The following is a 55611-nucleotide window of genomic DNA, read 5'->3' as shown; positions in this document are numbered from 1 at the left end:
CAACTGGATCACGCGCGCTCCAACACTGGAGCGTAAGGCGATCCTATTGGCCAAGGTGCAGGATGAGGCCGGGCATGGGTTGTATCTCTATTGTGCGGCCGAAACGCTGGGCGTCAGCCGGGACGAGATCACCGAGATGCTGTTGGATGGCCGCATGAAGTATTCGTCGATTTTCAACTACCCGACATTGAACTGGGCCGATATCGGCGCGGTCGGATGGCTGGTCGATGGTGCCGCGATCATGAACCAGGTTCCGCTGCAGCGGACGTCCTTTGGCCCCTATTCGCGCGCTATGATCCGCATCTGCAAGGAAGAGAGTTTTCACCAGCGTCAGGGCTATGATGCGATCCGCAAGATGGCAGAAGGCACGCCAGAACAGCGCAAGATGGCGCAGGATGCATTGAACCGGCTCTGGTATCCGTCGCTGATGATGTTCGGGCCATCTGACAAGGAAAGCGTGCATTCGGCGCAATCCATGGCATGGAAGATCAAGATAAACACCAATGACGAGCTGCGCCAGAAATTCGTGGATCAGACCGTGCCGCAGGCCGAGTATCTCGGCCTGAGCATTCCTGACCCCGACCTGAAGTGGAACGAAGAGCGGGGCCACTACGACTACACCGACCCGGACTGGTCCGAATTCTTCGATGTGATCAAAGGCAACGGCCCCTGCAATGTCGATCGTTTGGCCGCGCGTAACAAGGCGTGGGACGATGGAAAATGGGTGCGCGACGGGTTGTTGGCCCATGCCCGCAAGAAACGAACACGAAATCTGGCCGCAGAGTAAACCCAAGGAGGATACCAAATGAACAATGAATGGCCCCTGTGGGAAATCTTCATCCGTGGTCAGCATGGGATGAGCCACCGTCACGTCGGCTCGCTGCATGCGCCTGACGCGGAGATGGCAATCAAGAATGCGCGTGACGTCTATACCCGCCGCAACGAAGGCGTGTCGATCTGGGTGGTCGAGGCCAACAACATTTCGGCCTCTTCGCCTAGCGACAAAGGCCCGCTTTACGAGCCCAGTGAGAGCAAAGTGTACCGTCACCCGACCTTTTTCGACATTCCCGATGAAGTGGGGGCAATGTGATGACCCGGGACGAAGCATTCCTGCAGTTTCTGCTGCGGATGGGGGATAATACCCTGATCCTCGGCCATCGCGTTAGCGAATGGTGCGGCCACGCGCCGGTGCTGGAGGAGGATATCGCTCTGGCCAACACTGCGTTGGACCTGATCGGTCAGACCCAGATGTGGTTGGGCCTCGCCGGTGAGATCGACGGCGGCAAAAGCGCCGATAACCTGGCCTTTTTGCGCGACGCATGGGACTTTCGTAATGTGCTGCTGGTCGAGGTCCCGAATGGCGATTTCGGGCGCACGCTGATGCGTCAGTTCCTGTTCGATGCGTGGCATTCGATCATGTTGGGTCGTCTGATGAAATCGTCCGACGAAAGGGTCGCGGCGATCGCTGCCAAGGCCAGCAAAGAAGTCACCTATCACCTCGAACGCTCGGGTGACACGGTTGTCGGGCTTGGCGACGGAACCGAAGAAAGCAACGCGCGGATGCAGAGCGCTCTGGATTATCTCTGGCCTTACGTGGGCGAGATGTTTGCCGGCGATGATGTTGATGCCGAGATGGTCGCGGCGGGAATCGCCCCGGGCCCTGCTGATCTGCGCGCAGAATATGACGCTCTGATCGGGCGGATTCTGAGCGAGGCAGCGCTGACCATTCCCGAAAGCCGCTTTGCCCATAAAGGTGGGCGTGACGGGCGGATGCATACCGAACATCTGGGCCATTTACTGACACAGATGCAGTGGCTTCAACGCGCCTATCCCGGCGCCTCTTGGTAACAGCGCATGAGGGCCTCGACTGATCAGGTATGGGAGTGGCTGGACGCTGTTCCCGACCCCGAGATCCCAGTGATCTCGGTCGTCGATCTGGGCATTGTGCGTGATGTGCAGTGGGACGATGACACGCTGTTGGTCACAGTTACCCCGACTTATTCGGGCTGCCCGGCGACTTCGGTGATCAGCATGGATATCGAAACCGCGTTGCGTGATCACGGGATTGACGATTTGCGGATCGAAACAAGCATTGCGCCCGCGTGGACCACCGATTGGCTCAGCGACAAGGGCCGTGCCCGGCTTGAGGAATACGGCATCGCTCCGCCCCAGCCCGCTGGCGGACCCGAACGTTGCCCGCTTTGTGGCAGCAAGGCGGTCGAGAAGGTCAGCCAGTTCGGCTCGACCCCGTGTAAGGCCCATTGGCGCTGCACCGACTGTTTGGAACCTTTTGACTATTTCAAGTGCATCTGAGGGAGGATCACCGGATGGCACGCTTTCACGATCTGGAAGTCACCGACATTCACAAAACCATCCGCGACGCGGTGGTGGTGACGTTGAAACCGGTGAACGGCTCCGCTGAGGAATTCGATTTCACCCAAGGCCAATACCTAACCTTCCGTCGCGATTTCGATGGGGAAGAGTTGCGCCGATCCTACTCGATCTGCGCTGGTAAGGATGAAGGCATTCTGCAGGTCGGCATCAAGCGCGTCGATGGCGGGGCGTTCTCGACCTGGGCCAATACTGACCTGAAGGTCGGTGATACGGTTCAGGCGATGCCGCCGATGGGAAGCTTCCACACGGCAATCGATCCAACCGCCGAAAAGCAGTATCTGGGCTTTGCCGGTGGGTCGGGTATCACCCCGGTCTTGTCGATCCTGAAAACCACGCTCGCCCGCGAGCCGCATTCACGCTTCACATTGGTCTATGCCAACAAGGGCGTAAACACGATCATGTTCCGAGAGGAACTTGAGGATCTCAAGAACCTCTATATGGGGCGCTTGAACGTGATCCACATTCTGGAAACGGATGCGCAGGAAATCGAGTTGTTCACCGGTTTGGTCACGCAAGAGAAATGTGCCGACCTGTTCGAACACTGGATCGACATCAAGAATGTCGACACAGCCTTTATTTGCGGCCCCGAGCCCATGATGCTGGGCATCGCTTCTGCCCTGCGTGCACATGGGTTGGATGATGGACAAATCAAATTCGAGCTTTTCGCCAGCGCCCAACCCGGTCGGGCCAAGCGCAAGGTAAGTGGTGCGGACACGGCGTCTCAGGCCAACCAGACCAAGGCCTCGATCACAATGGACGGGGCAACGCAGTCAATCATCATGCCCAAGGATCAATCGATTCTTGATGCCGCCTTAGAGAATGCGATGGACGCGCCTTACGCCTGCAAAGCTGGGGTGTGCTCGACCTGTCGTTGCCGTGTGCTCGAGGGCGATGTTGAGATGGTCGCCAATCACGCATTGGAAGATTACGAGGTCGAAAAAGGATACGTCCTGAGCTGTCAGGCTTATCCGCTGACCGACACCGTGGTCGTGGACTACGATCAGTAGACGGAGGGAATGATGGCTGAAGACATGACAATCGAGAGCTATCTGGCCGCCGGTGGCGTCCTGAGCAATCCAACCAATGTTCCGCCACGCTATCGCGCAGAACTTATGAAGCTAATGGCGACCTTTGTGGATAGTGAGCTGGCAGGTGCTGCGGGCTTTGCCGACATCATCAATCAGGGCCCCGGCATCAAGGAACGCATCGCGGCGGCAAAGATTGTGTTGGAAAAGACCGACAATGCGGATCGTGTGCTGAAAATCATGGGCGAGTTTGGGGCCAACACTGATCGCTATGCAAACCATCACCCTTGGACCACGCGTCTGGATCGCGATGCGGATATTGGGGCCACCCGGTCTGAACACGATATGCGCCTTGCGGTGTTCAACTATCCTATCGAAGGGTGGGAGGACGCTGTGGTGATGAACCTGCTGATGAGCCAGGCGGTTGCGGTTCAATTCGCTCAATTCTCTCAGATATCTTATCAACCTCTGGCCGAAGCCTTCCGGGATATCGCTCCGATCGAGGCGCGCCATGGGGAACTGGCCCTTGAAGGCGCGCTCAAGCTGATCGAACAGGGGAAGGCTGCCGAGATGCAGGCGTCAATTGACTATTGGTGGCCCCGCGTTGCGGCCAGTTTTGGGGCCGGGGGTACGGAGAAAATCGAGACGCTGTGCAAGCTGGGGCTAAGGCAACTGACCGGAGCCGAGATGAGAGATCAGTGGGTGGCGAAGGCGACTGAGCAGGTCGCGAATCTGGGGCTGAAAGCGCCCTGACCTTCAGGGCAGACGCTTGCGGCTAAGCAATCCGTATTTCACGGCCAACCCACGCAGAGATCGCCGTTTGCCTCGGTCTTTCTTCGCTGATTGTGTCTGCGCGCCAGCCTTCCGGTTGAATTCGAACACATCAATCACGCGTTCGGCGCAGCCACAGGCTTCGCCCAAACCCACTTTGGCGAAGTAGAATTTATCGAAGCGATCAGGGCTTTGCATGGGCGACCTCCGCCCTCATTCAAACCCATTTGAGTGACTGAGCCAAATCAACTCTGTGCCAGCCGAGCGTCAGAGACCGTCAACGCCGGATAAGGTCAGATTGCTTACCAGCGCGGCGTAGTCACTACGCGCCTCGGTATCTGCACCTGCGTTCCACATATAGAACCAGTTCAGCATCCCGAAGACGGACATCGTGGTCGCCCGAAGTTTGGCTGCGTCGTCCGTGAATGTTTGGGGCGCAACGCTGGCGATGATGTCGCTGACAAACTCCACCAGATCCCGCTGATAGCCACGCAGCAGTTTCTGCTGCTCCTCGGGCAAGGCGGACATGCCGCTGGTTTGCACACGATGCTCATCATCCACGCCCTGATAGGCCAGCAGGATTTCCTGCAGCACCCGTCTCAGGCGGTCCGCAGGGGCCTGCCTCTCAAGATCAAGGCCGCAAATTTGGTCGCGTAACTGTCGTAGATAGCTGTCGAGTATGTCAAACAGGATCGCGTCCTTGCTGTCATAATAGTGATAGATATTGGCCTTGGATATTCCACACTCGCGCGCCAGTTGAGACATCGACGCCCGGTCAAACCCTTCCTGCGCGAAGACGCGGGCGGCGGATTTCAGGATACGAGCCCGCTTATCGTCATGGTCTTTTGCTATCGTACGCGCCAAATCCTGACCCTCCGTCTGTTGTTTAACTATCCCGATTGTCGATCACGCGCCGGGCCTTACCTTGCGAGCGTTCGACCTCGCCCGGTTCGCCTATATCGATCTCGGTCGAGATGCCAACCACCTCTTTGATCCGTCGCGACAACATCCGGGCGGCAGCGGTTTTGCTCAACTCGTCCGCCGCGTCCGGCGTTGCCTCGACATGTACGCGCATCGCGTCCATCCGTCCGGCTTTATAAAGTTCGATCTGGTAATAGGGCGCTAGACCGCCCGTTGCCAGAACCTGCTCTTCGATCTGGCTGGGGAAGACGTTTACGCCGCGTAGGATGATCATATCGTCCGAGCGACCGGTGATCTTTTCCATCCGCCGCATCGACCGCGCCGTGCCGGGCAACAGCCGCGTCAGGTCGCGGGTGCGATAGCGGATCATCGGAAGGCCCTCTTTGGTCAGCGTGGTGAAGACCAGTTCACCGATCTCACCGTCGGGCATGACCTCACCGGTTTGGGGGTCGATGATTTCTGGATAGAAGTGATCTTCCCAGATCACCGGTCCGTCTTTGGTTTCGACGCACTCATTGGCGACGCCTGGTCCCATGATCTCGGACAGGCCGTAGATATCGACAGCGTGCATGTCGAAGGCCTGTTCAACCTCGGAGCGCATGGAATCTGTCCAAGGTTCGGCGCCAAAGACGCCGACAGCCAGAGAGCATTCGCGCGGATCTAGGCCAACCTTATGATACTGTTCAAGAATATTTAGCATGTAGGATGGCGTAACCATGATCCCGTCTGGTTTGAAATCGGTGATCAGATCAACCTGTTTGGCAGTCTGCCCGCCGCTCATCGGCACAACTGTGGCCCCCAGACGCTCAATCCCGTAGTGCGCGCCCAGACCACCGGTGAACAGGCCATAGCCATAGGCGTTATGTACCATGTCACCCCGGCGCAACCCGCTGGCACGTAGTGACCTTGCCACCAGATCGGCCCAATTATCGATATCGCCTTGCGTATAGCCCACCACGGTTGGCTTGCCCGTGGTTCCTGACGAGGCGTGAACGCGGATGATCTGCTCACGCGGTACGGCAAACAGACCGAAAGGATAGTTTTCCCTTAGATCGTTTTTGTAGGTAAACGGAAAACGCGCGAGATCATTGAAAGATTGCAGGTCATCAGGATGCACCCCGGCCTCATCAAACCGCTGCCGGTACATAGGTACGTTGTCATAGGCATGGCGCAGCGACCATTTAAGCCGATCCAACTGTAAGCTGCGAATTTCATCAACCGAGGCGATCTCGATCGGATCAAGATCCGCCTTGTTCGGAGTAAGATCCTTCATGCCATCCCCCTCATCTCAGGTCTCGTCAAACACTGGGCCTTTGACCGCGCGGGAAAAGCCCCGAAACTCTGCAATCTTTTGGCCGGTCTGGTTGGTTACGGTTACGTCATAGATGCCGCTGCGCCCGGTCAGGCTCAGTTCTGTTGCGCGGGCCGTCAGCAGATCACCGGATCGCGCGGGCGCGACGTAGCTGATCACATTGTGCTGCGCGACCGTCGACTGGTTGCGGCTGTTGCAGGCAAAGGCGAAGGCACTGTCGGCCAGCATGAAGGTTACGCCGCCATGGCAAATACCGTGCCCATTGCAGTGATGGTCCTGAACGGCGAGCGTCAGGATCGCGGTCCCTTCGTCAACTTCGCCCAATTCCATGCCCGCCCATTTCGAGGCATTGTCTCGTCCCCACATGGCAGCTGCGGCTTTTTGGGCGCGCTCCTTTGGCGTCATCTTATTCTCCCCGAAAGACCGGCGCGCGTTTTTCCAGAAACGCTGTGACACCTTCGGCATAGTCTGCGCTTTCACCGCAGGTTTTCATCGCGTCTGCCTCGATCTCCAAATGGTCGGTCAGGGAATTTGTGGCTGCTGACTGAATCGTCTGTTTTGTCAAGCCAAGTCCCAGCGTTGGACCATTGGCGAACTGTTCCGTCATCGCTCGCGCCTCGGCCATCAGATCGGCGTCGGGAATCGCTTTCCAGATCAGCCCCCAATCTGCGGCCTGTTGCGCGGGCAGCGACTGCCCGGTCAAGGCCAGCCCCTTGGCCCGTGCTTCACCCAGCAGGTGGGGCAGATGCCAGCTGCCCCCGGTATCGGGGATCAGTCCCACTTTGGAAAACGACTGTATGAACTTGGAAGATTCGGCGGCCAGTACCACATCACATGCCAAAGCCAGATTCGCACCCGCCCCGGCAGCGACACCATTTACAGCACAAACAACGGGAAATTCCAGCGACCGGATTAGGCGCACCAAAGGTGCATAAAACGTGCGCACCGTGTTGCCCAGGTCTGGCGGGCCCTCCATCGTTGCAGGGTTTCGATCCCCCAAATCCTGCCCGGCACAGAACCCGCGTCCGGCCCCAGTCAGCAACACAGCGCGGGTTCCACCATCGCGCGTGGCCTCAAGCGCAGCGCGCAAGGCATAGTGCATCTCATCAGTGAAACTGTTCAGGCGATCAGGGCGATTGAGTGTAATTTCAACCCATTGACCCATATTCTGCGAAATAATCGTATCGGACATGCCCGGTTCGCTTTTCATAAGTTACAACAAACTTCTTGCATAAACCGAACGGTTGGTCAATAAATTCTATAACCGTTTGTGACTCGGCGATCAGAAATGCAAATTTGACCAGCAAGCTGAACAGTTTTTCTCGTCGTTGATAGTTACAAAACGAACCATTAACACATTCACGACTTGCGCTTTTGAGGAGGAGACCCGGTCATGAAATTCACCAAGCTCACCACGCTGCTGGCTTCGGCAACATTGGCGGTGTCAGGCACCATTGCTTTTGCAGCTGACTACACTCTGACAATTTCCAGCTGGGCCCCACCCACCCACGGCATCAACGCGAAGATGTGGCCCAAATTCGTCGAAATGGTTGAAGAGGCCACCGACGGGCAGGTCACCGCCGAGCTTAAGCTGGGCATCGCTCCGCCACCCGCACAGATGGACCTGATCATGGACGGCGCAGCCGATGCCTCGATCATTTTCCACGGGTACCAGCCCGGGCGTTTTGTCACCACCAAGCTGATCGAACTGCCAGGCTATGAAGGCTCGGCCGAGGACGCTTCGGTTGCTTACTGGCGCGCCTATGATCAGCACCTGAAAGCTGCTGACGAGCATCGCGGTGTCAAAGTCATCGCCCTGCACACGCACGGGCCCGCGCAGCTGCATTCCAGCGCGCCGGTCACCACTCTGGATGAGGTTTCGGGCCTGAAAGTCCGCATCCCGGGCGGCGTTGGCGGAGACGTTGGTGCGGCGCTGGGCGCGACCGGCATTCAGGTGCCCGCCCCAAAAGTCTATGAAACACTGGCGTCCAAGGCCGCTGACGGCGTCGTTATGCCTTTGGAATCGCGCAAGGGTTTCAAGCTGACCGAAGTTGCACAGAACGTCTATGAGATGCCCGGTGGCCTTTATCGTGGCTCGTTTGCCTTCATCATGAACGAAGACACCTTCGCAGATCTGCCGCCCGAGCTGCAGACGGCGTTGGAAGAAAACGTATTCGGTGAACCGCTGAGCCGTGAGATCGGCAAGATCTGGGATGAGATTGATGCCACAGGTCGCGAGGCAACCGAGGCGGCAGAAGGTAATGCCATCAACGCTGCCACGGACGCGGATATGGAGAAGTTCTCGGCCATCGCCGAAGACATCCGCGGCAAGGTCATCGCCGAGGTTGACGCAACAGGTGTCGACGCTCAGGCCGCCTATGACATGATCAAATCGGAAATGTCCTCGAACTGATCCAACTTCAGGGCGGCCTTTGCGCCGCCCTGACTTACCCTGCGCGAGTTTCCCATGACCCCGATAATCCAGCTTGTGCGACGCGCCAGCGCCCTTCCCGTGATCGTGGCGTGCATCGCCCTGTTCATCCTGATGGCAATGACATTTTGCGACGTGATCCTGCGTTCAGTCTTCAATGCGCCCATTGAGGCCGCAACCGAACTGACGCGGATATTGATGGCCATTCTGGTGTTTTCAGTCCTCCCGATTGTCTCAACCACCAACGGCCATATCGCGGTCGATCTGACGGACGGGTTCTTCCACCGTCTGCACCTGTCACGTGCGCGGGACGTGGTGATCTATGTGGTCAGCGGCATCATGCTGTTCTGGCCGGTCCAACGCGTCTGGGTCCTGGCCGAGCGGGCGCGGGATTATGGGGACGTGACTGAGTATCTTTCAATCCCCACCTACCTGATCGGCTGGTTCATTACCCTGTCCGTTGCCATCACCGCACTGGTGATGATCGCCACTGGGCTGCTAAAGGCCTTCGCCCCAAATACTCTGTCGGAGCCTATGTAATGACCGCAGCGCTGATCGGATTTGCGATTGTATTGATCCTGGTGCTGGTGCGCCTGCCCATCGTCTTTGCCATGGGACTGGTCGGCACATTGGGCTTCGCCTACGAACGTGGCGGCTCGATCTTTGATGAACGCGGGTTGAAGGCTGCCATGTCTATGGTGGGCCGCCAGATTACTGACACTGCTCAGGATTATGGTCTGTCGGTGGTGCCGCTGTTCATCCTGATGGGCCTGTTCGTGAACAAAGGCGGTATGGCGCGCGAGCTTTATGCAGTGTCCAACGCTTTCTTGGGCCATATGCGCGGCGGCATTGCCATGGCTACAGTTGCGGCCTGCGGCGGCTTCTCGGCCATTTGTGGATCGTCGCTGGCCACCGCTGCGACCATGTCAAAGGTCGCGATGCCGCAAATGCGCCGCTATGGCTACTCCGATGAACTCTCGACCGCGTCGATTGCCGCCGGTGGTACGTTGGGCATTCTGATCCCCCCATCGGTCATTCTGGTCATTTACGGGCTGTTGACCGAAACCTCGATCGGGAAACTGTTCATGGCGGGAATCATACCCGGCATTCTCGGTATCCTCTTCTACCTTTTCGCGGTGCGCTGGACGGTTTGGCGCAACCCCGAGGCTGGGCCAGCCGGGGAACGCGCCACCTGGTCGGAGCGTGTCCGTGCGCTGGGTTCTGTCTGGGCCGTGCTGCTGCTGTTCTTTCTGGTGATCGGCGGGCTGTACGGCGCCTTCGACTTCGAGCCGCTTAACCTGACTTTCTCACCGACCGAGGCCGCAGGCATGGGCGCCGCCGGGGCCTTCCTGATCGCCCTGTTTCGCGGTGGCTTGACTGTCGACTCAACCTTCGAGGTGCTGAAAGAGACCTGCTTTACGGCGTCTGCATTGTTCGCAGTACTGATCGGCGCGCAAATATTTTCGAACTTCATCAATCTGGCTGGCTTACCCGAGGCATTGATCGCGATGGTCACGGCCTATGATGTGGCACCGTTTGTCGTGATCCTGATGATCCTTGGTATCTACATTATTCTGGGCTGCGTCTTCGAATCCCTCTCGATGCTGTTGCTGACGGTCCCAATCTTCTTCCCGCTGGTCACGTCGCTGGGATATGACCCGATCTGGTTCGGCATCGTTGTGGTGGTTGTCACCGAAATCTCGCTGATCACCCCGCCCGTGGGCCTGAACGTCTTCATCCTGAAAGGCGTGGTGGGCGATGTCTCGACCGGCACCATCTTCCGCGGCGTTACACCATTCTGGGTTGCCGATATCTTCCGCCTTGCGCTGATCGTGCTGGTGCCCATCGTGGTTCTGTACCTGCCGCAGCAAATGGGCGCGCTGGGGCACTGAGCCCCGCCTCATCAAACAGGAGAACATCATGTCCCTGCATCAGATTTCCAGCTTTGCCGCTGGCACTTGGGTCGCGCCCGGAGAAGGCGCTCGCACCATCGCATCCGCCATCACCGGCGCACCGTTTGCCAGCGCTGGCAACGCGGCGCTCGACGTGCAGGCGATGCTTGATTATGCACGCAACACTGGTGGCCCAGCCCTACGTAAACTCACGTTTCATGATCGTGCCCGGATGCTCAAGGCACTGGCGCAAGAGCTGTCAGCGCACAAACAAGCCCTTTACGACCTGAGTTTCGAAACCGGGGCCACGCAGAAGGACCACTTGATCGATATCGACGGTGGCTTCGGCACGATGTTTGTCTTCGCCTCCAAGGGTAGGCGCGAGATGCCCGACGCGCAGGTCTATCTGGACGGAGACGTCGAGCAGATTTCGCGCAACGGAACGTTTCTGGGGCAGCATATCTGCACCCCTCTACAGGGTGTTGCGGTCCACATCAACGCGTTCAATTTCCCGGTATGGGGCATGTTGGAGAAACTCGCTCCAACACTTTTGGCGGGCGTTCCTGCTATCGTGAAACCAGCCACCAATAGTTGTTATGTCACCGAACTGGCCGTGCGGATAATTCTGGACAGTGGCATCCTGCCCGCCGGTGCGCTGCAATTGGTGTCAGGCGGGTTGGGAGATATGCTCGATCACTTAAGCTGTCAGGATGTGGTCAGCTTCACCGGTTCGGCGAACACCGCGTTTAAGCTACGGCAGACACCTGCGATCTTGCAGAACTCGGTCCGGTTCGTTGCTGAGCAGGATAGCTTGAATGCTTCAATCCTCTGCCCGGATGCAGAGCCCGGCACGCCGGAATTCGATCTGTTCGTAAAGGAAGTCTCTCGTGAAATGACCACCAAGGCGGGCCAGAAATGCACCGCCATCCGACGCATCATCGCGCCCGATAGTCAGGTCGACGCCGTGATTTCCGCGCTCTCGGAACGGTTGGCGAAGATCACCATCGGCGATCCGCGGGCCGAGTCCACGCGCATGGGCGCGCTTGTGTCGAACGGGCAGAAGGCTGACGTGCTGGAAAAGGCCGCTTTGATTGGGCAAGAGGCTGAACGGGTTTATGGAAACCCCGACGCGTTCGACCTGAACGGCCCCGAAACTGGCGCCTTCATTCCCCCGATGCTGTTTCACTGCGCTGATCCTGACAAAGCGCTGCGCGTGCACGATACCGAGGCGTTCGGCCCGGTCTCAACCCTGATGGGTTACCGCGATCTGGATCATGCGGTGGCACTGGCCAATCGCGGGCAGGGGTCTCTGGTCACCTCACTGATCACCCACGACACTGAGGTTGCGCGGGACGTGGTTATGGGGGCTGCGGCCTATAACGGGCGGATTTACATTAACGACCGCGACTCGATGGCAGAATCGACCGGCCACGGTTCTCCGCTGCCGCATATGGTGCATGGAGGGCCGGGTCGAGCGGGCGGCGGTGAGGAAATGGGCGGCGTGCGCGGTGTGAAACACTATATGCAACGCACCGCCATTCAGGGCTCGCCGCGCATGCTCAGTGGTATCAGCACCAAATGGGTGCCTGGGGCGCCTGAAATCCAAGGTCCGGCACATCCGTTCACCCGTAAATTCGGTGAGTTGCAGGTCGGAGAGACGCTGCACACAGCCTCGCGCGTAATCACGCTGGAGGATATCGAACACTTCGCCAATTTCACCGGCGATACGTTCTACGCTCATATGGACGAGGACGCGGCGGCACGAAATCCGTTCTTCCCCGGTCGCGTAGCGCATGGCTATCTGTTGCTCAGCTTCGCGGCTGGCTTGTTTGTTGAACCGAACGAGGGGCCGGTGTTGGCCAATACCGGGCTGGACGGGTTGCGGTTCATGAAGCCGGTCGTCGCCGGGGACAGCATCAAAGTGCGTTTGACGGTCAAGCAGAAAACCCCACGCAATGACGATTATGGCGAGGTTCGCTGGCACGTGTCTCTGACCAATCAGGATGACGAGCCGGTCGCTGAATACGAACTTTTGACAATGAATGCCCGCTAACTCGTTAGCGTAACCTGTTTTTCTTATTCGGCCTAATGGGTTAAACTGGTCCCATGACCAATCAAAGCTCGTGGTTCGAAGCGGCCGTAGCCGATCTAGTGGATCCGCAAGACCAGCGGGTCTGGTCGATTATTGTCTCTTTGTTCGGAGATATGGCACAGGAACCGGGCGCGCAGATTTCAGGCGGCGCGCTGACCCAGATTATCGAACCGATGGGCATCAAACCCGAAGCGATCCGGGTAGCGCTCCACCGATTGCGCAAGGACGGTTGGATCGAGAGTGACCGGATCGGTCGCGTCTCGCGCCATGTCCTCTCGGAATTTGGCAGAACCCAATCAGCGGCTGTCACACCGCGCATTTATGCGCGTGATTCGTCGCCTGTTGAACATTGGCATCTGCTGATTGCCGAGGACGGAACGGGTACGCAGGTGCTTGACGATGTAATGCTCAGCGATGACTACATTCCAATCGGTCGCAACATAGCAATGAGGGCAGGTGCGGCTCCGCTTCAGGCGGAAGGATTACTCGCGCTGGATATCTCGCCGCAAACAGCCCCGAAGTGGATTCAGGATCGGTTATGCCCACCCGAGCTGCGCGCTTCGTGCCGGGCATTGCTAACTTCAGTCCAGAACGCAGCAAAAACTCAGCCCGAGGAATGGACACCAACTCCATTGCAGAGCGCCACATTACGGACTCTGCTGGTGCATCGATGGCGGCGTGTGGTGCTGCGCCAACCGGACCTGCCCGCAGCCTTTTACCCACCGGATTGGGTCGGCGCTGCCTGTCGAAACAGCATTATTCGCATGCTTGATCTGCTTCCACGGCCCTCAACTGCCATTCTAAGCGGGAGCGGTTGACCAAACGGCACTCTGTTCAAAATGCGTTTGCGACCTTTATCATCTGATCAGCCGAGTGGAGCGCCAACGGAGGAGGCCGAAGGATGATGAAGCAAACAGATATGCTTATCATCGGTGCAGGTTTTTCCGGGCTAATTGTGGCAATTGAGGCACGAAAGCGCGGCATCGCAGATATTGTCATATTGGAGAAAGCAGCCGACATCGGCGGTACATGGCGCGAAAACACTTACCCTGGCGTCGCTTGCGATATCCCCTCGCATCTCTACTCGATGGCGACACATCTAAACCCGGATTGGAGCCGCGCCTATGCAGGTGGCGCCGAAATCCAGTCCTATTTGCAGAAAATCGCGCGGGATGAGGGGCTGTACCAACTCTGTCACTTTCATCGGAAACTCAAATCTGCGCGGTGGGATGGTACGCGATGGCAGGTCGAGACAGAGGACGGCAACCATTGGTCAGCGCGGTTTCTGGTCTCGGCTATCGGCGCGCTGCACGTGCCGCGTATCCCGCATATCCCCGGCGCTGACAGCTTTGCTGGCCCTAGCTTCCACTCCGCAGAATGGGATCACGACGTCTCGCTAGCTGGTAAAAGAGTGGCTGTGATCGGTACTGGAGCTTCAGCCGTTCAGTTCGTCCCCGAGATCGCTAAAACTGCCGCGCAGGTCACCATCTTCCAACGCAGCGCGCCCTATGTTCTGCCTCGCCCGGACGGCCCGATTGCACCATGGGTGCGCCGCTTGCATCGGTACTTCCCAGCGCTGCCCCGCATCCGGCGCCAACTGATCTATATGCTGTTTGAGTTCCGTCATCGCGTGTTTCGGGGCGAACCGCGGGCTGTCGAATTTGCAATGAAAATGTGGCGCCAGGCCTTGGACGGCGCGATCACCGATCCAGACCTGAAAGCCGCGCTGACGCCTGACTACACAATTGGATGCAAGCGCATCCTCAGCTCTAATGACTGGTATCCGGCACTGGCACGAAGCAACGCTGATGTGGTTCCGCATGCCGTCTCCAGAATCGACGGGGCTCACATCATCGCGGGTGACGGCCGCGAGTTCATCGCTGATGTTCTGGTCTGGGGAACCGGATTCCATGTCACTGATGTGGTCGATAATCTCGACATAACTGGAACCAATGATCTGACACTGAAACAGGCCTGGTCAGGGGGTATGCAGGCCAACCTTGGCACCGCAATCGCCGGGTTTCCTAATTTCTTCATGTTACTCGGCCCGCATACCGGGCTGGGGCACAACTCTGTCGTGCTTATGATCGAAGCACAGGTGGCTCATATCGGTCGTGTTCTAACAGAAATGCAGGGGGGTGGTCTTCGCACTATCACCCCGAAAACCGACAAACAGGTGGCGTTTACGAAAGAGATGCAGGACCGTCACCTCGAAAGCGTTTGGCAATCTGGGGGCTGCACCTCATGGTATCAGGACGCTGAGGGGCGCAATACAACGCTGTGGCCGGGCACTGTGTCCGAGTTCAGAAAACGCATGGCGCGATCCGGGCTCGAACAATATCATCCTGTGAGAGAAACGATCGGAGACCCATGATGTCGATCCTGCTGACGATTGTCCTGCTGCTGGTGGCTTTCCTGCTGTGCATGAACTTCTGGACGCGCCGCCTGACCCGTCAAGGGATCGAGATGGTGCCACAATTGGGACAAATCGTGACCGTTCAGGGAGGCAGCATCCACTATGTCGAAAAGGGCGACCCCGTTAATCCGACCATCGTCCTGATCCACGGCCTCTCGGGCCAGTTGCAGCATTTTACATACGCATTGATGGATGATCTGGCAGAGGACTATCACGTTCTCGCGGTCGACCGACCGGGTTGCGGTTACTCAACCCGTGATACCGCTGCGCTGGCCGTCCTGCCTGAACAGGCCCGGATGATCCACGCGTTTCTGGAAACCAAGAAGGTCGACCAGACCATACTGGTTGGCCATTCGCTTGGTGGCGCGGTATCGCTGGCAATGGCATTGGACTATCCCGACACTATCTCGGCGCTGGCACTTCTGGCCCCTCTCACGCAGCAGATGCCCGAACCGCCTGCCGTCTTCAAACCACTGGAAATCCGCTCCGATTGGTTGCGCAGCCTAATCGGAAACACCATCGCCGTGCCGATGGCCCGTAAAACAGCACCGCTGGTTCTGAAAGATGTCTTCGCCCCTGAACCCGCGCCAACCGATTTTCTGAACCGCGCCGGGGGGGCTCTCGGCCTGCGACCTTCGGCCTTCATCACCGCGTCGCAAGACGTCATCGGCGTAGAAAGCAGCATGGGTGAATTAACCCAACGATACAGTGATCTGAAAACGCCCGGAGGCATCCTGTTCGGCACCGAAGATCCGATCCTGTCGGCTGGGACACACGGTGCATCAATGACGAAATTCGGCCTCACCTTCGAAAAACTGGAACACCGAGGTCACATGATCCTGATCACTGAACCTGATATCTGCGCACGTTTCATCCGCCAAATCGCCGGCATGGCCCACGCCGACATGGCAAAACAAAACCCTCACTGAAAGCGCACATAAAGAATCCCATCAGACCCTCATTTCCCTCTTGACCCTCTCCGGTCCGTCGCTTACATCGCCTCTCACTCGTGGCGGAGTAGCTCAGTTGGTTAGAGCAGCGGAATCATAATCCGCGTGTCGGGGGTTCAAGTCCCTCCTCCGCTACCATTAAAATCAATCTCTTACATGAATTTTGACACTTCCCGAACTTCCCGCCCTGGTTTCTGGGGGACATATGGGGGACAAAGAGCTTGTTTTTCGCCGACTAGCTGCGCCTCAAGCACCACAATGTGATTCCGTGCGCAGTATCCATTCTTCACCATTAGAAAATGTAAGCCCGTGCCGGGATTTGTCAGGTTCTGCGGCTGTATCAGCCCCAACTGAATAAACAGACACCCAGAAAGAACTCGCAAAAATCTCAAATCATTCAATCATTGTCGAACAGACCAGAAGCCAGCGCCGTTCTGGAAGCTTTTTAACAAACGCTGGTAAATGTGCTTAGGTTCTATCCGTGTAAGGAGACAATTTATGGATCGAAGGCATTTTTTGGTAGCGGCAGGTTTGAGCAGTGTTGCGACGGCTTTTCAGGCAACCTCAGCCGCATTTGCAAAAGAGATACGACAAAAGCTCAAGCGCGTTGGCAACTCGGTCGGCAAGCAACGCCGCGTTCGAATCAACGGTGAAAAGGCCTGGCATTTCACACTTACGCCAGATAGGCGCGAAAAAGAACTTGCACACGAAAAGTCTGGTAGGCAACGCGAGGAATTGCGTGACCAGACGTCCAACGCAAGTGGCACCGTGCGATATTAACTTGAGTTCATGCTCCCTGAATTGAGTGATCCAGATGGGCGTCTCGAAGCTAAGTTCATTTTCTTCCAGCTAAAGCCGCGTGATGGCCGGGCTGGAGCGTTCTACCCTTATCTTTCAGTTGAAATACCTAAGAATTATCGAAGCCAAGGACCGAAGGTGGATTTTGAGTTTCGTGTAGGAAAAATTCGTGAGGCGCGCTCTAAGACCCCCGTAACGCAAAACAGATGGCATGCCCTCGAGACAACGGTAAGGTGGAGCAACGCAAATGATGGATTTGCAAACGTAAAGATGGATGGTCGGACCATAGCGCGATATGACGGATTCACTGGCCCCGATGTGGGCGACCCACTAGTCAATTTTGGTATTTATCGGTCGCACTTAAACCAAACCAATCCATCGAAGCTGGAAACCGTTGAATTCTACATTCGCCGATATCGAGTAGAACGTATCACAAGCTAAAAGCGCTACTATTTGATGGTCACCGCATACTGTAGCAGACAACCGGCCCAATTCTGGACCGGCTGCAAGCTGGGGCATTCAGCTTAATTCACGATACCATTCGTTCACTTCGTCCAAGTCCAGACAGTGGGGCGTTGTTGGTGACGTAGCATGCTTCGTTCCGCCTGTGTCATGGTCGGAAAGCAATGTCGGCTCTGCGGACTTTCCTGCCGTTCGCAGCGCTTTCACTACCTTCCCGAAACCGAACTCAAAAAACTTCGCAATTCGTTGTTGTCCATAACCGGCTGGCCATCCATATCCACACCCATCGCCGTTGCTGCCGCGAGTAAAAGGCAGGTTTCGATGTATTCTAGAGACTGGTGATCCGTAGCATCAACAATCAGCACTATATACTCACCAATGACGTCTTGATCCGTAGAAGAAACGAGCTCCACTTTACATCCTGATTTTGGATAGTTCGTGTCGCTAAGGAAATTGAGTTGTGTCTCGGACATTTCTAAGCCATCGGGTTGAACAAATCTGTTCTCTGAAACGATACCGGGTGCAATATAAGCATACAGCGCTTCCGCCATACGCCTTTTTCTATTTGTATTTGCTAAGAATTCTGTAGCTATTTCCTTTGCAATATCTGAAATCTCAGGATCACCAATGTATCCGTACAAGGGCACAGCGTCGTGCTCAAACGCTATTGCGCCACCCCTTATTTCATTCACATCCGCGAAGACCTGAGAACTGGTCCAAATAACTAATAATGCCGCCACCAATTTCAGACACGTGATTTCCACTGCGCGAACCTCACTAAATCTTTGGATCTGACATTCACTGCGATTGTCAAAAAGTGCAAGAAGGGCTCATTCCGGACATGTGCAGAGAAACCGCCCGGTCAAAGGGGCGGCTGGTATTGTTCCGATAGTATCAAACTACCCCGTGCCACCACCAGCGGCGGTTCCTTCGGAAACGACCGGATATCGAACCACTTGAAGCACGTCCCGTTCGCGTTGCGCTTGTCGCCCATAAGCAATTGAGCGCCAGTTGTCTCGTGCCGTATCAGCGCCGCTCTGAACGCCCGCAGGTCAATCAACTACCAATTCAGGATAGTCTGCCCGTCTGGTCCTGCATGTCCGTAGAACATCCAATCCCCATGCCCATTTACTATCTTGGACAGCTCAGTTTCGGCCCCGGTTGGTAGTTTGGCCCTGATAGTGAACTGGTGCGGGTATCTTGTTGCGTAACCGTGTCGCCTTACATTGGCGGCAATACGCATGTCCTTGGCGTCCAGCATCAGCAGGTCAGTGGCTTGGAAGTGATCCAGCGGATCTGGAGCAGCCTGTAGGATGTGGCTGCCGATGATACGCTTTATCTCGGGCAAGAACTGGTCGGACCAGTGTCGGTTGACGCTGTAGTAGCTCATATCAAATCTCACAAAAGAAATCGGGCGCAGGTCGTCCCGCGCCCGAACTTGGGGGTGAATGGCTCAAGCGACCTTAACCTCCTGACGGAATTCTTTGATGCTCTTTTCAAAGGATTCCATTGCCTGATCCAAAGGCGCGTTGTTCTCTACGTATGCATTGAGCGCAAACTCAAACATGGCGACTTCTGCATCGTTGAGGCGCGCGATATTCGGCTCAATCTTATTGCGGCCCTGCTGAACTTCGCGAAACTTTGCCGCCATGCCTTTCGGGTCGCCACACGCCAACCAGTCGATGGAAACACCTTCCTCTTAGCACCAACGCAGAAATGTGTCGTCCAGCAAAACATCGCCGTCATTGTCGAAGCGTAGTCCAGGATCTGGTAAATCGAACCACCGGTAAAAGGCCGTCACGTGCTGCTGGCAAGTAATTAAGTCTGAAAAGTCTGCAACAAAGATGTCTGGACTTGCGTTGAAGTCAGTTGTTTTCGTCTTGCCATTCATGACGCTATCTCCGGCTCACTAACAGTATCCAAGGCGATATTGAGCTTCTGCGCCCGCTCTTGAGTCATCGCCATAACTTCAACCATGTGTTCATGAGCGTCATTACCGCCAACAAGCGCAGTGGCGGCGTCCAGCAGGCATTTGACGATTAGCGCCTCATGCTGCAATTCATCTCGGGTGCAGCTTTTTCTGGGATAAGATAAAACTTCTCCGTTCGCGCTGGCGCGTTGTTCAGTCATTGCTGTTTCTTCCTGGTGATTTGCGTGCTGGAATTGCAATTTTGCATACTGTGTAGTAAGAATATGTACAGGGTAACAACAATCTCAATGCCCTGTAGGCAATAATGCATACGAGGTATTGATTTTGAGCCCAGAGCAGCTTAGGATGGCGCGAAGCGCATTAAGGTTGGGAACTCGTGAACTGGCTGAAATGGCCGGAGTTTCTTTGACCACAATCAGCCGTTTTGAAACGGAGAAGGGCGGGTTGCAGCATTCGAATGCTGAAGCAATTCGAAAGACACTCGAAACCCAAGGCATTCAGTTCCTTGACGAAGGAGACACGGCTAATGGGGTCGGGGTAGTGCTTTCAAAGAAAGGTTCGGAATGAAGCTATCAAGCGCGCTCACCCGAACTGCAACGCTTTGCGCCGTATTGCTGCCCAGCATGGCGTTGGCGTCACCTGATTGGGCCTGTATAGAACCAGCTCTGCAAGTTGAACTGGACCTCAAGCTGAAGTTTCAGGACGACTTTGCCAAATTGGTATCTACCGAGCGTCCCGAGTTTGACGAACTAACCCAACTAGGAGCAGAAGCTACGAAAACAAACTTCACAATGCGGCTCTCACGAATAGTCTGGCTTTGGGAACATGATCCAAGCCGCTTAGCTTCACCCAATGACTTTTGGGTGCTCGATTGGCGCGACGACGATATGTCTCAATGGCTCGAAGCCGACCCGGAAAACGCTGTTTTTCAGGCGCAATTTGAGGTTCTGCAGAGCTCCATAAGTGAACATACTGACTTGCACGATTTCCGAGCTTACGTATCAGACAGTAGGGCTGTCAGCCCATATCTGGAATTGTACACTTTGTTTGGAGAAAACATTCAAGTCGCTCGCGAAAGTTTAGCAGGTTGCTACTAACCCCAAGCCCGTAATGCAAGAATGAGCTATTGGTGGGTAACGGCGGTTTGCGCGCCGGAGTACTGGCTAACTGAGACTCAGCAAACTCAAGGAGATTGAGTTTCGGGCGAGGGGGTGGACCCAGAGTTCCCTTTATTAAGATTTAGTTAACATTAAATCGCACAGACGCTGATGCCTTGTACTATAGACGACTAAGAGTCACCTACTCAGACTGCTAGTTCGGCAAACTGAGAGGCAATCGAGATGAACAAAGTACTGTTAACCTGTGTACTTGGCATTTCACTGCTCGTGGCTGCATGTGGAGCACCGACCACGCCAACTCAAGCCCAAGTACTGCATGACGCACGCTGTGCTGCAGGTATCTTAGGTGGTGCTGCCCTTGGGGGAGTAGTTGGAAACCGGTTCGGTGGCGGAACAGGCAAGACTCTGGCGACCGCAGCGGGTGCAGGCGTTGGTATGTATGCAGGGCAATCAGCCTGCAACTAACAATTTTGGTCGAAGACTCAGAAGTCCACATAATATCTAAGCTGTGTAACCCGCTTCACTGACCGCCCACTCAGAACCGGACACACTGCCTGTATTAACGAGTAAGCGTTGGTGTATTTGAGAACGCTAGTTTTTTGGTAGTTCGTTTGGTGGGGCGCGCTTGTGGTGGGTGCGCCTCCTTCCTTTACACTCCGCCTTTTGCGAATTGCGCCAATGGCAGTTTTTTAGATTTCTGCCGCTAGAACGTCTCTTGAGTGCCAAATTTCACTTGCATTGAAGGGCTATCGTGTTTGAGTGCAGTGAATAAGCAACAAGGTGAGTTCCAGATGAGGTTTAACCCCACAACTGCTCAATCAGTCGTTGTCCATGCGTACGAGCTGGCTGCCAACGACCTGGAAAAGAGCATGGCAATGTGGGCGGGTAGCCAACTCATGGCGCTCTACGATACGCGCTCGGTGCTTTTACAGGAGCATGCCGACATCTGGGCCGAAAAGCTCAAGCCACAAGCACCTCTTTCTACGGTAAAGAGATGAAACAGCGCTCCCCAGAACGCATAAGCGAGGCTTCGGATTACCTGAAAACCTTCACCCTCGATGGCCGCTTGCAAATCCTTTACTTACTTGCCGACGGCGAGAAATCTGTCGGAGAATTGATTGACGCTTTGTCGATGCGCCAAGCATCGGTTTCCCAACATATCTCTCGTTTGCGGCTCGAGGGTATACTAGTGGCGAGGCGTGACGGTCATCAAATGCACTACAAAATGTGTGATGAGCGAGTACGCCCGGTTCTCAAGTTGCTGGATAAACTGTTTTTCAAAGACTAGCAGACCAGTTAGACAAATTACCTCGGAGACTTGCCCGGCCCGCATTGGGTCGGGTTCTTTTTTACCCTGGATATGACCGACCAGCTCCTCAGAGGGGAAACGAGGTCCCGACAATCAGTAACTGTAACGCGCGAGCGTACTGCGCAGAAACCCCAGTTTCAACGTCGTGCCCCTGCTAATCCCGCTAAACCTGCTAAACGGCTGCACAGGGGCCTTGAAACAGGGCTCCCCAACTTTGGGACCGATATTTCCCGGTAGAAACCGGCGGTCACAAGTTTACGCCTTCAATCCGCTATCAGAATCGCGTGCTTTTAGGTATGCACTTCGTATTGATTTAAGCTTTGAGGTGTTTCCATGACGACTGTACGCACCCCGACTGAATACCGTGCCGCCCTGCGAGAGATTGAGTATCTATGGGGATCTGAACCAGATACTGAGGAAGGCAAGCAACTCGTAGATTATCTGGCAGCCGTTGAGCGGTATGAGCAACTGAACACGCCAGAACCAGTGTTGCAGGGGTAATCCCCCACAGAAGCGATATGCGGGCCTGTTGGTGCGAAACAAGGCGCAGGCAGGGGCCACAGACGCCGGAAACCAGTTTATGGTTCCAGACGGGCGTGTTTAGGCCGACATTAACGCGATATGAACAAGGCGTTTTTGCTTGATTAAGGCGCACTCTGACATACTGCCTCCAAGGAATAGTACAGCATAAATGGTGTAGGCGATGAAGCGCGGTGGGTATGTTGAACCAAGTGAGGACCACACAGAATGGGCTGAGTGGTCTCCGTGCCCAAAGAGAAGGCAGCTTAAATTGACCGATTACACTTCGGGGTTTGTGGTTGCGCTTTCAGCCTTTGTTACTGGTGATTTTCATCACTACTTGATTTTTTAGAACCAATGTGGCGCTAGAAGGCAATCAATCTCGCCAGACAAGTCGCATGAACGACGACCGGCAAATTCCAAGTATTTTCGAAACCCGACGATGGGAGTTGCGCGGAACCAGCGACTCTCCCTGCAGCGCAACATATTAGGGATCGAGGCTATCGCGCCCAAATACGATGTTGTCCCAGACCTCATGCAGCACGCGATCCTGAACATCCAATGCTGGCGCCCGACCAGCATCCGCCAACAGTTTTCCAGTGACGCGATCCGGAATCCTCTCCCAGGCTAGTCGATCCCGAATGGCGTTCGCCCATTGATCGAAACCTGCCTTTCTTAGGGCCGAACGGTTGAGGTCGTGGGGCAGCCCCCAATTCTCCAGCTTTGAGATCAAGCCACCTGCTTCATTGAATGCAAGTCGCATTTCATCCAAGGCGTCGTGAACGCTTGGAGCGATCGCTAATGCAGCGTTGTCACCAGAACTCTCGCCGTGAAGTTCCCGAACGATGTTCTTAATCCCTGCTTGGTCTTTTTCTCGCCCCAACAGATCTCGGCCGTGTTTCTTCAACAAATCACTGAGAGATGCGTTAAATCGGCGTGTCAGCGCATTTTTGACAGCCACTACCGATGCCGATTGGTTTTTGGGCTATCAGCCGCGTGCTCCAACGTGTCTGTCATCAGCGTATCAAGCTTCTGAGACTGGGAAACGATCCCTTGTGAACGGCGCATCGAACTCAGCTGAGCAAGCAATGTGTGGCGATCCCCAGCAGCCCTTCGCTTAAAAACGGCTTTGACATCCTCGGCTGCCATTGCTTCGGTGTTCGCGCGCCGAAAGCCCTGCTGTTCATACCTATCGGCCATTTCGGACCACAGGTTTTGCGCCTGACGGCCGCGGTCCTCGTCGACCAGACCATCAGACATCAGATCACGGACACAATCCTTGAAAGACATCGGGCGTCTCCTTTAAGGCAAGTCTTTTTGACCGCAACGGCTTTGAACTCGAACGGCAGGGAATAAATTGCCCCCTCGCTGCAACTCTCCTTCTCTGATTTTCGGCGGCCACGCCGCCCTTTTGGTATCTTCCAGATCAGGCAACAGCATTTGAGTTAGTCGGAAAGTGGCGTTTGAGACTGGTGTCCTGTAGCTGCCGTGATCGTGAAACCCGCGGGCCTCTCCTTCCGGCCTATGAAGCGGCTCATACCCTTCCGGCAAGTTCTTGTTGGCGGCATCACTCAGAGCGTTAGCTTCGGCAATATCGGCGAGCAGACTAACCAGCTTGCTCTGAATATTAGGGTATTCTTCTCGAATTCGCTTGGCGACCTGGTTTCGCGCACCCGCCGCAGTGTTGTACTGAGCCAGCCGCTCTTTCGCTGCTTCGGTCTTCCAGAGTTTGGTGGCTTTTCCCGTCAGTTGCTCTCAAGCATATTGAAGCCGGTCGACATCTTGAATCGCCAGTTCTGATTGCCTCTTTGCTTCATTGAGCTTTGCGCGCGGGGCGAGAGGATCGATAGCTGACTTTGCGAGGGTCTCTGCCGCTTTCTCGGCTCGACGTTCATTTCTTCGGTCTCGACCCATTGTTGTCTCCAACATTGCGCCGGAGGTACGCAGCAGCTATCCTTTGGGAGCTCAAATCCGAAAGTTCGCTACCCGCGCCTCACTACTCGGCGCGGGTTTCGTTATGCGGCTTCCAAATCAGCGATCCATTGATCTATGTCGGTCTGCCGCCAGCGAACCGAACCCCCGATTTTTATCGGCCTGGGCATTTGGCCATTATTGACGTGGCGCCAACCAAGTGCCACCGCCACAGGTGGCTCCTTAGGAATCTACTTAATATCAAACATAACGGTGGTCTAAATCAAATGGGGTACTCCAGAACAACAATACCAATAGACAACACAGCGCATTGGGTTACCGACCGCCGGAACTAGAAACCATTGTGCCGATGGACCAGGCATCAGTCATGCACAAACAATAAAATTGGACCAGTCAAATCGGGCCAACCAGCTGCACAATAGAATCCGACGCGATTGCGACCGAAAGACGTTATTGCAAATAGCCCAGTTCTACTGGAGGACCACACAAGCGCTCAGAAGAGTTGGCGGAAATGGGCGTATTGAATGTAAAAGACTGGCGCGGCTTACCGCGCTCAGTATCGTTAGGTCGCAACGTGAGAAACGTCTTTGTCCGGCGAATAAATATCCAAGATGTTCCAATGTCCGGTTGTTGGCGTCGGGTTGTTGATCATCGGGACATCCAAAACCGTTGGCTTGCCACTGGCGATTGCCGCCTCCAATGCGGGCAACAACTCGTCAGCAGCGCTGAGCCTGTGTCCTTCTGCACCATAGGCCCGCGCTATGTCGGCATAGCCCGGCCCGTTTGCGGGCGCTTCGGCCGATCCGGGAAAGGTCGTTCCATAGGTCAGGCCGTAATGCGCTTTTTGCAGTCCTGCGATGGTCCCAAACGCGTTGTTGTTCATCACAAGCCAGATGATGCCCAGATCAAGTTCGACAGCGGTTGCCAGCATTGACGGGTTTTGACCAAACCCACCATCGCCGACCAGGCTAAGCACCACCCGATCAGGTGCCGCCAGTTTCGCACCGATCGCACTCGGAGGTCCAAAACCCATCGTAGCGAACCCGCCCGGTGTTAGGATCGAGCCGGGAGTCAGGATATCGAACTGTTGCCCTACTCCGTTCTTGTTCCATCCAACGTCAGTGGTGATGATCGCATCTTCAGGCAGTGCTTTGCGGGTATCCGCCAGAATTCGCTCAGGCATCATCGGAAAGGCAGATGAGGTCGCCATTTCCAAGTTACGCGCTTTGAAGTCCGTCCGGAAATTCTTGATCTGCTGTTCCAGTGCGGGGCGGTCGAAACCGTCCGGATACATCTCGCGGGCAACGTGGGTCAGAACTCGCAGCGCGACCCTGGCATCCGCAACGACACCGATCTCAGTAGGATAGTTCCGGCCGATCTCTTGCGGTTCGATGTCGATGTGAATGACCTTGGATCCGGGAATGTTGAACGTGTAGCCGGGATACCAGCTGGAGCAATCGGCCTCTTTGAACCTTGTGCCTACGGCAAAGATGTAGTCTGCATCTAGGCAAGACTGGTTAACCAGTTCAGTGCCCCAAAACCCTGTCATGCCCAGCACAAGCGGGTGGTCATCCCGTAGAGCCCCCTTACCCATGAGGGAATGCGCGACCGGAAGGCCCATATGCTCAACGAATGCGCGCAATTCCTCACTGGCTTGTGCCAGAAGGATACCGCCGCCGACATAAGCAACCGGGTTTTCGGCCTGCGCCAGTGCTTCAATGATTTCACGCGCGGTTTCATCATCAATTGACGGCTTCTTGAGCGTGCGCGTGTTGTCGCGGATACGGTCGAAGCTGTCCGAGGGGATCACTTCCGAGAAGATGTCCATCGGCACGTTGACCAGCACCGGTCCTGGCTGGCCGCTTTCGGCAAGATGGAATGCTTTCTCCAGGATTTCGGCCATCAAGTCTGCCCGGTCTACCCGCCAGGCGCGTTTGACAAAGGGGCGATAGATCTCCCACTGGGCCGCGTCTGCGTGCAGGTTCACCTCCTGATGCGGATGCTTGCCGTAGTAATGCGTGGGAATGTCACCTGCGATCACGACCATGGGGATACAGTCCAGCGCCGCGTTGGCGACCCCGGTGGCGCAGTTTGTCAAACCTGGGGAGAGGTGAGACAAGACCACCGAGGCCTTGCCCGTCACGCGGGCATATGCATCCGCCGCGTGGCTGGCGATTTGTTCGTGTCGTACTGTAACAAAATCGATGGGACTTTCCGCCAGCGCAGCCAGAACTGCAATGTTCGTGTGTCCGCACAGGCCGAAAACGTGCTTGACCTCACGGCGTTCGAGAAAGTCAACGATATGTTCGGCAACGGTTTTACCTTCCAGTTTCGCTCCGTCCATCACGCGACCTCCTGTCCGTAGAACTCTCCGAACAGGTCCGGTTCCGAGGGGCGATCCTCGGGGATCGGGCGGCTGACCCAGGTGTAGTTCATCATATGTTTCATGGTGACGTTTTCATTGGTGATGTTGCCGCCCCAGATGCCACAGCCTAGGCTGCTGGTCATGGGCATGCCATTGGTCCACGCACCCGCGTTGGCCTTGGACTGAGGCTGTCGCACCATCATTCGGCTGACCGGAGCCAGACGCGCAAGCCGATCGATGTGATCGTCATTGTGGCTGTAGATGCCGCAGGAATGGCCCTTGCCCCCGGTGCTATAAATCTGGCTGACCGTTTCTAGCGCGTCATCGAACGTGTCGAAGTAGTAAAGCGCCATCAATGTGGTCAGTTTTTCCTTGGAGAACTTGTGCTGCGGCCCGATTTGTCCCTGATTTTCAACCATCAGAAACTTGCGATCTTCGGGAATGCTAAAACCGGCGACCTTGGCCGTTTGCTGCGGCGGGCAAGCGATGGTCGGGAACGTGCGGCTGCCCTTTTCATCCCACATGGCGGCTTCGAGCATGGCCTTTTCTTCATCAGAACACAGGTACCCACCTTCGGCCTCAAGTGCTTTGACCATATCGTCGTAAATCGAACGCTGGATAATGATGTTACCGTCGGCCGAACATCCCGAGCCAAAGTCAGAGGTCTTAGAGATGCGAGTGTTCTGCGCGGCGATGTCCAGATCGGCGGTCTCATCGATGACAATGGACGAATTGCCCGCGCCGACGCCATAGGCCGGACGCCCTGAACTATAGGCCGCTTTGACCATCGGCTTTCCACCCGTTGCCAAAGTCAGATCACAAATCTCCATCAGATGCTGCGTCAACGGGATCGATGGTTTGCGGATCGACTGGAACAGGTCCTCGGGGGCACCGGCGGCGCGGCAGGCCGCGCGCATGACCTCGACCATCTCAAAGGTGGTATGGGCGGTTCGCGGGTGCGGACTAAAGATGACTGCATTCCTGGCATTCGCGGCGGACACGCCAGTCACCGGTGGTGTCATCGCAGGATTGGTCATCGGGATCAGGGATGCGATGACGCCAGCAGGCTTGGCATATTTCACCAGTCCTTTTTCCTCATCCACCTCGACGATACCGGTCGATGGCGTGCGCAAGACATCACGCAGCACCATGTGAATCTTGAACCGCTTTGCCGGACGTCCCGCACGATCTCCGATACCGCTTTCGTCCACGCCTTGCTGGGCCAGGCGGGTGAAGGTTTTCTCGTTCCCCGCATACCACGCGATGGCTTGAGACAGGCGATCCAGCCTGCCCTGATCCCAATCCTCGATCTCGGCCATGGCAGCGCGGGCGCGTGCCAGCATATCGGCCGCCATATTGCGGTCGTTTTCAGTGAGCTCTTTGCCCATGATAATCCTCTTGGTGTTTTGGAATTGCTGCATCGGGCATACGGCGCTGTGACCGCGCCTCGCCGAATGTTCGTTTGGCGTGGCTGAGACAGCGACGCGCGTGTTCTTCATATCCCAACTCGGCAACGCGGCTTTGGTTGGGCAGTTCAATAGAATAATCGACGGGCGGCATCCGTTCGATGATGCCGGTGAAGTCAATCCAGCCTTCGCCAGGATAGAGCCGCGCATCGCGGGCCAGTTGGATCATGCCCTCGCGCGTATCAGCGATGCCGGGCAGGCAATCAGAGATGTGCAGGAAGTGAAACAGGTCCGAAGGGACGTGCAAAAGCTCTCCGAGATCCACTCGGCTGAGGTGCAGATAGAGCGTGTCGACCAGAATACCACCATTCGGCTGATCAGAGGCGCGGACAATATCCAGCGCCTCATCCAGAGTACGAAGGCGGGAAAAGCTTGGGAATTCAAGGTCCACCGTCAGTCCATAGGGTGCTGCCAGTTCGCAGGTCTCAGAATAGACGTCGATCAGAAAGTCACGATCATCGCGGGTGTTTGTCCACGCGCTCATGATCATGCGTTTGGCGCCGAGTTCCCCGCCGATTTCCAACGAGCGCTCAAAGCTGCGCGGGTCCACGTCTTCGGTGATGCGCGCAATCTCAACATCAAGGACTTTTAGGCCGGTTGTCGAAAGAGCCGTCTTGGTGGCCTGCACCTGCGCCTTGTCGATCGGGGATTGGGTGAATTCGCCGGGCACATGCATCGGAATGAACCGAGGGCTGACGGCATCGTAACCGGCCCGCGCGGCGATATAGACCAGCTCGGGCGGCGTACAGCCAATCAGCGTCAGATGCGCCAAGGAATAGAGAGAGGGGCTTGTGCCAGCCTCTTCGGGTTTCACCATGAACGACAGCTCCACGTGTCTGCGAATCTAAAATTCATCACACGTAGTAAAAAATATCTGATATTTTTTAAAATATCAACTTTTAATACTGGGCAGGAAATGAAAATGCCCGGGCAATAGCCCGGGCGTGCTTAACCTTTGTATTGGCAAAGCTTTAGATAGTGACCCAGTCGCCTCCGGACTGGTGAGAACGAACTGAGGCATCAATGAATCGAACACCGCCTGCGCCTTGATCGACACTGGGATAAGAGAGCCAATCGGCCGGAACGGCAACGCCATCCCGACGCGCGGCGACGGCCATGGCAAATTCCGTATAGAGATTGGCCCAGGCTTCAATAATCCCTTCGGGGAAGCCGCGCGCGGTCCGGATCAGGCGTTCCGCGTCGGGGCCGACGCCGTGCCCGTGACCTCGGCTGATGATACGATCCGGCTCACTAAACCGATTGAACTTCAGCTGTTCCGAATTCTCCAAGTCCCACTCGAGGCCTCCTTCGCTACCGAATATCCGCAACCGCAACCCACCCCGATTTCCGGGGGCAAGGCGCGTCGCCATCAGGGTTCCCGGAACTTCATTTTGGTAACGGGTGAACATGAAAACTGTGTCTTCCAAAGGCTTTGGCGCGCCGCAAACATGGAATTCAGCCCGCAGATCGGTCATCGGCAGACCCGAGACAAAACTGGCGAGATGCGCGGCATGGGTGCCGATATCGCCGACACAACTAGTCGGGCCTGAAATCTCTGGGTCCAGCCGCCACTTTACATGAGGCGCATCAGCCACATCGTCGGGCGTCATCCAGTCTTGCATGAACTCAACATGGATTTGGTTGATCTTGCCGATGCCGCCTTCTGCAACGATCTGCCTGGCCTGACGGATCACAGGAAAACACGACATCGCATAGCCGACAGCAAAGACCTGCCCCGTACGCGCAGTGATCTCCTCAAGCCCATCGGCCTCGGCGACCTCATTGGTCAAAGGCTTGTCGCACAACACGTCAATGCCCGCCTCCAGAAACGCTTTGGCCGCGCCGAAATGAACGTGGTTTGGGGTCGTGATCATGACGGCATCTACGCCATCCGGGCGCGCCGCCTCGGCCTGTGCCATCTCGTCGAATGACGCATAGCACCTGTCTGCTGGCAGATACCACTCGGCCCCACGCGCTTTGCTGCGCGCGGTGTCGGAACTGAGCGCACCTGCGACGACCTCCCACCGGTCGGTCATTCGCGCTGCCGTTGCTTGCGTGACCGAGATCCGTCCACCACCAACAACGCCCAACCGCAAACGGCGAGACAACCGGGGGAATGGGCCGTCAAAGTTCAGGTCTTCGGGTAAAAGTCTCTCAGCCATTCTGAACCTCCATTCCGGGAACCCACGTGCCTTCGGGCAGAATTTCAACCGCCATGAAGATGCTGGGGGTAATCGTCTCGTATTGATGCCAGGGATAGTTGCCTTCGGCGTCATACATAGGCTTGTGTGTCGTGCCCGGAGCCATGAATTCTTCTAGATAAAGCGTCTCAACGTCCCGCTCTCGGCATTGCTGCATTTTACCGAGGCCAACGATTTGCGTGTGCACTTCGCGAAAGCCGGGAACCGGGCAGAACGGGTGATCCTTGTGCAATCCGACATTCAGTGGAACCGAGCCGGAATGGTACATGGTCAGTCCGACGTTACCCACGAAGACCTTTGGCGACATGTAGTGGCTGACACCGCGCAAGCGTTCCTCTTGCCGAACGTCGAATGCAGATGGCCATGTATCTTTCACCCATGCGAACAGCTCATTGTCATCAGCATGGGCGTCGAACCCGTAGACAATTACTGCGCGTGCTACGCCTTTGAGTGAGCTATCTTGCACGATAACAGACGAAAGCGGTGCAATGGTTTGATCCTCAACAGAGATATCCGGCTCCCCTAGGTTCAGAACAATTGCGCGACCCTCGACAGACATTCTGTCTTCATCGGTGATGTGCTGGACACGAAAGAATGGCTGGGCAAAGTCGAGTGTCTCAATCGGCATGCGCCAACTCCTTCCTCTCATCGTTCAGGAAATCGACCGGCAGAGGTTCCGGTGCTGCGCAACTGCTTTCTATTGTCTGGTAAGCACCAAATTTCGGTGCCCGTTCAATTGCGTCCATGACCTCGAACACATGGTAGGCAAGCGCTCCACTTGCGCGGGGTTGGCGCCCTTCATGTGCCGCAAGGGCCAGGTCCAAAAGACCGAGGCCACGGCTGTCTTCGTTAAACCCGTGTTTGTTTTCGATCACCTGCCAGTCCTCGCGACCGGCTGGGCGAGGCTGATGAGACCAGCGCGAGGTCTCCCGCGTTTTCAGCCAGACATCGCCCTGAAAGATATTGGCCCCATGAACCGGGTCAGGGTCAGGGATGCTGATGGTGCCGATTTCACCGTAGATCTCGAACCGAGGCGTTTCGCTGTCCCAGACGTCGAAGCTCATGGTCATCGACCCTATGGCTCCGGATGAGAACTGAAGCAGGCTTAGAGAGTGCGTATCGACCTCGACATCCATCCATTCGCCGTTGCGCGGGCCGTTTTCGATCATCCTTTTGTCAAACGTGCGCCGAGCCATACCGGCGACCCGGTCAATTGGTCCGAGACAACAGATCATGGCAGTCAGGTAGTACGGCCCAAGGTCCAGCAATGGCCCTCCGCCCGCTTGGTAATAGAAATCCGGGTTGGGATGATGGCGTTCCGTCCCGTGGGTACCGACATGGGCAAAAACCCCAGTCGGCTTTCCGATGGCACCTTCATCAATCAAGCGCCGAACGGTCTGCCAACGACCGCCCAGAAACGTGTCGGGCGCGCAACCAACCAGTAACCCCTTTTCAGTGGCCGTATGCAGGATCGCTTTTCCATCCGATCGGTTCATGACCAATGGCTTTTCCGAATAGACGTGCTTGCCCGCCTCCAAAGCGCGCAGGCTGATGTCGGCATGAGCTGCCGGAATAGTCAGGTTCAAAACACAGTCAATTGTCGGATCGTCGAACACCTCATCCGGCGTACAGGCCTTGGCGATGCCGTATTGTTCCGCCTTGGCGCGGCTTTCTGACGGATCGAGGCTCGCGCAAGCCGCGACCTCGACGTTTGAGAATTTGGATAGTGTTTTTAGATAGATATCGCTGATACGACCACAGCCGATAAGGCCGACCCGGAAGGATTTCGATGTCTCACGTATCATCATTCCTGTCTTCGTAGAGGGGTAAGTAGTTCGGGGGCATTGGCCCTTTGTTGCGGCCACCCTGGTTCATCTGCTCCCAAGCGTGGGCAAGTATTCCGACCGAGCGGGACAGGCAGAACAGGCCCCGCGACAGGGGCGCGGGAAAGCCAAGTTCGCAGAAGATCACGGCTGTCGCGCCATCGATATTCATGGCGATGGGTCGACCGCCACGTTGACGGCCGAGTTCGGCCTGAACCTCTTCTCCGATATCGGCAAACCGGCCAGAAACTGTGCCTTCTGTCGCCGCATCACGAACAAGTTGCATCAATCGTGGTGCGCGTGGGTCGACGGGCTTGTGAAAACGGTGGCCAAAGCCCGAGACGATCTTGCCGTACGTCTCGCGCCAGCTGTCCAAGCCGTCCCGAACAGCGTCATTCAGCGAAGCTCCCGCATCCATGCGAACCGCGATATCATAGTACAGCTCGGCGCATTGTTCGCCTGCTCCGCCATGCACATCGCCCAGCATGTTCACCGCAGTCGCCATCGCATTATTTAGACCTACCCCACAAGTGGCCGCCATACGCGCAGCCGCGATTGAGGGGGCCTGTGGACCGTGATCCACGCCTGCGACCAGGGCAGCCTCGAACAGGCGTGCCTGCGCATCGCTGGGCAGATCGCCCCGCACCATCAGCCAGATCATCTGAGGGAAGGAAACGTTCCCGATCAGGTCCTCGATGGGATGGCTGCGAAACGCGATCTGGCCGGGCTTCATGTCGATGATGGAGGTGCGCCACCATTGGCGCACAGCTTTTTCATCGCTCGTCATTATGTTTGCACCTCTTTCATCGTCTGGGTTTTGCTTTGCGCGGCAAGGCGAATGGGCGCGTTGCGCGCGCCATAACCAGCATAGCCCATACGGCGTTCAACGATTTCGAAGAAGAAGCCGTTAAATATCGGGCGGCTATATATCTGAAAATACTCGGCACCCGCTGCCCGGTCGTAGAGAATGTTGCCCTCGCGCAGTTGGGCGATCAGATCATTATCCAATCCGAAGGTCGCTTGCAGATCGGCGTAGTAGTTCTCTGGGATCGTCAAACTGGGAAAGCCTGATTTACGCAACTGATCCGACGTTTCAAAAATATCGTCCGACTGGAAAGCGATGTGCTGAACACCGGCCCCAAATCCATCTTCAAGGAAAGACGCCGCCAGAGTTCGCCGCCCCACGGCCCCGTTCAGGTTCAGTCGCACTTCGCCCTCGGGGCTTTCAATAGCTTGGCTTTGCACGACGCCGGACGGGTCGGCGACGTTCACGATAGGAGACTTTGCCATCTCAAAAGTTGAAATGTAGTAAAGCAGCCAGCTTTGCATCTCATCATGGCGCATTGTCTGTGCCAGATGGTCGATACGGCGCAGACCAGCAGGCTGGGTCGCCTTGGTTTTCGCAACCGGCTCAAACTCGATGTCCCATACCCGATGCAGATCGGATTTCTCATCGATGAAATGGACGACATTGCCACCGACACCTCGGATGGCTGGGATATCCAACTCTCCGGTCCCCACCGGCTGAGAGAAATCAGGAGCGCCCAGCGCGGTCGCGCGCTGAACCGTCTGATCCGCGTCTTTGACGCGCAATCCCATGTCACAAACCGAGGGACCATGGCCCAGGAACGCCGAATGGGCAAAACCTTCCTTTTCGGTATTCACAACGATGTTTATCGCGCCCTGCCGCCACAGCTCGACGGACTTGGTGACGTGTTTTCGCTCCATTCGAAAACACATTGCTGACAGCATGTCTGCCAGCTGCGCGCCGCTTGTTTCATCCGCTGTAAATTCGACGAACTCAAAGCCTGACGCATAGACGCGTTCCGGTAGATCCGGGATGCCGAAGTCGGTTCCCGGCTCGGTCCGGGATACCTCATCCAGGAGGTTCACCAGCGATCTGTAACAGTCACGCGCCAACGTTTGACCACCGGGTTGGGGCGCTGCCTCGTTGACACGCGCAATGGACCAAGACCCCTTGTACCCTGCACGCGCCAACACCCGAACGAAACCCGCTAGGTTCAGCGACCCAAGCCCCGGCAAGAGCCCGAAATGCCGCTTAAGCCTGCGGATATCCATCTCAAGCCGGGGTGCATCCGACAGTTGCACATGGAACAGGCGCTCTCCGGGAATGTCCCGAAGGCGGGCAGGCTTGGACCCGTCGGCCAGCGAGAAGAAGGAGTTCAAGGCCAACCCCAAATGTGGACTGTCAATCGCCTCGACAATGCGCAGCGCCTGCGTGTCCGAGTGGAAGAGGTCGGACCAGGGCAAGCCCATATAGGCCAGACGTGCCCCCATCGCCTTTGCAATCTCGGTCGCTTCCCCGAGGTCCGTGATCACCTGATCTTCGGTGGCGTCGGCGTCCATCTCAAAAGCTGAACCAATGAGCAGTAGTTCTGTGCCCAACTCACCCATCAGATCGAGTTTGCGTTTCAACCGATCAAAAGCGCGCTGTCGACCGACGCCAGATTGACCTTCAAGGTTATGGAACGGCTGCAGCAGGCAGATTTTCAACCCGAGGTCTGAGGCAATATCCCGGATTTGCGATGGTGACCCGTCAAAGGCAGTCAAATCCGGTTCATGCAGTTCAATCCCATCGAATCCAGCCCCGGCGATGGCATGCAGTTTCTCTGCCAAATCGCCGGGAATGGATGTTGTCGAAACCGACAGGCACATTACCCCTGGTACCCAAACATACGTGGCAGCCACAGAACCAGATCGGGCATCAGCATCATGATTATCAAGGCGAAGATGAGCACCGCCAGGAAGGCCCAGATTTCCGAGATGATCTCACGCAGCGGAATGTCCGTCACGGCGTTGATCACAAAGAGTAGAATTCCGTAGGGCGGTGTGATCAGGCCAATCATCGAGTTTACGACGACCAGTACTCCGAAATGCACCAGATCAATCCCAAGCGCTTCGCAGGTTGGAATGAACAGGGGCACGATCACAAGAATGATCGTCGTCGCATCCAAGACGCAACCCAGCGCGAGGATCAGCAGGTTGACGAGGATCAGGAAGACAATCGGGCTAACATCCGAACCCTCCAGCAAGGCCGAGATCGACTGTGGAATCTGCTCTTGAATGACGATGAAGTTCAGAATGAACGCGCCACCGATGACTACCCCAACGGCTGCCGACGAACGGGCACTGTCAACGAAGACCTGATAGAGACCACGGAACGACAGGGCGCGATAGAAGAACGCTGCCAGCAGCAGGGCGTAGAATGCAGCCACGGCGGCGGCCTCGGTCGGTGTGGTGACACCCCCGTAGATACCGTAGAGCAGGATCGCGGGCATCAACAGCGCCGGAAATGCGTTCGCGGTTTTTGCGGGCAATTCGCGCAGAGGAATGGGTTCTTCCAAAGCAAAGTTCCGCTTACCGGCCAGATAGTAGTTCATCGCCATGAGGACAACGCCCATGATCAGGCCCGGCAAAATACCGGCCAAGAACAGCGACCCGATAGAGGCCTTGGAAACGAGCGCATACAAGACCATCGGGATCGAGGGCGGAATGATCGGGCCGATCGTCGCCGACGCCGCAGTGATTGCGGCTGCATAGCCCCGGCTGTAGCGGCCATCCTTGGTCATCATCTCAATAATGATCTTGCCGATCCCGGCAGCATCCGCGACAGCCGAGCCAGACATGCCTGAGAAAATCAACGACGCAACCACGTTGACGTGCCCGAGGCCGCCCTTGAACCGCCCGACCGCGGCGACGCAGAAGTTCAGCAAGCGGTCGGTGATCGACCCCGCGTTCATGATATTGGCGGCGACTATGAACAAAGGCACGGCAAGCAGGATCGTGCTTTTGTAGAAACCTTGCAGGATTTTTTCACCCGCCAGCGCGACGTCAAGTCCAGCGACACCCAGATACATCAGTGACGCCAAAAGGATGGAATAGCCGATAGGGGTCCCGATGCCTGCCAGAACAAAAAGGGTTAGCAGGCAGGAAAGAAGTTCAAAACTCATTTGCTTGCGTCCTCGTCGTCTTCCACATCAACGCGGGGGTGATCGTCGACCACGTTGTATCCCACAACCATTTCAAGTTCGGTTTTTGGTGGGCCGTTGCGCATGATGTCAAAGAACAGCCAAGCATACCGCGCAGCAACGACCAGCATGAACACGGCATAGATCGAAAAAACGGTGCGCAGAGGTATCTTCTCACCCGAGAAGGGATTGCGAACGGTCGCGGTCTTGCGGATCTTCATCCAGTCGATGTAGTCCCAAGTTGGCAGAAAGCTGTAGAGCATCCCGACCACGATTGCCGCGGCTGCCAGCATCGCAAAGACCTGACGGACGCGTCGGGGCACAGACAGATAGATAATGTCGAATTTTACGTGATCCCGCTCGCGCACGATGAAAGCGCAGCTGAAAAAGATTACCCAAACCCAGAGGATGCCGATCAGTTCCAGCGTCCATCCTGCAGGGGTAAAGAAGTACCGCAGCAGGATTTGCAGCAGAAATATCAGGAAGATTGCCGCCAGCATCCCGCCGGCAATCGCTTCGGTCAGTCGGGAGAACCCCTTTATGAAGTCTTTCATTGCGGTTCTCCCTCCCTTGCAATGCAGGCTTAGTTGCCCAGAGCGTTGATCTTATCCAAAACGCCTTCGGGCCACGAACCGGCGAATTCGCTGTCCAGATACATGGATTGTACCTGATCGCGGAACGCTGCGAGATCGGGTTCGTAGATCTCCATGCCCTGCTCTTTCAGGAAGCTTACAAGATCCTCTTCTTTCTGAAGCTGCTTTTGGCGACCCGATTCAGCAGCTGCATCTGCAGCTTCTTGAACCTTAGCTTGCTGTTCCGGGGTCAGGCTGTCCCAAACCTCTTTGCCGATGGCAATATAGTTCAGGTCCACCAGATGTGACGTCAGAACGATCTGGTTGGTCACTTCGTAGAACTTTGCGTCCACAACGGTCGGTAGCGGGTTGTCCTGACCGTCAACAGCACCGGTCGACAACGCAGTGTAGACCTCCGAGAACGCCATTGGTGTCGGAGCCGCACCCAGAGCCTTACCCAGGAACTGCCATGCATCAGTGCCGGGCATCCGCAGGTTCACACCTTCCAAGTCGGCCGGTGTCGAAACCGTCAATTCATCTTTGGGCTGGCGCAGGTTTACCTGGCGACGACCCAGATACATCACCGACAGCAATTTGACACCCAGCTCTTCTTCGGCCTTCTGCTTGAAGGCATCCATCAAGGGATCGTTGAAGACAGCAACCTGATGCGCGGCGTCCTGATGGACATAGCCTGCGGTGAAAATCGAAAACTCTGGGAAGAACTGTGCCAGTTCCTGCGCCGAGGTGATCGACATTTCCAAGTTACCGCGGCTGATCGCGTCCAACTCGGTACCTTGTGCGAAGATGGTGCCGTTATAGCTGGGCTCATAACTCGCGAAATCGGCGACCATCGGTGCGAAAACTTCGGCCATGGCGACCGAACGCTGATCGGTTTCCGACCCCGAGGTTGCCAGGCGAAGTTGCACTTTATCCTGCGCCAGCGCACCGCTTGTTGCGCTGAACAGAACACCGGTGGCGACCAGGGCTGACACAGCAGCCCGGCGTGTAAGTTTGAAAGTCACTTTTTTCCTCCCTGAGACATCATTGATGCTTCTTTTTTTAACGATTCCAAGTTTTGACCTATTTTGGACATTTTGCAAGATTTTTTACAAAATATCTGATATTTTATACAACCGATACATTTGCGATCGGTGCTTGCTGAAACCTTTCTATCCTGATCGTTTCGCCTGTTCTGCAAGAATTCTGAATGGCCTCAATGACTTGAAGCGTTCTAAAACCTTCCCATCCCGATACGATCGGCTCGGCTTCGTGCCGGGCCACTTCAACAAAATGCCTGAGTTGATTGACCAACGGGTCAGAGGCGCCCTTCTTGAGCGCTGTGGACGAAATGGGGGTCCACCAATCTCTTTGCTCACCCCGATAGCTCCAGAGCCGGAGGTCAGGGACGGATAGCGACCCATGAGAGCCACCGATCATGTAGCTGCTTTCAGTGGTTGATGGATAGATTGGATATTCCTGAGACGTCATCTCCCAACTCCATGGCGCGACGATGCTGTCAGACACGCTTATGGTGCCAATGGCTCCGCCTTCGAACGTCAGCAACGCGCCAGCTACATCCTCGTTGTCGTAGCCGCGCTGCGATGCAGCAGATTGCGCCTGAACGGTTACGACCTCTCCGGCCAGATACCGCAGAAGATCGACGTCATGGACAAGATTAACCGAGATGGGTCCCGCGCCAAGTTTCTTTCGCCAGGGCGCAGTGTCAAAATATTCGTCGGGCTTATAGAACCAACAATTCGCATGAATTGCACGAACATCACCGATCTGCCCATCCGAAATCGCCTCCTTGGCCGATTTGATCAGTGGATTGTACCGGCGATGGTGTCCAACCATAAGCGGTACGTCTGCCTTCTCCGCCTCTTGAACAAGAGCTAGTGCCGCAGCAGCTTCTACGGCGATCGGCTTTTCCACGAGTATGGGGCAACCGTGCCGAATGCAAGTGAGGCCCTGCTCGACATGAAGTGTCGTTGGGGTCGCCAGCACAGCGCCGTCCGGGGTCTGATTGGCGAACATTTCTTCAAGCGTCTCGTAACACTCAACCCCATGTTCATCAGCATAGGCGCGGCCTTCGTCGCTGGGGTCAACCACCGCAACAAGATCGACATGGCGCAACGCACGTATTGCATCTGCGTGGCGGCGTCCAACAAGGCCAATGCCGACGATGGCAATGCGAAAGTTCTGAGACACTTTGATTCCTTCCGGAGGACCCAAAAGCTCTGGATCCAATGTTTGCGACTGGGCTGCATCGCCCATTTAGAACACGACCGTATTGGGGTTTTTCCGATTCCGCAATAATGTATGATATTTTTATTTTTACCATACATCAGTTTGGATTGCTGATGACCTTTAAAAATGATAGATGAACGAGGAAACCAAGAATATCGGGTGAAATGCATGGCGAAGCAGCCGTCTACGATAGGTGCAAGTACCTATCAGCGCATCAAACGGGATATCATTTTCGGAGAGTTGCAGCCCGGCTCGAAACTTAAGCTGGACGCCTTGAAAGAGCGGTACTCAGCAAGCCTTTCGACGCTTCGTGAAACACTGAACAGGCTTGCCAGCGACGGATTTGTCGAAGCTCCCGAGCAGCGAGGATTTCTGGTTACGCCAGTTTCCCGTGAAGACCTGACCGAGATCGCAGAGCTGCGCGCCCTGTTGGAATGCCACGCATTGGAATTGTCGATTGCAAACGGCGACACGGATTGGGAAGGCAACCTTGTCGCCGCGCACCATAAGCTGCACCTGATGGAACAGCAGCTGCTAAAGGGAGATGACTCTGAGAAAGAAACCTGGAAACGGTATGATTGGGAGTTTCACCAAGCCATGATCGCGGCGTGCAACTCCAGGAACCTTCTGACGCTGCACTCGATCATCTACGATAAATACCTGCGCTATCAAATGCTTGTACTGACCTATCGCGGCGAAGAAGCCGTCGAGGAGCACAAAGGTATGTTCGATGCCGCCCTGGCCAGAGACGCGGATACCGCCACGAAGCTGCTAGTGGATCATATCCGGAACGGCCTCGCACACACGTTAGAGGCCATGTAGGCAAATTCACTTTGCCGCAATTGCGACGGTCTTGAATTTAGCACATCTCGGTGAAGAACACTTTCATTATTCGAACTTGCTAGGTAAGGTACTGCTACGAGAGGTAAACATTCCGCTTGCCACTCGTAGGTCGCGGTCCCTTTAGTTCAAAGCGGGTTAGTGTGTGCGGTTTGTGTCCACGAGGATTCCTACTACCAAAAACTCTCCCAAAGTACGGTCCGCTCGCCCAATTTGTTGACTAATTTGCATTATGTTTGCTTGGAGCAGCATATGAAATTGCATCAGGCGCGATAAAACAGATAGCGATCAGGTGCGATGGTTTCAGGGCCCTGTATCGGGGTGAAACCTACCAGGGGTTGTCCTGATATCAGCAAGCCGCCGGGGCACATCACTTGTTTGACCAGAGGGCTCAGGCGGGCTGCTTCGGCAACATCGTCTGACTTGATCCCGCGACCAAAATCATAGTGCGCTAGTGCGATAGTATGGCCAGCTTCCGCCAATTTCAGTAACATCGGTTCCGCTTCGCCTTGCAGAAAATCTTCTGCAGGGGGCGTGCTGTCAGGATGGCATTGCAATACGCGATCCATTACCCAAATTCGGCGTAAAGGCAGGATCTCTCGTAAATGGTCATAGGTACGTCCATTGCCCAGCCCCAAGTCTAGAACATCTCCGTCCATGGCGTCGATCTGTGCCGCGGCCCAATTCAACCCGTCGCGTTGCGCGGTCAGGCGTCGTAGCATGGAATCCAGTCGACTCATTCGGGTTCTCCTAGAATTTCGTTGCATGGCGCAGTCCAAGGAATTCCTGGCCCATCAAGCAGCCTGTGCAACAGGTCTTTCGTAAACGTCCAGATGTCCTGATCATGGACCAGATGATGCGTCAACACCCCAAATGCTTCTGCATTGTCCGCCCGTCCTGCGCGTCGATCTTGTAGCAGTGTGACCACTTGCGAAATCAGCTCTTCCGGGTCTGCCAAGCCGCGAGTTCCGCGCCAGTCGATGGGATCGAGATGCGTATTTACCTGCTCGAGACCAGGAGCGGCGAGTGGTGTTTTCCGAGGTGTTGCGGTCGATATTAACCGAAAACCCAGCCCTCGGAGGTGAGCTGTAACTTCAGGATCAATCCGGTTCCAAGGTGGCACAAACATCGGGCGTAACTGATCACCGAACAGATTCTGTAGCCGAGTCAGTCCGGCCCTTGCGTCAGAAACAATGGCTTCGATTGGTCGGTGCAAACGGAACTCAGCTTTCTTTTCACTTATGTGTGCGTGGTTCTGATGCGCCCAGCCATGCACAACCGGGATTAAGGCGGTCTGATCACGCACATAATCCGCCAATGACACCTCAGCTGGGCGCGGGATCACCGCCAGATGGACCGGCAGGCCCAGCTCAACGGATATCAATGTGAGTTTTTCGAGCTGTGGCGTCACCGTGATCGCGTCGTCATCGCGCCACCACAAGGGTAGCGTCAAATCCGCTTCTTCCCAGCGCTGCAACTCAGTCATCAAGGGTTGCCAATCAAGGCTCATCGGCGGGCCTCATACAAGTCTGTCGCAATTTCCACCGATCGACGGGCGCCATCAAAACCTTCAGTCATTGGAAGACGAACAAGACCCGACATGACACGATCCAGTGCGTTTGCAAGTGAGGGTCCGGATAGTTCAGAACTGTTCAGTACCTCAACCCCTTCCAATTGCGAAAGCGCACGCGCACGCAATCCCTGCTCGACCTCTTTGCCGTCGTCGAATGGGATCAACACAGCAGGGGCACCGCATTGCAGCAGGTCCATGGCAGTATTGTAGCCGCACATACTAACCGAGGCCGCAACAAGCGGAAGCATTTGGCGAAAATCGGGGCGAACGGGTTCCAGAATAACCGTTGCCCCCTCGGCCAACTGCGAAAGCTCGGCGATGCGCGCTTTGGCATCCTGTCCACCCACCAACAGGCGCCAGCGCCTGTTGGGCATCTTTCGGGCGGCCTCAATGGCCGCCTGAAAGATCGGTTGGCCAACTGATCCGCCACCGGCACTTACGATGATCTCGTCCCGACCTGTACCCTCCGGATGGCTTGGCGGTGCGCTTGGTGCGACGAAACCCGTGTAGTGCAGCCGTGCCGCCAGCTGCGGTGAAACAGGCCAACTGATGTCGAGCGGTGTGATCCGAGGGTCTGCATGGACCAGAACACCGTCATAAAACTCTGCAATAACTTCGTCCGTTCGGATCGCTTTTGCAGGCTTTGCTGGCGGCGCAAGAATATCGCGGATTGAACTCAGGATAACAGGGGGACGAGGGGTTCCTTGCGCGGCTTTTAATGCCGCCTGGAATTCCGCTGCGAGCGAACGGCGTCCAAACGGATATAGCTCGGTGATCAGAACCTGCGGCCCGAAGCTGCGTACTGCCTGAACCAGTCCGGTTGCGCGTGCTTCGAAATAGGCGGCGTCTGCAACGGTACCATCCTGATCTAGCAATCGGGTAAAATCGGTGCCATCCGACCTCAGCGGCGGCAAACCCAGCAGAGACATCCCGGTCGTATCCAGCTGCGGCGCGGGCATACCTCCGGAAACGACAAGAACCTCATGGTTCTGATCAGCGAATGCGCGCGCCAATGTCAGTGCCCGGCTCAGATGCCCGGTGCCCAACAGGTGGGTAACGACGATTATCACCTTCATTTTCAGGCCTCACGCGCAAGCAGGCGGACGGGTTCGGGCTGGGCCCGCATCGGATTCAACTCGATGACAAATAACCTGTTGCGTTTGATTTTGAACGGGGCGGGGCCTGCAAAGTTCCAGCCCCAGGCCTTGGCCAAAATCACCCGCATGATGCCGATATGGCAGACGGCAAGATTGTCGCCCGTCAGGCCATCCATCCAAGGTGCGATTCTTGCCCAAAGTTCTGCCGGGCTTTCACCGTTAGGTGGTCGGTAATCCCAACCCCAATCTTCAATATGACGATAGCCGCTATCGGGAATCGCGATCAGGTCCACGCCGCGTTGCCCTTCCCAATCTCCCCAGTTCATCTCGGTCAACGCTTTGGATGTTTTGGGGGCTTTGCCAGATACAAGTTCAGCGGTTTCAGCCGCGCGACTTAGCGGGCTGGACCAGATCGATGCAGTGTCCCACGGCGATGGCAGGCAATATCCCGCAAGCTCGGCACGGGCATCAATATCCAGGGGAATGTCGCTGCGACCCTGAATGCGACCAGCGCGGTTCCATTCGGTATGTCCGTGGCGCAATAGGGCGAGGCGGGTCATTCTTCTTTCTCCAACAAGGGGCGCACGGCAGTCCAGAACCGATTCGTCGCCGACGGGATCAGATGGCGTTGCGCGATGTAGGCGCGGGCGCGATCACCCTCGGTTCGCCGAAGGTCGGGATCATCCAAGAGCAACTGTATACGAGCGGCCAGCCCTTTGGTGCCCGAACTTACATTGGGATGATCAGAGGGCATCAGTACATCACGCACGCCGGGGCGATCTTGTGCCACGACCGGGACACCGCTGGCCTGGGCCTCAAGATAGACCATGCCATAGGCTTCGTTGACGCCGGGCCAGACAAACATCGATGCCTGACGGTAGTGCTCTTGCAATGTGTCTCGATCAAGCTGACCCAGAAACCTGACGCGTGACCCGAACTGCGCCATCAGCGCCTCGACTTTGGGGCGGGCAGGGCCATCGCCAGCGATGTCCAGCACCCAATCGCCTGTGAGATGCTCCAGCGTCTCGGCCAGAATCGTGTACGAGGCCAACTTATCCCCTGGACGCATCATACCCACCGTCAGCATCGGGCCGTCACGGGTAGAAGTGGAAGGCAATTCAGCAACAGGCAGAAATGGGGGCAGCTCTACCAATGTCTGTGCGCCGAATTTCTCACGCTCCAGCGTGATCAGATCGTTGGCTGTGTGATAAAATATTATCTGCGCGGCATCACAGGCGTCGTGCGCCGACTGGGCAAACCCGGCCCATGGACCCGAGAGCCGACTGGTGGCACGGGTGCTTTCCAGTTGTACATATGGAATACCCCGTGCGCGACATACTGCGGGGCCCAACAGGTCCGGCGCTTTGTAGTAGTTGTGATATGTAACCCAAAGGTCTGTGTCCGATGGCAGTTCCGTGATCAGCCGCGTAGCTTCGACCATCGCTTTGTCTCGCAACTGATTCTGAAGTGGGCGCTCACCCTTCTTGTCGTAAATTCGCAGGTCTGATGCGAGCTCAACAATGTTGTTTTGGGCGCGGATTGCGGCGATCAGGTTGCGCGCCATTTCGCGGTCACCCGAAGGCTTGGGGCTGTTGGGGGATTTCATCGGCGCGTAAAAAGCCACCCGAGCCATCACCGACCATCCGTGCACAATGCGTTTAACCGCTCGGACAGGCGATGTATGCCCGGGTCCATACGAAAGTCGGCGATCAATCGGTCATACGCTGCCTCTGCCATTTGCGCTGTTTTGGCCGGGTTCCGGGCGATCTTGGAAATGGCGGAAGCCAAGGAGGCTGGGTCGTCCTGCGATAGAATCCCATGGACGCCAGTTTCGATGAACTCTGGGATCGCCGATATGGGCGTCGATAAAATCGGAAGGCGCTGAGACGCCGCCTCCATCAATACGTTGGGCAAGCCATCCCGGTCACCATCTTCAGCAATCCGGCTGGGCAGCACAAACAGGTCAGAGCGGCGCATCTCGGCAACGACCTCAGGCTGGTCGCATGCACCCATCCAGGTGATCCGATCTGACAGCTCTGCGGCATCGGCCTGTGCACTCAGTTTATTGGCCAGTGTCCCGCCACCGATATGGGTCCAGTGCCAGTCCAAAGTTTGAGGGAGCAGAGCAAACGCGTCGATAAGGCGATCAAAGCCCTTTTTCTCGACCAACCGCCCGACTGAAAGCATATGAAAAGGTGCCTCGGCCGCCCGCTGACCACGCTTAGGAGGGGTCGGAAAACGGGACAGGTCCAGACCGTGGTAAATCAACTCAACGCGCGCAGGATCATCAGCCAATTCGCGCAGATGCGCTGCACCGATGGCGGTGCAGGTTGCCCCAAAAGTGGCTCCATAGCTCGCCAGATGTAGTTTCTCCTTCTTTTCCCAGTCTGGCGAGGTCCAAATATCTTTGGCGTGCGCTGAAAAACTCCACGGCAGGCCGCGCATGATCGCAGCGTAACGGGCGACCGACGATGGCGTGTGCATGAAATGCGCGTACAGCGCATGCGTTTCCTCAGGTAACTCGGCAGCTAGCACGCAGGCCTGTCCGAACCGGCGAATGCGGTTATGGGTTTGGTCTCGGCGCAGGTCTTGCCGCCAGACCCGATAGGCCTCTGGGTATCCGGGCAAACCCGAAGCAACAGCGCGTGCAGCGGCGAGCCGTTCAGGTTCGTCATAAAGGTATTCTGGCAGATAGCGTACTTGCCCATTGAAACGATCATGCAGCGGGTGCCGCTTGGCGTCGGTCGGATGGCGCAAAGACCAGATATCGAAGTTGTGGCCAGCCTCCTGCAAGGCAACGAGCTCTTGGGCAATGAACGTCTCGGACAGGCGCGGCCAGCCTTTGACCAGCACCGCAAGCCTGGGGTGTGTTTTGATCATCCTGTCGCGCGCTCTTGTTCTGCGGCTAGTAGTGCGGTGATGCGATGGGTGACGTAGTTCAGACCATCCAGCAAACCGGCGCTTATGGCTTGCGACGGCAAGGGCTGAAGGGGAAGATTACGGATCGCGTGGATCATCGCGTCCGCCGTCAGACCGTCACGATTTTCATCGAGCATTCGCACCAGTCCCAGATCTTCCGCGCGAGAGGCGCGTATCCATTGTTCCAGACGGGGTGTTGTGCGCGGGACGATGACCGCGCGCTTGTCGAAGGACAGTACTTCGCAGAATGTATTGTAGCCGCCCATGCAGACCACACCGGCTGCTCCGGCGAACAGCGTTTCGATCTGAGATTCAAAGCCTACAGCTGTGACCCGGCCATCAAGTGCGGCGACGCGGGTTTCAAAATCCTCGCGCAATTCACCTGACAGGAATGGCCCATAGACTAGCACGGCACGAGGAGAAAGGTCCGGGTCTTTCTCATAGGCGGACAGCACGAGGTTGACCATCGCTTTACCATCGCCGCCACCGCCGGGCGTAATCAGGATATAAGGTTGCTTGGGGGGCTCGCCGACAGGCCCCAGATCACGCCTTAGATATCCGGTCCAGTGCATGCGTTGTTGCGCTGCCGGACTGAGGGGTAGACCTTGGGTCGGGTCATAGATCGAGCGCAAGCCATATACCCAGATCTCATCGTAGAAACGCTCGGTTGCCGAGATCGCTTCTTTGCGTTCCCATTCGGCGGCCAGTACATCGGGTTCGTCCAGAACATCGCGCAGACCCAGAACCAGCTTGGTCGAACCCGAGCTCTCAAGATATTCCAGCGTCGGCAACAATTCACCGCGAAACCCGGTCGGTTCTTTGTCGACTATCAGAACATCCGGGTCAAATTGCGCGACAGCCGTTTGGATAAGGCTTGCACGCAGCTCGGTTACATCATCAATCCCCATGCCAATGGTTTGTGAGGCGTAAGAACCGTCCGAGCGTTTGGTGACGCCAGGCAGGCGAACATGGTCGACCCGTCGTGGAAAAGTAAAGCGACCCGCTACCGGAGAGCCGGTCAAGATCAAAGCCGAAGCGCGTTGATCGGCCTGTGTAATCGCTGCCGCCAAAGCTCGAGACCGGCGCAAATGGCCCAGACCGAACGTGTCGTGACTGTATAGCAGGATACGAGGCGCGCGGCCGTGATGTTCGTTTTTGTTACCTCGGCTCATGCCTTCGCCTGTTTCGGTTCCGATGCAACTCCGCGCGTTTGCACCTGAGTATCCTATTTCATTCGCGCCTGCGCGCAAAAGGTGGGAATTTTTCCCTGCAAATGCGCCAAACATTGCGAATTGGCAACAACATATTCGTTACCTTGTCGTCAATGTGACGCGGCCCCTTTGTTGGCGATTGCCCGCAATGAACAAGATTGCGTGCGATCCTGGGGCTCAGGCCGTCATATTCAATTTTTGGTTGCTTGAAAATACCTTATCCAGACGTTTGCGCCGAGGCCACTGGCCTCACGCAAAGATGCCTTTGCGTGCGCGGATGATTTGAACAGCAGACCAAGCTTCTGTAGTCTTGCCGGCAACTGTGATTTGGGTGCGAGACACTATGAAAACGAATATTCTGGCCGGGCTGTTTCTGGTGCTTTGGGCCGCAATGCTTGCATGCGTACCCAGAGCAGAGGCGCAAACCTCGCTGATCCCGGGATATCCAATTGGATCGTCCGAAGAAACCAGCACATCAAGTTCGGCAGAAGAGGGCGATCTGGTAGCTGCGATCCGCGCGGCTTCTGAAGCTGGTGCAAGTGTCATCGTAATCGACAGCGCGGGACAGGTGGTTTCGTCAGCCAATAATGGCGGGGCAACATCTGATTCAGAGGTCGCTGACCCGATGGCGGAAGGGTCTCAACTGATGAAGGCTCAGGAGCGGTTCTCGAAATTTCGGGAATCTGTGCGCTCGCGTTTAGAAGCGCTTCCGTATTCGGTTTTTGAGGTGCAGTACGTTCTGAGACAAACCAGCCCGGATGGCCGTATTCAGACCTATTTCGAGGTCTTGGCCTGGAACATTGTTTTTCTTCTGCTGGGACGCTGGTTATCGACCGAGATTTACGGAAAGCGTATCGCCAAGCGTTGGGTTGTTGCCCGCATCAAGGAAAACCCCGTTGGCTATCGCGAGAAAATGCCTTTCTTGGTTTACCGCTTCGTAATGGGCATCGGTGGGACGATCTTTGCGATGCTGATGGCGCTGATTGTGGGTTATCTGTTTTTCGGCGAAGCCGAGGATATATCTATTCAGTTCACTGTCACCGCGATTTTTACAGCGTTCTTCCTGTCGCGCACGGTTGCGGACTTGTGGCGGATGATCTTGTCACCGTTTCTCAGCCAGTACCGTTTGCCCCCGTTTTCCGATCGGGACGCCAAGCGGCTATACCGGTGGGCGTCGGCAATCGCGACGTTTGATATCTCGGTCGTGCTTTTCTCGACTTGGGTTGCGGATTTTGGGCTGAACTACAATGTTTATGCCTTGGTTTATGGCAGCCTGACTCTGGCCGGTGCGCTGGGCAATCTCTTGATGATACTTTTCAATGCCCGCGCGATTTCTCATGCGATCCGTGGCGGGCGTATGCCCGAACAAGTTTCGTGGATATTACGATTTATCTCGTTCGCCTGGGCGCCGGTATTGATGCTCTACATTGTGTTCAGCTGGTTCAAGCTAGCAGTTGATCTGGTTCTGGAGATCGAGGATTCCGTCCCGATCGTAGCCAGCAGCTATGCAATATTCATGTCAGTGGTCGTTGCATATGGTGCGATGAACTATCTGCTGGAACGCTACTTTGATCGCAATCGTCAGATCGCGGAACTGAACACCGAAGCAGATGAGGCCGAGGTAGGTGAGTCTGCAGCGCTTGTCACACCCGAGGCTGAAAAGCGCAAACACGCCATATTGACCTACGAAGATCTTGCCCGAAGGGTGGCCGGTATTCTGGCCTTTGTGGTGGGGCTATATGCGCTGGTCGTGATCTGGAATCCGCAAGCCAACTGGAGCGATGATCTGCCTATCGAGCGAGCGCTTGATGTGATGGTGATCTTGTTCATCGGCTACATTCTGTTTCATTTTTTCCGGGTCTGGATCGACAGCAAGATTGCAGAAGAGGTTGACGATGGTGCCGCCGATGCCGAGCTTGGCGACGAAGGGGGCGAAGGTGGACAGAGCCGGCTTGCGACATTGCTTCCCCTGTTTCGCGGTGCCATTCTGGCTGTGGTCGTTGTCACCATCGCGCTGATTGTTTTGATGGAACTCGGGATCAATGTCAGCCCGCTGTTTGCGGGTGCAGGTGTTGTAGGATTGGCCGTAGGATTCGGGTCGCAAACGCTGGTGCGCGATATCTTTTCGGGTGCGTTTTTTCTGATGGATGATGCATTCCGTAAGGGTGAATATATCGATATCGGCGATGTGAAGGGAACGGTTGAAAAGATCTCGGTTCGGTCCTTCCAGTTGCGACACCATCTGGGCGCGCTCAACACGATTCCCTTTGGTGAGATCAAGGTGCTGACCAATTACTCGCGCGATTGGGTGATCATGAAGTTGCCGTTGCGTGTGACGTATGACACGGATGTCGAAAAAGTACGGAAGCTGATCAAAAAATTGGGTCAGGAATTGCTGAGTGATCCGGTGATCGGAGAAAACTTTATCCAGCCCCTGAAATCTCAGGGCGTGATCGAGATGCAGGATTCGGCGATGATTATCCGGGTCAAGTTCATGACCAAACCAGGCGATCAGTGGCTGGTGCGCAAGAAAGTATATCAAGATATCCGTGAACTGTTTGCCCGCGAAGGTATCCGGTTCGCGCATCGCGAGGTCACCGTAAGGTTGGCAGACGGCAAAGAGGCCGAAGACTTAACGCCAAAACAGCGCGAAGCGGTTACAGGCGCTGTTCAGGCTGCGATTGACGAGGATTATCTGGATGATATCGGGCCCGGCGGCGACGATCGCTAAGGCGGCTCCCGCCTCTTTGAGCGGCGTCTCGAATGAGACGCCATACAAAACGTTGGGCGGGGCCGCGCTCCGCGCGGCGGTTGGTCTACGTGGCGAGTGAGGGCCAGGCAGGTTCTGATGATCCAAGCTTTGAGGCGGGTAGGGACCATCGCATTTTGGAAGTGCCTACAGTCAGTGCTGGATTCAAACGGTGACCTGCTCCCCATCCGGAATGTTCTTGCACATCCGAATAATCTGCAAGTAACGCACCGCTGATATCTACTTCAGTATCGCTTTTGGCGAGAGTGGCGAGCAGTTCTGCGGTGCGTGCAAGTGAAAGTCGGGCATCCATGACCGCTTGACCGGATGCAGCCTCGGCCAGAGCCGAAAGAATAGCAGCAGCCATCAAGTATCCAGTCGCGTGATCGAGTGCCTGCACAGGTAGCGGGGTTGGCTCGTCGACCCCGGCCCATTCCATTCCCGCGTGCGCGATCCCGGCGCTCATCTGAACCAGACTGTCAAATCCCCGGCGTGAGGCCCAAGGACCTTGCCAGCCATAGGCGTCCAATGTGACCTCGACCCTGTTGGGGGCAAGCTGATCACGCGTGGATTTAGCCAAACCAAGCGCGTCTAGGGCACCGGGGCGATACCCATGAACAAATACGTCAGCTTGTTTGAGAAGTTCCTGAAGTTGTCCAATTCCCGCGGGCGATTTCAGATTCAGATAGGCGCAATGCTTGCCCAGTGAGATGTCAGGAATGACGCCGGGCTCATCCCAGCCAGGAGGGTCGATCCTAAGGACTTCGGCCCCAAAACCCGCAAGTGTTCTTGTCGAAACCGGCCCTGCCAGTATTCGTGTGAGGTCGAGCACGCGTAGCCCTGCAAGGGGGCGCTCGACGGTCGCCTGTGGCCGGTCGCGTAGCTTGATATTCCGTGGGCCTTGCCAGCCGATCAATGGTTCACGTGCGAGTACACGTCCCTGCGGATGGTCATGCCATTCTGCACGACTGCGCATCGCGGCAGCAACCCCACCCTCTGCGACAATTGCGGCTTCGAGTTCCGAAATGGTCCTGTCTCGGATCGCGCGTTCAACCGATGACCGATCAGGGTTGACCTCGAGTACCTTCAAAGCAGCAGTGCGGTGATGCGGCAGATTGGTGTGCAGTCTGATCCAGCCATCTGAGGCCTGATAGTCTCCTGCGATCGCGTCCCAAAGGTTGGGCATGTCCCATCCGTCGGGTTTGAATGAGAAGCCATACCATAGAGAAGCCAACCGATGGTCCACGGAAACATCCGGCGGTTCTGGCGACAGGTTGAGCACAGTCACAAGGCGTGACATTTCCTGACCAACAGCAGCAAAACTGGCCGTTGCCAGTTCTGAGACTGCAAAAGCGCTGGGCCGCGCGCCCGCCCCTTTAACCCGATATGTGTCAGTTGAAGGGAGGGCGGATAGCAGGCTCATTGCTGGTAGGGGTCCAGACTGTCGCGCAGCCCGTCGCCAAGGAAGTTGAAGGCCAACACGACTACGATGATTGGTAGCATCGGAATCGCCGTCCACGGATAAATCTCGATCGAAGCAAGGTTCTGCGCGTCATTTAGCATGACCCCCCAGCTGACCGCCGGGGCGCGCAGGCCAAGACCAAGGAAGCTGAGCGCGGTTTCACCGAGGATCATCGCTGGTATCGACAGTGTGGCTGATGCAATCAGGTGCGACATGAAGTTCGGAAGCAGGTGCTTGCGGATCACGCGACCCGAGCTTGCACCCATCATCTCAGCGGCGCGAACATATTCCTCTTCCCGTAACGAAAGGAATTTGGCGCGTACGGATCGGGCAAGGCCGGGCCAGTCGAGTATACCGAGAATGATCGAGATGATGAAGAAGACAGCAACAGGACTCCAATTCGAAGGCACGGCTGCAGATAAAGCCAGCCAAAGTGGGAGTTCCGGCAGAGAACGCAGAATTTCGATCACACGGTTTATGACCCAGTCGATGCGCCCACCAAAATACCCGGCCATCGATCCGAACAGGATGCCGAGGAAGAAAGACACTGAGATGCCGATCAGGCCTACGGTCAGCGACAATTGGGCGCCGTAAAGAATTCGACTGAAGACGTCACGTCCCAAGCGGTCGGAGCCCCATAGGAACAGCGTGGCGCCTTCAGGTGCACAAAACAGGTGGGTGTCGGATTTTATCAGGCCTGCCAGTTTGTACTCGGAGCCCTCACAGAAGAACCGGATCGGGCGCGGGTCTTCTGTGTCGGGTACGAACTTCCATTGGAAGGTTTCAAGATCCGCTTCTGCAACAATGGGATAGACATAAGGACCTATGAATTCGCCCTCGTGGAACCAGTTGACAGACTGGGGTGGGGCATAGAGGTGCTCACCGTTTCTGTCGTTCGGTCCATAAGGGGCGATGAATCCCGCGAAGGGTAGCATCAGATAGCACAACAGCAGGAATATACCTGAAATCAGACCCAGCTTGTGTGTTCTGAACTTGCGCCAGACTAAGACCCAATTTGGGGCATCGAGATCTGCACGCTCAAGCTGCTGAAGCGAGGCTTGCGGATCAAACGGGGCTTCGTCGACATAGCGACCATCGGGGCGTTCACTCATGCTTCTCGCCCCTCATACCGAATGCGCGGGTCAAGCATGACCAGCAGGATGTCCGAGATCATGGTACCGATCAGCGTCAGCAAGGCCACGAACATCAGAATGAAAGCAGACAGGAACTGATCCTGTGTTTTAAGCGCGGTCAGCAATGTTGGCCCGATGGTTTGCAGACCCAGAACAACCGAGACCAGAACCGAACCTGAAACCATCGAAGGCAGTAGGTTGCCAATATCGGCAACAAAGGGGTTGAAGGCCACTCGCAGCGGGTATTTTGTCAACATCCGCGACGGGGCCATCCCCTTGGCGATAGCGGTTTCAACATAAGGCTTGCCCAGCTCATCCAGCATGTTGGCACGCAGGCGCTGCATCATAGCCGAAGCGCCCGAGGTGCCGATGACGAAGGTCGGAACGATCAGGTGAACAAGGATGGATTTCAGCTTGTCCCAGCTCATCGGTTGACCCTCAAAGGAAGGGTCCATCAGACCGCCAATTGGCAGGTTAAAGTAGCGATGGCCGTAATAGAACAGGATCAGCGCCAGCAGGAAGTTTGGCGTCGCAAGGCCCAGATACCCAACAAAAGCGGAAGTATAATCGATCCATGTTCTTGATTTGGCCGCCGCAAGAACGCCCAGCGGCAGGGCCACAGCATAGACGAATAGAATGGCAGCCAGATTAACCACGACAGTCAACCAGAGCGTATCGCCCACGATCTCGCGCACGGGGCGGTCAAATTCGAATGACCAGCCATAATTGCCCTGCAAGAGGCCCTCGAACCCGTGCGGGCCGGGCCAGAAGCCTATCCAGATCAGATATTGTTCTGGCAACGAACGATCCAGAGAATACTCTTTGCGCAGAAACTCGGCCTTAGCCACGCCCGCAGATTGGCCAGAGGCCTGCAACTCAGCGATCTGGTTGCTGAGATAGTCGCCTGGGGGAAGGTTGATGATTACGAAGATCAGTACCGACACCACCAACAGCGTCAGCAGCATCGTGAAAAAGCGATACACCGCATAGCGCAGCATGACCATTTAGCTGCTCCTGATCAGTCGGCGAAGAAAAACTCGTCGGGACGATGAATGCCGAAATGCGCACCGGGCTCCCAGGCCCACATGGCCTGCTCGGGCACGTTCTTCAGCCGGTTTGACACAACGATTGGCTGCGGTGCGCCGTTAAGAATACCAATGGCATACAGCTGATCCGCGTGAATTTTCAGCATCTCAGTCCAGACTGCCGCGCGCTCTTCATCGGTGGTGGCGATTTCCCAGTCATGCGCGAGTTTCATGAGAAGTTCGGCTTCGGGCATGTCTGGTGGCTCGCCTGATCCTCCGGCTGTCTGGTAATACTGCCCCCACTTGGGCCAGGCCAGAAAGACCTGATCAGTAGGCGCCAGATAGGCAGGCGAGGTGTGCAATTGCGGGATGCCGTCATCCCAGCCAAACCAGACTGAGGCCATCGTGTTGCCCGAGAAGACCCGATTACGCAGAATGTCCCGATCCAGGGGGCGCATCACAAGTTCGACACCGATCTCGCGCCAGGTATCTGTAACGATTTGGAGGGCATTTTCTACTTCCTGCCTCTCGCCTGCAGTTTCGATAACCAACTCCATAGGACGTCCGTCAGGCAGTAGGCGAATGCCGTCTTTATCCCGCTCGGTCAATCCAGCCTCATCCAACAGCGCATTCGCCATATCGACGTCGTAGTCTGCCCAAGCCTTTGCATTTGCTTCGTCATAGAATGGCGACGCAGGCAAAACTGACATCGCGCCGGGATGGGCCAGCTTAAAATAGAGCGCTTGATTGATTGTTTTGCGGTCTATCGCGAGGGAAAGGGCCCGGCGGACGCGCACATCACGTAGTACGTTGCGCCAGGCTTCGTCTTCGAAGTTCAGGTTTGGATAGATGGCGATTTGGGATGCGACTCCGGTCTTCCACAAGAGCGTTTTGTAGTCTCCTTGCGCTTCGCCTTTTTTCAAGATCGATGCGTCGCGGAATGCCAGCCCTCGCCCTTGTAGGTCACTTTCACCCGCGTTGGTCTTGGCCGCGACAAGACCTGGGGCAACAATCTCCATCTCGACCACATCGATATAAGGGAGCTGCACCCCATTTGAATCGACCCTGTGATAGTAGGGGTTGCGGATGAAGCTGTGCCGGATTTTCTTGCCCGAGCTTGCATTGAGCCAGGGCTGCAATGTGGGCAATTCGTGATTGTCATATTTGTACAGGTTATCCAACTTGTTATGCAGCGCCGCCCAGCTTTTGACCCGCGCGTCTTCGACCTGAAAAGCCAGTTCTTCAGGATCGGCAAACTTCTCGTGGTATTTTTTGAGAAATTCTGATGGGCGGTAGATAAACGGTGGGCGTGCCTGTGCAAGAGATTGCAGAAAATCCGGGTTCGGATTTGCCCACTCGAACACGACGGTCGTTTCATCAGGGAAAGTGACAGTGGGAGCCTTACCTTCAACCAGCAAAAAATCAGGTGGGCCTGATGGGCTGAGCAACTCGTTATTGGCGACGTCTTCCCACCAATATCGGAAATCCTCAGACGTAAACGGAGTGCCGTCCGACCATTTGTGGCCAGGGCGTAAATTCAAGGTAAACTTGCGATTGTCTTCGTTTTCGAAAGAGGCCAGCAGATCAGGCACGATGTTGTATTCATGGTCAAAGCCGACAAGCCGCGCATAGCCATAGACCACCATCTGGCGAATGTCCTTGGACCGGGTAACCATGGTTCGCAACGTTCCGCCGGGCGTTCCGAAATCGCGCCCCTTTGCGGCCAGATCAACGATTAGCGGGTCTTGCGGAATGCGGTCGGCGACAGGTGGCAGCTTTCCACCTTCAACTTCGGCTTCCCAGTAGGGGATTTCCTGAAGATTGGCCGGGATTTCTGCCGTGGCGGGCAGAGCTGCTGCAACGACCAGCGCGGTCGCCAGAAACAAACGATGAGTGGTCTTAAACATGGCAACGTACCTTATGGCCGGGCTCCAACTCTACCAGCGAGGGTATCACGGTGTCGGAAAATCGAAAGGCGTCATCCCAACTGTCGGGCGAACCCGCGCCCAAAGCAACCAGTTTCAGGTCTATCGGACGATTGATATCCGGTTCAGGCTGGGCGGCAATCAATGCCTTTGTGTAAGGATGACGTGGATTATAGAAGAGAGTTTCAGGCGGGGCTTGTTCAACCACCAGCCCCCGACGCATTACGGCAACTTCATCAGCGATGCGCGCGACAACGGCGAGATCATGCGAGATGAACAGGTAAGACAGGTTCAGACTGTCTTGCAGGTTTTCGAGCAGGGTCAAAATTTGTTCCTGCACAGAAACATCTAAGGCCGAAGTAGGCTCGTCACAAACGATCAAAGCCGGATCCAACATCATCGCGCGGGCGATAGACAGACGTTGCCGCTGCCCGCCTGAAAACGCGTGCGGATAACGTTTGAGCATGTCTGCGTTCAGTCCGACCCTCAATAACATTTCGGCTGCTTTATCGCGCTGTTCTGCTACTGTTCCGAGGCGGTGAATTTCCAACGGTTCGGTCATCGCATCCTGAATACGCATTCGGGGACTAAGTGAGCTATACGGATCCTGAAACACCATCTGCGCCTTGCGCTGGAAGGCAGTACGCTCGGCGCGCGTCATGTTGTGAACTGTGAGCGGATCGGCTTCCTTGTTTGTCCGGAACAGCACCTCTCCGCCAGGGTCCGGCAGTTCGGCACCCAG

The 55611-nt window shown here is 56.0% G+C and carries 61 protein-coding genes and 1 tRNA gene (2 of these 62 running past the window's edge); 25 read left to right on the top strand and 37 right to left on the bottom strand.

Going from position 1 to position 55611, the window contains the following annotated elements; genetic code table 11:
* The 6 genes in view from paaA to ACR0IU_RS16055 are tightly spaced (at most 18 nt apart) and all read left to right on the top strand, a layout consistent with a single transcriptional unit that may run on beyond the window.
* Positions 1–787, top strand: partial view of a 1,2-phenylacetyl-CoA epoxidase subunit PaaA gene (gene paaA, locus ACR0IU_RS16080; RefSeq protein WP_170545809.1) — the 3' portion only. Its footprint begins 206 nt before the window's first position; only the last 787 of its 993 coding nucleotides appear in the window; its start codon lies off the left edge, out of view; it ends in the stop codon at positions 785–787.
* Between the two features lie 18 nt (positions 788–805).
* Positions 806–1090 carry a 1,2-phenylacetyl-CoA epoxidase subunit PaaB gene (paaB, locus tag ACR0IU_RS16075; protein ID WP_010437865.1) on the top strand — a complete coding sequence of 95 codons (285 nt, stop codon included), beginning with the start codon at positions 806–808 and terminating at the stop codon, positions 1088–1090.
* Positions 1090–1848, top strand: coding sequence for a 1,2-phenylacetyl-CoA epoxidase subunit PaaC (gene paaC / locus ACR0IU_RS16070; RefSeq protein ID WP_480716958.1), 759 nt, complete (start codon positions 1090–1092; stop codon positions 1846–1848). Before paaB ends, paaC begins: the two co-directional genes overlap by 1 nt.
* A 6-nt stretch (positions 1849–1854) precedes the next feature.
* Positions 1855–2313 (top strand): 1,2-phenylacetyl-CoA epoxidase subunit PaaD, encoded by a 459-nt coding sequence (paaD, locus tag ACR0IU_RS16065; protein ID WP_010437869.1) that lies wholly within the window; start codon positions 1855–1857, stop codon positions 2311–2313.
* 14 nt (positions 2314–2327) lie between these two features.
* Complete coding sequence (gene paaE, locus ACR0IU_RS16060; protein WP_480716957.1) at positions 2328–3401, top strand: 1,2-phenylacetyl-CoA epoxidase subunit PaaE; 1074 nt, start codon at positions 2328–2330, stop codon at positions 3399–3401.
* 12 nt (positions 3402–3413) lie between these two features.
* Entirely contained in the window at positions 3414–4172 is a 759-nt protein-coding gene (locus ACR0IU_RS16055) for a Phenylacetic acid catabolic protein (protein ID WP_480716956.1), read from the top strand.
* 3 nt (positions 4173–4175) lie between these two features.
* Here the strand turns inward: ACR0IU_RS16055 and ACR0IU_RS16050 are convergent, their stop codons facing one another.
* From ACR0IU_RS16050 to paaG, 5 genes are all read right to left on the bottom strand, one after another.
* On the bottom strand, positions 4176–4388 hold the full coding sequence (locus tag ACR0IU_RS16050) for a hypothetical protein (protein ID WP_170588938.1): 213 nt from the start codon (positions 4386–4388) through the stop codon (positions 4176–4178).
* A gap of 69 nt (positions 4389–4457) precedes the next feature.
* Positions 4458–5054, bottom strand: coding sequence for a TetR/AcrR family transcriptional regulator (locus tag ACR0IU_RS16045; protein ID WP_480716955.1), 597 nt, complete (start codon positions 5052–5054; stop codon positions 4458–4460).
* 22 nt (positions 5055–5076) lie between these two features.
* Complete coding sequence (paaK, locus tag ACR0IU_RS16040) at positions 5077–6384, bottom strand: phenylacetate--CoA ligase PaaK (protein WP_480716954.1); 1308 nt, start codon at positions 6382–6384, stop codon at positions 5077–5079.
* Between the two features lie 15 nt (positions 6385–6399).
* Entirely contained in the window at positions 6400–6828 is a 429-nt protein-coding gene (gene paaI / locus ACR0IU_RS16035; protein WP_480716953.1) for a hydroxyphenylacetyl-CoA thioesterase PaaI, read from the bottom strand.
* Between the two features lies 1 nt (position 6829).
* Entirely contained in the window at positions 6830–7615 is a 786-nt protein-coding gene (paaG, locus tag ACR0IU_RS16030) for a 2-(1,2-epoxy-1,2-dihydrophenyl)acetyl-CoA isomerase PaaG (RefSeq protein ID WP_480716952.1), read from the bottom strand.
* A gap of 201 nt (positions 7616–7816) precedes the next feature.
* Between paaG and ACR0IU_RS16025 the strand changes: the two genes are divergently transcribed.
* From ACR0IU_RS16025 to ACR0IU_RS15980, 10 genes are all read left to right on the top strand, one after another.
* A complete protein-coding gene (locus tag ACR0IU_RS16025; protein ID WP_170647377.1) occupies positions 7817–8836 on the top strand; it encodes a TRAP transporter substrate-binding protein in 1020 nt (339 codons plus the stop codon).
* Between the two features lie 54 nt (positions 8837–8890).
* Positions 8891–9394, top strand: coding sequence for a TRAP transporter small permease (locus ACR0IU_RS16020; RefSeq protein ID WP_010437886.1), 504 nt, complete (start codon positions 8891–8893; stop codon positions 9392–9394).
* Entirely contained in the window at positions 9394–10746 is a 1353-nt protein-coding gene (locus tag ACR0IU_RS16015) for a TRAP transporter large permease (protein WP_480716951.1), read from the top strand. Before ACR0IU_RS16020 ends, ACR0IU_RS16015 begins: the two co-directional genes overlap by 1 nt.
* Positions 10747–10774: 28 nt before the next feature.
* On the top strand, positions 10775–12799 hold the full coding sequence (gene paaZ, locus ACR0IU_RS16010; RefSeq protein ID WP_480716950.1) for a phenylacetic acid degradation bifunctional protein PaaZ: 2025 nt from the start codon (positions 10775–10777) through the stop codon (positions 12797–12799).
* Positions 12800–12852: 53 nt separating this feature from the next.
* The gene (locus ACR0IU_RS16005; protein ID WP_480716949.1) at positions 12853–13656 is read left to right on the top strand and encodes a PaaX family transcriptional regulator C-terminal domain-containing protein; all 804 of its coding nucleotides are present in this window, start codon (positions 12853–12855) and stop codon (positions 13654–13656) included.
* 83 nt (positions 13657–13739) lie between these two features.
* Entirely contained in the window at positions 13740–15212 is a 1473-nt protein-coding gene (locus tag ACR0IU_RS16000) for a flavin-containing monooxygenase (RefSeq protein WP_480716948.1), read from the top strand.
* Entirely contained in the window at positions 15212–16183 is a 972-nt protein-coding gene (locus ACR0IU_RS15995; RefSeq protein WP_480716947.1) for an alpha/beta fold hydrolase, read from the top strand. The genes ACR0IU_RS16000 and ACR0IU_RS15995 overlap by 1 nt, the downstream gene beginning before the upstream one ends.
* Before the next feature lie 82 nt (positions 16184–16265).
* Positions 16266–16342, top strand: a tRNA-Met gene (locus ACR0IU_RS15990).
* A 360-nt stretch (positions 16343–16702) separates the two neighbouring features.
* Positions 16703–16984, top strand: coding sequence for a hypothetical protein (locus ACR0IU_RS15985; RefSeq protein ID WP_480716946.1), 282 nt, complete (start codon positions 16703–16705; stop codon positions 16982–16984).
* Between the two features lie 9 nt (positions 16985–16993).
* A complete protein-coding gene (locus tag ACR0IU_RS15980; RefSeq protein ID WP_480716945.1) occupies positions 16994–17443 on the top strand; it encodes a heparin lyase I family protein in 450 nt (149 codons plus the stop codon).
* A 227-nt stretch (positions 17444–17670) separates the two neighbouring features.
* Here ACR0IU_RS15980 and ACR0IU_RS15975 read toward each other — a convergent pair whose 3' ends face one another.
* The 5 genes from ACR0IU_RS15975 to ACR0IU_RS15955 all read right to left on the bottom strand — a co-directional run bounded on the left by ACR0IU_RS15975 (position 17671) and on the right by ACR0IU_RS15955 (position 19594).
* Entirely contained in the window at positions 17671–18228 is a 558-nt protein-coding gene (locus ACR0IU_RS15975; RefSeq protein ID WP_480716944.1) for a hypothetical protein, read from the bottom strand.
* Positions 18229–18524: 296 nt separating this feature from the next.
* Positions 18525–18854 carry a hypothetical protein gene (locus ACR0IU_RS15970; protein ID WP_480716943.1) on the bottom strand — a complete coding sequence of 110 codons (330 nt, stop codon included), beginning with the start codon at positions 18852–18854 and terminating at the stop codon, positions 18525–18527.
* Positions 18855–18917: 63 nt separating this feature from the next.
* Entirely contained in the window at positions 18918–19115 is a 198-nt protein-coding gene (locus ACR0IU_RS15965; protein ID WP_480716942.1) for a hypothetical protein, read from the bottom strand.
* Positions 19116–19163: 48 nt separating this feature from the next.
* Positions 19164–19355: a hypothetical protein gene (locus ACR0IU_RS15960; protein ID WP_480716941.1), complete on the bottom strand. Its 192-nt coding sequence runs from the start codon at positions 19353–19355 to the stop codon at positions 19164–19166.
* The gene (locus tag ACR0IU_RS15955) at positions 19352–19594 is read right to left on the bottom strand and encodes a hypothetical protein (RefSeq protein WP_480716940.1); all 243 of its coding nucleotides are present in this window, start codon (positions 19592–19594) and stop codon (positions 19352–19354) included. The genes ACR0IU_RS15960 and ACR0IU_RS15955 overlap by 4 nt, the downstream gene beginning before the upstream one ends.
* 145 nt (positions 19595–19739) lie before the next feature.
* On the opposite strand from ACR0IU_RS15955, the gene ACR0IU_RS15950 reads away from it, so the two are divergent.
* The 6 genes from ACR0IU_RS15950 (at position 19740) to ACR0IU_RS15925 (ending at position 22322) form a co-directional block, all read left to right on the top strand.
* On the top strand, positions 19740–19961 hold the full coding sequence (locus ACR0IU_RS15950; RefSeq protein ID WP_480716939.1) for a helix-turn-helix domain-containing protein: 222 nt from the start codon (positions 19740–19742) through the stop codon (positions 19959–19961).
* Positions 19958–20491 carry a hypothetical protein gene (locus tag ACR0IU_RS15945; RefSeq protein ID WP_480716938.1) on the top strand — a complete coding sequence of 178 codons (534 nt, stop codon included), beginning with the start codon at positions 19958–19960 and terminating at the stop codon, positions 20489–20491. Before ACR0IU_RS15950 ends, ACR0IU_RS15945 begins: the two co-directional genes overlap by 4 nt.
* A gap of 243 nt (positions 20492–20734) precedes the next feature.
* Positions 20735–20977 carry a glycine zipper 2TM domain-containing protein gene (locus tag ACR0IU_RS15940; protein WP_480716937.1) on the top strand — a complete coding sequence of 81 codons (243 nt, stop codon included), beginning with the start codon at positions 20735–20737 and terminating at the stop codon, positions 20975–20977.
* Between the two features lie 290 nt (positions 20978–21267).
* Entirely contained in the window at positions 21268–21510 is a 243-nt protein-coding gene (locus tag ACR0IU_RS15935; protein WP_480716936.1) for a hypothetical protein, read from the top strand.
* A complete protein-coding gene (locus ACR0IU_RS15930) occupies positions 21507–21800 on the top strand; it encodes an ArsR/SmtB family transcription factor (RefSeq protein ID WP_480716935.1) in 294 nt (97 codons plus the stop codon). The genes ACR0IU_RS15935 and ACR0IU_RS15930 overlap by 4 nt, the downstream gene beginning before the upstream one ends.
* A 354-nt stretch (positions 21801–22154) precedes the next feature.
* On the top strand, positions 22155–22322 hold the full coding sequence (locus tag ACR0IU_RS15925) for a hypothetical protein (RefSeq protein WP_480716934.1): 168 nt from the start codon (positions 22155–22157) through the stop codon (positions 22320–22322).
* 505 nt (positions 22323–22827) lie between these two features.
* Here the strand turns inward: ACR0IU_RS15925 and ACR0IU_RS15920 are convergent.
* On the bottom strand, positions 22828–23301 hold the full coding sequence (locus ACR0IU_RS15920; protein WP_480716933.1) for a hypothetical protein: 474 nt from the start codon (positions 23299–23301) through the stop codon (positions 22828–22830).
* Complete coding sequence (locus tag ACR0IU_RS15915) at positions 23301–23630, bottom strand: hypothetical protein (RefSeq protein ID WP_480716932.1); 330 nt, start codon at positions 23628–23630, stop codon at positions 23301–23303. Before ACR0IU_RS15915 ends, ACR0IU_RS15920 begins: the two co-directional genes overlap by 1 nt.
* A 198-nt stretch (positions 23631–23828) precedes the next feature.
* Here ACR0IU_RS15915 and ACR0IU_RS15910 point away from each other — a divergent pair, with 198 nt between their 5' ends.
* Entirely contained in the window at positions 23829–24140 is a 312-nt protein-coding gene (locus tag ACR0IU_RS15910; protein ID WP_480716931.1) for a hypothetical protein, read from the top strand.
* A gap of 215 nt (positions 24141–24355) precedes the next feature.
* Here the strand turns inward: ACR0IU_RS15910 and ACR0IU_RS15905 are convergent, their stop codons facing one another.
* From ACR0IU_RS15905 to ACR0IU_RS15845, 13 genes are all read right to left on the bottom strand, one after another.
* A complete protein-coding gene (locus ACR0IU_RS15905; protein ID WP_480716973.1) occupies positions 24356–24478 on the bottom strand; it encodes a helix-turn-helix transcriptional regulator in 123 nt (40 codons plus the stop codon).
* 356 nt (positions 24479–24834) lie between these two features.
* A complete protein-coding gene (locus tag ACR0IU_RS15900) occupies positions 24835–26616 on the bottom strand; it encodes a thiamine pyrophosphate-binding protein (protein ID WP_480716930.1) in 1782 nt (593 codons plus the stop codon).
* Positions 26616–28025, bottom strand: coding sequence for an aldehyde dehydrogenase family protein (locus tag ACR0IU_RS15895; RefSeq protein WP_480716929.1), 1410 nt, complete (start codon positions 28023–28025; stop codon positions 26616–26618). The genes ACR0IU_RS15900 and ACR0IU_RS15895 overlap by 1 nt, the downstream gene beginning before the upstream one ends.
* Positions 28006–28920, bottom strand: a complete 915-nt coding sequence (locus ACR0IU_RS15890; protein ID WP_480716928.1) for a sugar phosphate isomerase/epimerase family protein — start codon at positions 28918–28920, stop codon at positions 28006–28008. Before ACR0IU_RS15890 ends, ACR0IU_RS15895 begins: the two co-directional genes overlap by 20 nt.
* Before the next feature lie 154 nt (positions 28921–29074).
* Positions 29075–30265, bottom strand: a complete 1191-nt coding sequence (locus ACR0IU_RS15885) for a Gfo/Idh/MocA family protein (RefSeq protein ID WP_480716927.1) — start codon at positions 30263–30265, stop codon at positions 29075–29077.
* Positions 30258–30932, bottom strand: coding sequence for a hypothetical protein (locus ACR0IU_RS15880; RefSeq protein WP_480716926.1), 675 nt, complete (start codon positions 30930–30932; stop codon positions 30258–30260). Before ACR0IU_RS15880 ends, ACR0IU_RS15885 begins: the two co-directional genes overlap by 8 nt.
* Positions 30922–32112, bottom strand: coding sequence for a Gfo/Idh/MocA family protein (locus ACR0IU_RS15875; RefSeq protein WP_480716925.1), 1191 nt, complete (start codon positions 32110–32112; stop codon positions 30922–30924). The genes ACR0IU_RS15880 and ACR0IU_RS15875 overlap by 11 nt, the downstream gene beginning before the upstream one ends.
* On the bottom strand, positions 32099–32914 hold the full coding sequence (locus ACR0IU_RS15870) for a citryl-CoA lyase (RefSeq protein ID WP_480716924.1): 816 nt from the start codon (positions 32912–32914) through the stop codon (positions 32099–32101). Before ACR0IU_RS15870 ends, ACR0IU_RS15875 begins: the two co-directional genes overlap by 14 nt.
* Positions 32914–34803 (bottom strand): bifunctional sugar phosphate isomerase/epimerase/4-hydroxyphenylpyruvate dioxygenase family protein, encoded by a 1890-nt coding sequence (locus ACR0IU_RS15865; protein WP_480716923.1) that lies wholly within the window; start codon positions 34801–34803, stop codon positions 32914–32916. Before ACR0IU_RS15865 ends, ACR0IU_RS15870 begins: the two co-directional genes overlap by 1 nt.
* The gene (locus ACR0IU_RS15860) at positions 34803–36098 is read right to left on the bottom strand and encodes a TRAP transporter large permease (protein WP_170473842.1); all 1296 of its coding nucleotides are present in this window, start codon (positions 36096–36098) and stop codon (positions 34803–34805) included. Before ACR0IU_RS15860 ends, ACR0IU_RS15865 begins: the two co-directional genes overlap by 1 nt.
* Positions 36095–36670, bottom strand: coding sequence for a TRAP transporter small permease (locus ACR0IU_RS15855; RefSeq protein WP_170473839.1), 576 nt, complete (start codon positions 36668–36670; stop codon positions 36095–36097). Before ACR0IU_RS15855 ends, ACR0IU_RS15860 begins: the two co-directional genes overlap by 4 nt.
* Before the next feature lie 29 nt (positions 36671–36699).
* Positions 36700–37710, bottom strand: coding sequence for a sialic acid TRAP transporter substrate-binding protein SiaP (locus ACR0IU_RS15850; protein WP_170547153.1), 1011 nt, complete (start codon positions 37708–37710; stop codon positions 36700–36702).
* 103 nt (positions 37711–37813) lie between these two features.
* Positions 37814–38896, bottom strand: coding sequence for a Gfo/Idh/MocA family protein (locus tag ACR0IU_RS15845; RefSeq protein ID WP_480716922.1), 1083 nt, complete (start codon positions 38894–38896; stop codon positions 37814–37816).
* Positions 38897–39103: 207 nt separating this feature from the next.
* On the opposite strand from ACR0IU_RS15845, the gene ACR0IU_RS15840 reads away from it, so the two are divergent.
* Positions 39104–39757 carry a GntR family transcriptional regulator gene (locus tag ACR0IU_RS15840; protein ID WP_480716921.1) on the top strand — a complete coding sequence of 218 codons (654 nt, stop codon included), beginning with the start codon at positions 39104–39106 and terminating at the stop codon, positions 39755–39757.
* Positions 39758–40038: 281 nt separating this feature from the next.
* Here ACR0IU_RS15840 and ACR0IU_RS15835 read toward each other — a convergent pair whose 3' ends face one another.
* The 7 genes from ACR0IU_RS15835 to ACR0IU_RS15805 are packed head-to-tail and all read right to left on the bottom strand — an operon-like array spanning position 40039 to position 46536.
* Positions 40039–40515 (bottom strand): class I SAM-dependent methyltransferase, encoded by a 477-nt coding sequence (locus tag ACR0IU_RS15835; RefSeq protein WP_480456864.1) that lies wholly within the window; start codon positions 40513–40515, stop codon positions 40039–40041.
* Positions 40512–41285, bottom strand: coding sequence for a polysaccharide deacetylase family protein (locus ACR0IU_RS15830; RefSeq protein WP_480716920.1), 774 nt, complete (start codon positions 41283–41285; stop codon positions 40512–40514). The genes ACR0IU_RS15835 and ACR0IU_RS15830 overlap by 4 nt, the downstream gene beginning before the upstream one ends.
* Positions 41282–42424, bottom strand: coding sequence for a glycosyltransferase family protein (locus ACR0IU_RS15825; protein WP_480716919.1), 1143 nt, complete (start codon positions 42422–42424; stop codon positions 41282–41284). Before ACR0IU_RS15825 ends, ACR0IU_RS15830 begins: the two co-directional genes overlap by 4 nt.
* Before the next feature lie 2 nt (positions 42425–42426).
* Positions 42427–43005 (bottom strand): histidine phosphatase family protein, encoded by a 579-nt coding sequence (locus tag ACR0IU_RS15820; protein WP_480716918.1) that lies wholly within the window; start codon positions 43003–43005, stop codon positions 42427–42429.
* Positions 43002–44078, bottom strand: coding sequence for a glycosyltransferase family 4 protein (locus ACR0IU_RS15815; RefSeq protein WP_480716917.1), 1077 nt, complete (start codon positions 44076–44078; stop codon positions 43002–43004). The genes ACR0IU_RS15820 and ACR0IU_RS15815 overlap by 4 nt, the downstream gene beginning before the upstream one ends.
* Complete coding sequence (locus ACR0IU_RS15810) at positions 44078–45325, bottom strand: glycosyltransferase family 4 protein (protein WP_480716916.1); 1248 nt, start codon at positions 45323–45325, stop codon at positions 44078–44080. Before ACR0IU_RS15810 ends, ACR0IU_RS15815 begins: the two co-directional genes overlap by 1 nt.
* Positions 45322–46536, bottom strand: coding sequence for a glycosyltransferase family protein (locus ACR0IU_RS15805; protein WP_480716915.1), 1215 nt, complete (start codon positions 46534–46536; stop codon positions 45322–45324). The genes ACR0IU_RS15810 and ACR0IU_RS15805 overlap by 4 nt, the downstream gene beginning before the upstream one ends.
* Before the next feature lie 382 nt (positions 46537–46918).
* On the opposite strand from ACR0IU_RS15805, the gene ACR0IU_RS15800 reads away from it, so the two are divergent.
* On the top strand, positions 46919–49306 hold the full coding sequence (locus tag ACR0IU_RS15800) for a mechanosensitive ion channel domain-containing protein (protein WP_480716914.1): 2388 nt from the start codon (positions 46919–46921) through the stop codon (positions 49304–49306).
* An 85-nt stretch (positions 49307–49391) separates the two neighbouring features.
* Here ACR0IU_RS15800 and ACR0IU_RS15795 read toward each other — a convergent pair whose 3' ends face one another.
* The 5 genes in view from ACR0IU_RS15795 to ACR0IU_RS15775 are tightly spaced (at most 14 nt apart) and all read right to left on the bottom strand, a layout consistent with a single transcriptional unit that may run on beyond the window.
* Positions 49392–50747, bottom strand: a complete 1356-nt coding sequence (locus ACR0IU_RS15795; RefSeq protein WP_480716913.1) for a CoA transferase — start codon at positions 50745–50747, stop codon at positions 49392–49394.
* Positions 50744–51898, bottom strand: coding sequence for an ABC transporter permease (locus tag ACR0IU_RS15790; protein WP_170477642.1), 1155 nt, complete (start codon positions 51896–51898; stop codon positions 50744–50746). The genes ACR0IU_RS15795 and ACR0IU_RS15790 overlap by 4 nt, the downstream gene beginning before the upstream one ends.
* Positions 51895–52923: an ABC transporter permease gene (locus tag ACR0IU_RS15785; RefSeq protein WP_010437945.1), complete on the bottom strand. Its 1029-nt coding sequence runs from the start codon at positions 52921–52923 to the stop codon at positions 51895–51897. Before ACR0IU_RS15785 ends, ACR0IU_RS15790 begins: the two co-directional genes overlap by 4 nt.
* A gap of 14 nt (positions 52924–52937) precedes the next feature.
* Positions 52938–54851, bottom strand: a complete 1914-nt coding sequence (locus ACR0IU_RS15780; RefSeq protein ID WP_480716912.1) for an ABC transporter substrate-binding protein — start codon at positions 54849–54851, stop codon at positions 52938–52940.
* On the bottom strand, positions 54844–55611 hold the 3' end of the coding sequence (locus ACR0IU_RS15775; protein ID WP_480716911.1) for an ABC transporter ATP-binding protein. 1005 nt of this gene lie beyond the right edge of the window; only the last 768 of its 1773 coding nucleotides appear in the window; its start codon lies beyond the right edge, outside the window; it ends in the stop codon at positions 54844–54846. The genes ACR0IU_RS15780 and ACR0IU_RS15775 overlap by 8 nt, the downstream gene beginning before the upstream one ends.

The sequence above is a fragment of the Ruegeria sp. CL5 genome, from assembly GCF_056536485.1.
The sequence above is the reverse complement of the archived record's forward strand: the minus strand, read 5'-3'. Positions and strand labels throughout refer to the sequence as shown.

Coding starts and splice junctions, on each gene's coding strand:
- ACR0IU_RS15830 (WP_480716920.1), bottom strand. CDS start 41,285: ATGAGCCTTGATTGGCAACCCTTGATGACTGAGTTGCAGCGCTGGGAA.
- ACR0IU_RS16055 (WP_480716956.1), top strand. CDS start 3,414: ATGGCTGAAGACATGACAATCGAGAGCTATCTGGCCGCCGGTGGCGTC.
- ACR0IU_RS15785 (WP_010437945.1), bottom strand. CDS start 52,923: ATGGTCATGCTGCGCTATGCGGTGTATCGCTTTTTCACGATGCTGCTG.
- ACR0IU_RS15890 (WP_480716928.1), bottom strand. CDS start 28,920: ATGGTGAAACCCGAAGAGGCTGGCACAAGCCCCTCTCTCTATTCCTTG.
- ACR0IU_RS15965 (WP_480716942.1), bottom strand. CDS start 19,115: ATGGCGGCAAAGTTTCGCGAAGTTCAGCAGGGCCGCAATAAGATTGAG.
- ACR0IU_RS15955 (WP_480716940.1), bottom strand. CDS start 19,594: ATGACTGAACAACGCGCCAGCGCGAACGGAGAAGTTTTATCTTATCCC.
- ACR0IU_RS15855 (WP_170473839.1), bottom strand. CDS start 36,670: ATGAAAGACTTCATAAAGGGGTTCTCCCGACTGACCGAAGCGATTGCC.
- ACR0IU_RS15925 (WP_480716934.1), top strand. CDS start 22,155: ATGACGACTGTACGCACCCCGACTGAATACCGTGCCGCCCTGCGAGAG.
- paaZ (WP_480716950.1), top strand. CDS start 10,775: ATGTCCCTGCATCAGATTTCCAGCTTTGCCGCTGGCACTTGGGTCGCG.
- ACR0IU_RS15860 (WP_170473842.1), bottom strand. CDS start 36,098: ATGAGTTTTGAACTTCTTTCCTGCCTGCTAACCCTTTTTGTTCTGGCA.
- ACR0IU_RS16000 (WP_480716948.1), top strand. CDS start 13,740: ATGATGAAGCAAACAGATATGCTTATCATCGGTGCAGGTTTTTCCGGG.
- ACR0IU_RS16005 (WP_480716949.1), top strand. CDS start 12,853: ATGACCAATCAAAGCTCGTGGTTCGAAGCGGCCGTAGCCGATCTAGTG.
- ACR0IU_RS15780 (WP_480716912.1), bottom strand. CDS start 54,851: ATGTTTAAGACCACTCATCGTTTGTTTCTGGCGACCGCGCTGGTCGTT.
- ACR0IU_RS15950 (WP_480716939.1), top strand. CDS start 19,740: ATGGCGCGAAGCGCATTAAGGTTGGGAACTCGTGAACTGGCTGAAATG.
- ACR0IU_RS15940 (WP_480716937.1), top strand. CDS start 20,735: ATGAACAAAGTACTGTTAACCTGTGTACTTGGCATTTCACTGCTCGTG.
- paaC (WP_480716958.1), top strand. CDS start 1,090: ATGACCCGGGACGAAGCATTCCTGCAGTTTCTGCTGCGGATGGGGGAT.
- ACR0IU_RS15840 (WP_480716921.1), top strand. CDS start 39,104: ATGGCGAAGCAGCCGTCTACGATAGGTGCAAGTACCTATCAGCGCATC.
- ACR0IU_RS15875 (WP_480716925.1), bottom strand. CDS start 32,112: ATGATGATACGTGAGACATCGAAATCCTTCCGGGTCGGCCTTATCGGC.
- paaI (WP_480716953.1), bottom strand. CDS start 6,828: ATGACGCCAAAGGAGCGCGCCCAAAAAGCCGCAGCTGCCATGTGGGGA.
- ACR0IU_RS15980 (WP_480716945.1), top strand. CDS start 16,994: ATGCTCCCTGAATTGAGTGATCCAGATGGGCGTCTCGAAGCTAAGTTC.
- paaK (WP_480716954.1), bottom strand. CDS start 6,384: ATGAAGGATCTTACTCCGAACAAGGCGGATCTTGATCCGATCGAGATC.
- ACR0IU_RS15900 (WP_480716930.1), bottom strand. CDS start 26,616: ATGGACGGAGCGAAACTGGAAGGTAAAACCGTTGCCGAACATATCGTT.
- ACR0IU_RS16020 (WP_010437886.1), top strand. CDS start 8,891: ATGACCCCGATAATCCAGCTTGTGCGACGCGCCAGCGCCCTTCCCGTG.
- ACR0IU_RS15985 (WP_480716946.1), top strand. CDS start 16,703: ATGGATCGAAGGCATTTTTTGGTAGCGGCAGGTTTGAGCAGTGTTGCG.
- ACR0IU_RS15820 (WP_480716918.1), bottom strand. CDS start 43,005: ATGACCCGCCTCGCCCTATTGCGCCACGGACATACCGAATGGAACCGC.
- ACR0IU_RS15795 (WP_480716913.1), bottom strand. CDS start 50,747: ATGAGCCTGCTATCCGCCCTCCCTTCAACTGACACATATCGGGTTAAA.
- ACR0IU_RS15825 (WP_480716919.1), bottom strand. CDS start 42,424: ATGAAGGTGATAATCGTCGTTACCCACCTGTTGGGCACCGGGCATCTG.
- ACR0IU_RS15870 (WP_480716924.1), bottom strand. CDS start 32,914: ATGACGAGCGATGAAAAAGCTGTGCGCCAATGGTGGCGCACCTCCATC.
- ACR0IU_RS15915 (WP_480716932.1), bottom strand. CDS start 23,630: ATGTCTTTCAAGGATTGTGTCCGTGATCTGATGTCTGATGGTCTGGTC.
- ACR0IU_RS15810 (WP_480716916.1), bottom strand. CDS start 45,325: ATGATCAAAACACACCCCAGGCTTGCGGTGCTGGTCAAAGGCTGGCCG.
- paaE (WP_480716957.1), top strand. CDS start 2,328: ATGGCACGCTTTCACGATCTGGAAGTCACCGACATTCACAAAACCATC.
- ACR0IU_RS15815 (WP_480716917.1), bottom strand. CDS start 44,078: ATGGCTCGGGTGGCTTTTTACGCGCCGATGAAATCCCCCAACAGCCCC.
- ACR0IU_RS16015 (WP_480716951.1), top strand. CDS start 9,394: ATGACCGCAGCGCTGATCGGATTTGCGATTGTATTGATCCTGGTGCTG.
- ACR0IU_RS15995 (WP_480716947.1), top strand. CDS start 15,212: ATGTCGATCCTGCTGACGATTGTCCTGCTGCTGGTGGCTTTCCTGCTG.
- ACR0IU_RS15880 (WP_480716926.1), bottom strand. CDS start 30,932: ATGCCGATTGAGACACTCGACTTTGCCCAGCCATTCTTTCGTGTCCAG.
- ACR0IU_RS15945 (WP_480716938.1), top strand. CDS start 19,958: ATGAAGCTATCAAGCGCGCTCACCCGAACTGCAACGCTTTGCGCCGTA.
- ACR0IU_RS15805 (WP_480716915.1), bottom strand. CDS start 46,536: ATGAGCCGAGGTAACAAAAACGAACATCACGGCCGCGCGCCTCGTATC.
- paaB (WP_010437865.1), top strand. CDS start 806: ATGAACAATGAATGGCCCCTGTGGGAAATCTTCATCCGTGGTCAGCAT.
- paaG (WP_480716952.1), bottom strand. CDS start 7,615: ATGTCCGATACGATTATTTCGCAGAATATGGGTCAATGGGTTGAAATT.
- ACR0IU_RS15895 (WP_480716929.1), bottom strand. CDS start 28,025: ATGGGCAAAGAGCTCACTGAAAACGACCGCAATATGGCGGCCGATATG.
- ACR0IU_RS15800 (WP_480716914.1), top strand. CDS start 46,919: ATGAAAACGAATATTCTGGCCGGGCTGTTTCTGGTGCTTTGGGCCGCA.
- paaD (WP_010437869.1), top strand. CDS start 1,855: ATGAGGGCCTCGACTGATCAGGTATGGGAGTGGCTGGACGCTGTTCCC.
- ACR0IU_RS15960 (WP_480716941.1), bottom strand. CDS start 19,355: ATGAATGGCAAGACGAAAACAACTGACTTCAACGCAAGTCCAGACATC.
- ACR0IU_RS15865 (WP_480716923.1), bottom strand. CDS start 34,803: ATGTGCCTGTCGGTTTCGACAACATCCATTCCCGGCGATTTGGCAGAG.
- ACR0IU_RS15885 (WP_480716927.1), bottom strand. CDS start 30,265: ATGGCTGAGAGACTTTTACCCGAAGACCTGAACTTTGACGGCCCATTC.
- ACR0IU_RS16050 (WP_170588938.1), bottom strand. CDS start 4,388: ATGCAAAGCCCTGATCGCTTCGATAAATTCTACTTCGCCAAAGTGGGT.
- ACR0IU_RS15790 (WP_170477642.1), bottom strand. CDS start 51,898: ATGAGTGAACGCCCCGATGGTCGCTATGTCGACGAAGCCCCGTTTGAT.
- ACR0IU_RS15930 (WP_480716935.1), top strand. CDS start 21,507: ATGAAACAGCGCTCCCCAGAACGCATAAGCGAGGCTTCGGATTACCTG.
- ACR0IU_RS16025 (WP_170647377.1), top strand. CDS start 7,817: ATGAAATTCACCAAGCTCACCACGCTGCTGGCTTCGGCAACATTGGCG.
- ACR0IU_RS15970 (WP_480716943.1), bottom strand. CDS start 18,854: ATGAGCTACTACAGCGTCAACCGACACTGGTCCGACCAGTTCTTGCCC.
- ACR0IU_RS15835 (WP_480456864.1), bottom strand. CDS start 40,515: ATGAGTCGACTGGATTCCATGCTACGACGCCTGACCGCGCAACGCGAC.